The following is a 57,671-nucleotide window of genomic DNA, read 5'->3' as shown; positions in this document are numbered from 1 at the left end:
CAGCAGCCGCAGGTGTTCGCGCTGGTTGCCGTCGCCCATGAGCACGATCCGCACCGACGGGTCACGGCGGGCTGCCTCCACCAGCACGTCCAGGCCCTGCTTGAGCCCCATGTTGCCGGAGTGCAGCACCACCGTCTGCTCCCGGGCCCAGCCCAGCCGGGCCCGGGTCTCCTCGCGCGGGCGCGAAGGACGGGCCACGTGCGACCAGTTGGGCACCAGGCGGATGCGGCCGCGGTCGATGCCCATCGCGGCGACCTTGTCGACGAACGTCTCGTGGATGACGCCGACCAGCGTCGCCCGCTTCAGGGCGTACGCCTCCGCGGCGCCCGCGACGGCCGCCGCCCGGTCCCCGCCGCGGATGCCGCTCTGCGCCGCCGCCGCGCCCATGAGGTCCTGCACCACGGGTATGTACGGCACCTTGTGCCGGGCCGCGACCCGGGCGCCGATCACGCCGCCCGCCAGGCTCGGCATCTGCGCCACCACCGCGTCGGGCCGGATCCGCGGAGCCGCCACCAGGCCGTGCGCCAGGACCGATGCCTCGAACAGGCCGCGCCGCAGAGCGGTCTGACGGGGCGGCACGGTGTGCCGGCGCCGGTGCACCGTGACGCCCGCGCGGCGCTCCTCGGCGCGCCACACCCCCCGGTAGGCCGGGTCGAGCCGCCACGACGGGTAGTGCGGCATCCCGGCGAGCACATGGACCTCGGCCCCGCCGCCGTCGGGCGCCGCCCAGTGCTCGGCGATCTGCGTGGCGTACGGGCCGATACCCGCGTGCTCGGGTGCGTAGTTGGTGGAGACCAGCAGCAGAGTGCGGCCCTGGAACTCGGGCACGGACGGACCCCTTCCCCCCAGAAGTGACCAGAAGCTCACCTTAACCGTTCACCAGAGAAACATGCTGCCTTCACGCTAATGTCTGAGACTCCGCAACTCGCGAGAAGGTTGTGTTCCTGTGGGGGGATTGACAACATGTCGCACCGAGTGGGCTACGCGCCCGGCGTCTACGACCTGTTCCACGTCGGACATCTGAACATCCTGCGGCACGCCCGCAGTCAGTGCGACTACCTCGTCGCCGGGGTGGTCTCCGACGAGATGGCCGCCCTCGCCAAGGGGCGCACACCGGTCGTCCCGCTCATCGAGCGGCTGGAGATCGTCCGCAGCGTGCGCTTCGTCGACGCGGCCTTCGTCGAGACCGTCCCCGACAAGCTGGAGACCTGGCAGCAGGTCCGCTTCGACGTCATCTTCAAGGGCGACGACTGGCGCGGCACCGACAAGGGGCTGCGGCTGGAACGGGACTTCGCGACCGTCGGCGTCGAGGTCGTTTACTTCCCGTACACCGTGCACACCTCCAGCACCCAACTGCGCCGCGCCCTGGACGCGCTGACCACGCCCGCCGCCGGGGTCTCCGCGCAGTAGGCGCGCGGCCGGCGGTCAGCGCAGCAGCCTGCGCGGGTCGGAGCGCAGGGTGGTCACCAGCGCGAAGCAGATCAGCGCCACGCCGATGCGGCCCGAGGCCTGGAGCAGCGGGCCGCGCAGCAGGATGAAGGAGTACCCGGCGACCAGCGGGATGACGATCGCCATGACGTTGCCGGGGCGGCGGTCGACGGCGGTGCGCCGGGCGTAGAGGCGGTCGCCGCGCGCGGACAGGTAGCCGAGGCCGAGGAAGCCCGCGACGACGCCCCCGGCGCCGAAGTCGATCCACAGCTCCGCCCACATGGGCGAGGAGAGGTTGACGTTCTTCATGCCCATCCACTGGCCGATCATGACGCCGGTGTCGCGCGGTTTGCCCGGCCACACCGAGCGCGGCACGAAGAAGAACACCGAGCCCGCGATCTGCCGGCCGTAGAAGTGGCCGGGCCCGCTGTCGGCGAAGGTGACGGTGTTGGCGAACATGCCCACCTGGTCGTAGTCCTTGACCGCGAGCGGCTCGAAGACCGACGTGGTCTCCACCGGCTTGTAGCCCCCGTCGTCGTACCGGAAGCGGTCGGCGAAGGGGAAGACCACCAGCGCTCCGATGACGCCGAGGGCCAGCGCCGCCCGGTACATCGCGGGGCTTCTCGGGAAGGCCGTGAACAGGAAGGAGAACAGGACCGTCAGGAACCAGTAACGCGGGTTGGAGACCGGGTTGTTGACCACCGCGTTGAGCAGCAGCAGGGCGCCCCAGGTCGCGATGACCAGCGGCCGGCGCCGGGCCCGCCGCGAGGTCACCAGCCAGCGTGTGAAGATCAGCAGGGCCACCAGCGCCGGCACGGTGCCGAAGCCGCGCAGGAAGGCGGAGCCCACATTGGACTCGGCGGAGGCCGCGCCGTCCGCGCGGATGGTGTCGGTGATCGCCTGCCGGCTGCTGAAGAAGACCGCGGGGCCGCCGAGTTTGACGACCAGCAGCGCGCTGCCGACGAAGGCGACCGCCGCCAGCAGGAACACCCGCTTGCGGTGGAAGGACGCCGAGCGCTCCCGCCGCCGGGCCCGCCGGATGGGGCGGTGCCGCGACAGCAGCGTCCCGACGTCGAACGCGGCGCAGCCGATCAGCACCAGCGCGACCGCCACCAGCAGGTCCGCCCGGGTGCCGACCACCGGCGTCGGCGTCTGGTCCAGTACGTCCTGGGCGAGCGGGGCGACGCCCATCGCCACGTACACGAACAGCCAGAACGAGCCCTGGATCAGTTTGCGATGGGCGGTCAGCGCCATCACCGCGAGCCGGATGCCCGCATAGCTGGTCAGCACCATCTGCACCCAGAAGACACCGTCCCGCACGCCCGGCCCCGGCTGCACGGCGACCAGCGCGGGCAGGAACAGCCCCAGGCCCAGGATCAGCGGCACGGCCAGCGCACGGGACAGCAGCGCCCGCGGCGAGACGGCCGGGACCTCCACCTCCCCCGGCGGCAGACCCCGTGACTGGATTTCGTGCGTCTGAACTGCCATGCAACAGCCCCCCAACGATTCCCCTCGGGCAGTCTATAGATCCGGCTGCCCCGCAACCGTGTACGCCGATAATCTGTGCGGACGGTGCCGGGGAGGGCACCGGTGCGGGGGATACAGGGGGGTGCGCCGTGACGGCACGTGATCTGTCGGCCTTCACACTGGCCGGGTACGACAAGGGGCGGGGCAAGCTGGTCCAGGCCCTGTGGTTCGCCGTGATGAACACCGTCTTCGCCGCCTGGTTCTGCCCGGCGCGGCTGCGGGTCGCCCTGCTGCGCGCCTTCGGCGCCACGATCGGCGAGGGCGTGCTCGTACGCCACCGGGTGCGGGTGCTGTGGCCCTGGAAACTGACGGTCGGCGACCACACCTGGATCGGCGAGGGCGCCTGGCTGCTCAACCTGGAGCCCATCACCCTGGGCGCCCATGTCTGCGTCTCGCAGGAGGCGTTGCTGTGCACCGGCAGCCACGACCACCGCGCGGTCGACTTCCGCTACCGCAACGCGCCCATCACCGTCGAGGACGGCGCCTGGGTCGCCGCCCGCGCCGTCGTGCTCGCCGGGGTGACCGTCGGCCGGCACGCGGTCGTCGCCGCCGGCACCGTGCTCGCCAAGGACCTGCCCGAGCTCACCCTGCACGCGGCCGACGGCACGCGCCCGCTCAAGGAGCCGCAGCCGTGAAGGTGCTGCACGTCGTCACCCTGCACACGCCCACCAACGCCTTCGGCGGGCCCACCCGGGTCGCCCTCAACCTGGCGGCGGGCCTGCGCGGGCGCGGCGTCGACGCCGAACTCGTCACCCTGGGGGACGGTTTCCCGCCGGGACGGCTGCCGGATGAGGTGGAGGGCGTGCCCGCGCGGGTGTTCCAGGCGCGGCACGTCCTGCCGCGCTTCGAGGTCTCCGGGATCACCTCGCCCTCGCTGCTGGCCGGCGCCCGGCGCCTCGTGCGCTCCGCCGACGTCGTCCACGTCCACCTGATGCGCGACCTGATCACCCTGCCCGTGGCGGTGGCGGCCCTCCAGTGCGGCCGGCCGCTGGTGCTGCAGACCCACGGCATGATCGACCCCAGCGACAAGCCGCTCGCCAAGGTGCTGGACGCGCTCGCCACCAAGCGGCTGCTGCGCCGCGCGGACGCGGTCCTCCACCTCACCGGGTGGGAGCGCCGGGACCTGGAGGCCGTCGTGGGCGCGGGCAACCTGGCCCGGCCGGTACGGCTGCCCAACGGCACCGCGCTGCACCAGCCGCGCACCCGCAGCGGCCCGCCGACCGTCCTGTACCTGGCGCGCTTCCAGACCCGCAAGCGTCCCAAAGTGTTCGCCGCCGCGATCCCCGAGGTGCTGAAGCGGTACCCCGACGCCCGCTTCGTCCTGGCCGGCCCCGACTCGGGGGACCTGGCCGGCACCCTGGAGACCGTCCGCGCGCTCGGCGTCGAAGACGCGGTACGGCACGTCGGCCCGCTCAGCCACGCGGAGGCGCTGGAGGCCTTCCGCGCCGCCGACGTCTACGTCCTGCCCTCCGTGGACGAGCCGTTCGCGATGTCGCTGCTGGAGTCGATGTCGGTGGGCACGCCCGTCGTCGTACGGGAGTCCAACGGCCTCGCCCCGGACATCGAGAGGGCGGGCGCCGGCCGGGTCGTGCACCGGCCCGAGGACGTCGGCAAGGCGGTCCTGGAGCTGCTGCGACCCGAGGCGAACCAGGCGGCCTCGCAGGCCGCCTGGCGCCTCATCAGGGACGAACTGTCGCTGGACGCCGTGCTCGACACCCTCCAGGAGGTGTACGAGCGCGCTATGAAGGCGCCCGCTCGCGCGTCTTCAGCCCGATCTGCCAGCGGTAGAAACTGAGCGCGAGCGCGTAGTCGAAGCCGGCGCGGCCGTCGAGGAAGCCCCGCCGGGCGACATAGGTGTAGCCGAAGAAGAGCAGCGGCTTGAACGGCACCTTCTGGAACAGCCGCCCCTGCCGGGTCTTCAGCCCGCGCACCTGCTCCTTCGCGCCCGGGTGGTGCTCCAGCCACGCCTCCCAGTCCGAGTAGCGGTTGTGCCGGTCGAACCACGTGCGCACCGGGTCCAGGTCGCGGTGCTCGATGCGTCCCCGCAGCTGGCCGACCGGGCCGTCCGCCGTCGGCTGGTAGTGGCCCTCCTGCTCGCCCATGCCGGGCGCCGCCAGGTCGTCGACCGCGGGGTAGGAGACCCGGGTGCGGTTCAGCAGCGACCGCTTGACGACGGTGTGGCCGCGGCGCAGCGGCCGCCCGGCGAACCAGTACAGCAGCGGGATGTCGAAGGCCGCCGCCGCCACCGGCAGGGCGAAGAGCTCGCGCAGCTCGGCGATCAGCTCCGGCGTCGGCACCTCGTCGCCGTCCAGGAAGAGCAGCCAGGGCACGTCCGGGTACACGTTCTCCAGGCACCACTGCTTCTTCTTCGGGTACCCGCCGTCCCAGGTGTAGGGGACGACCTCGGCACCGTGCGCGACGGCGATCGCCCGGGTGTCGTCCGTGCTGTCGGAGTCCACCACCACGACGGCCTCGAAGTGGCCGGCGACCGCGTCGACGGTCGTGGCGATGTTCTCGGCCTCGTTCTTGGTGGGGATCGCCACCACCACGGGCAGTCTGCTCACCAGTGCGGTCATCAGCCCTCCCTCGCCCACGCGAAGCAGCCGCGGGAGCCGAAGGTCCGGGCGGCGGCGGTGACGGTGACCTGGTGGGCGGTGCCGGACTTCGTCCCCACCGTCCACGTGCAGTCCTTGGTGGGGGTCAGCGCGCGGTAGGTGCCGGGCGTGATGACGCTGCCCGCCTTCGCCTTGGCGCCGATGCTGTAGGAGCCGTCGGCGAAGCCGGTCTCGGCGGCCCGCAGGATGTCCTCCTGCTTCGGGCACAGATGGGTGACCGCGCCGTTGGCGCCGCCGATCTGGCCGGTGATGATGCCGCCGATGGCGGCGTCCTTGTCGATCTCGGCGACGGAGGCGATGCGGTCGCAGGTCTCCTGGCCGAGCTGGAGCACGGCCGCGGGGTCGGTGCCCTTGGGGACCCGGCCGGTCAGATAGGCCTTCTCCTTCTTGGTGAAGGAGCCGGTGACCGGGGTCAGTTCGCCCTGCGGGACCTTGGGCCCGCTGGGGACGGCGTCGGAGGCGGGGTCCGCGGGCGGGGAGGGCACGGAGGACGCGGCGGTGGCGCCGGCGGAGGCGGTCGCGGGTGCGGTCGCGGCGGGGGCGGATCCGCCCTGCGCGGCGTCCTTCCTACCCGAGCCGTCGGAGCCGTCCGAACCACTGGAGCAGCCGGTGAGCAGCACCGCCGCCGCCGTCACGAGGACGGCGGCGGCGAGGCGGACCCGGCGGTGGGTGCGGGTCATCCGTTCTTCCCGAGGTCGTAGTGCCGGGCGATCTGCGCGGGCGACAGGACGCCCGGGTAGATCGCGGTCTCGTCGAGGGAGCCCGCGAAGTAGTTGCTGGTCGGGCGGCTGGTCCAGCCCGACAGGTTGTCCCCGCCGACGTGCCAGTAGCCGGTGTAGTCCGTGCCCCCGGTGGTGGACGAACTGGACGCCTGCAGCGCGCCGTCGACGTACAGCCGCATCCCCGTCGAGCCCTGCGTGGCGACGACGTGGTGCCACTGGCCGTCGTTGTAGGCCGCGGAGGTCGTGATGGTGCGGTTGCTGCCGCTGCGCACGCCGAAGATCAGCCGGCCGGCGTTGGTCATGTAGACGTGCTTGTCCGTGGTGGCGCTGATCTCGGAGGTCCGGTCGCCGAAGCCGACGAGCTTCCCGCCGGCGGTGGTGGTCGTCCGGAACCAGGTCTCGATGCTGTACGAGGACGGCCGGTTGTGCTTGGCGTCGCTGTACGACCACTGCGTCGTGCCGTTGTACGTCACCGCCGTGCTGGCAGAACCGGCGAGCGCGCCCGGGCTGACGCCGCGGGTCGGGCCGCCGACGTGGTTGCCGCCGTCGTCGGCCGGCGAGTTGTCGGCGGCGAAGGTGTTGGCGGTCTCGTTGTAGCGCCAGTACAGCGTCGCGCCGTCGGCGAGGACCTGGGTCGGGTAGGCCTCGGGGACGGTCGCCGCGGTCACCGTCTGGGTCGGGGACTTGACGGTGGTGTTGGTGCCGTCGCCCGCGGTCACCCGGTAGGTGTACGTGGCGCCCGCGGTCACGTCGGTGTCGGTCCAGGTGAACTGCGGGCGCACCCACGGGAGCGACGACGCGGTCGTGGTGTACACCGGCGTCGTGGCGCCGTTCTTGTACACGCGGTAGGTCAGCGAGCTGTCGTCGAGGTCCAGGCTGGTCTGCACGCGCACCGCGACCGAACCCGGCGTCACGCTGGAGGCGTTGACATTCGGCGTGGTCGGCACCCCCGTGTCGGGGCCCGAGGCGAAGCGGGTCAGGCCCTGCTGGGCGACCCCGTTGACGGTGGTGAACTCGCCGCCCACCCACAGGTAGTCGGTGCCGCCGGAGGAGGCCAGGCTCATGGCGCGCGGGCCGATGCCCTCGCCCAGACCGTCGTTGGTGTCGGGGAACCAGCCCAGCTTCGCGGGGTCGTTCACGCCCTGCGCGAGCAGGTGCTTGCGCCGCTGGTTGGGGTACTCGCCCATGGTGCTGCAGTCGTGCGCGTGCGAGCCGCTGTACAGCACGGTCTTGTAGACCTCGACCGTCTGGGTGGCGCCCAGGCAGGTGTCCCGCCAGCGCTGGTTGAAGTCGCTGAGGTTGATCGCGATGCGCCCGTCGAAGACACCACCGCCGGTGCCCTCGTTGCCGGTGTAGAAGCCGGTCGCGTCGGTGGCGATGTCCTTGACGACCGAGGTCGAGGGGACGAAGGAGGAGCCGTACCCCTTGACCACCGTTCCGGTGCCGGCGTCGACGACGGCCAGCGCGTGCGAGGCCGTCCCGTTGACGCGGTCGAAGTCGCCGCCCAGGATCGCCCTGGTCCCGTCCGGGGTGAGCGCGAGCGCGCGGCCGGGCGCGTCGCCGTCGGCGGTGAAGGGGGTGACGGCGCCGGAGGTGGTCACGGCCGCGAAGTTGCTGCGGGCCTGGCCGCCGACGGAGGAGAAGTCGCCGCCCAGGTAGACGGTGTCGTCGCCGACCGCCAGGGCCCGCACGGTGGCGTTGACCGAGACCCCGAAGCCGGACTTCACGGCGCAGGTGGCGGTGTCGATCGCGGCCAGGCTGCTCACCGGCGTCCCGTTGACCGCCCCGAAGAATCCGCCCGCGTACAGGGTCGTGCCGTCCGGCGAGACGGCCAGCGCGCGCACGGTCGCCGTGCCGGAGCCGACGGTGAACGACAGCCTGCAGTCCGTCGGTTCGCCGGTCGCCGCGTCGAAGGCGGCGAAGTTGACCGCTTCCCGCTCGTCCGCGCCGCCGGCCGCCGCCCCGGACGGCCGTACCGACGAGAAGGTGCCGCCGGCGAAGACGGTCCCGTTCGCCTCCGCCATCGCGAAGACGATGCCGTTGGTCTGCCAGGTCGGCAGGTTGTCGGCGGTGATCGCCACCGGCGCGGTCAGCGCGCCGGCCGGCTGCGGTGCCACCGCGCCGGCCGCCAGCGAGCCCGCCGCCACGGTCAAGGCGGCGGATATGGATCTCAGCTTTCGCTTCCTCATGTGCCCCCCAAGGCCCCCAGAGCCCGGGCGTCCCCTTCGGTGCCCGTGCACCGCAGGGTAGGGCGTGGCATACGTCCGATGGACGTGGTTTGAAGAAAAAGTGAGCACTAAGGTGCGCCGAATGTCAGAACGAGTTCCGGATGGTTCCCGGTGCCCGCGGCCTCGCTCGACCACAGCCACAGGGCGTCCGTGCCCGTGCTGGTGAGCGCCAGGTCGTACGAGCCGCCCAGCGCCCCGCTCAGCCCCGCGGCGCTCAGCGCCGCCGTGTACGTGGTCTGGGAGGCGGTCGCGCCGCTCAGCGTGCCCAGCACCGTGGAGGACAGGGCCGGGCGGTTGGTGTAGGTCGCGCCGGACTCCGTCCAGGCCCCGGTGACCGGGACGACGTTCTGGCTGTCGGCGGAGCCCGCGGTGGGGTCGGAGTTGGTGCGTACCCGCAGCGTGGCGGACTTCAGCACCGTGCCGGCGGGTGCGGACGGCAGCGCGAAGCGCAGGTAGGTGAGGTAAGCCGAGCTGCCGCGCACGGCGAGCGATCCGGAGGCGCCGAAGTTGCTCGACGGCGCCCCGGCGTTGACGTACGTGTCCTCGCCGGCCGCCACGGTGACCTGGGTGTCCTGCGGCGGCGGTGTGCCGCCCCCGCCGGTGCCCAGGGTGTGGTGGTCGGCGACCTGGGCGGCGGTCAGCACGAGCGGGTACACGGCGGTCTCGTCCAGTTGACCGGCGAAGAAGTTGCTCGCCGGCTGCTCGGGCCAGCCGCTGAGGTTGTCGCCGCCGATCCGCCAGTAGCCCGCGTAGTCCTGGCTGGTGGTGGTCGGGCCGCTGCCCGCCGGGGACCCGTCGACGTACAGCCGCATGCCGTCGCCGCCCTGGGTGGCCACCACGTGGTGCCAGGCGCCGTCGTTGTAGGCGGCGGTGGTGGTGACCGTCCGGGTGCCACCGTTGTAGACGCCGAAGACCAGCCGGCCGTCGTCGGTCATGTAGAGGTGCTTGTCGTAGCTGGCGCTGAGGTTGTCGTCCACGTTGCGGTCGCCGAAGCCGATCAGCTTGCCGCCGGAGGTGGTCGTGGTCCGGAACCAGGTCTCGATGCTGTACGCGGCCGGGCGCGGGTGCCGGGCGTCGCTGTAGGCGTAGTCGTTGGTCCCGTTGAGGCCGAGGGCCGTACCGCCGCCGGGCACGGCGCCCGGGGTCTGCCGGTACAGCGGGCCGTTGAGGTAGACCGCGTTGTCGTCGCCCGGCGAGGAGTCGGCGCCGAACTGGCCGGAGGCCTCCTCGTAGCGCCAGTACAGCGTCGCGCCGTCGGCGACCACCCGTGCGGGGTAGGCCTGCGTGCTGCCCGCCGCCGTCACCGACTGGGCGGCGGACTGGGCGCTGGTGCTGGTGCCGTCGCTCGCGCTGACCCGGTAGGAGTACGTGGTGCCCGGGGTGACCGAGGCGTCGGTGAAGGTGAGCTGCGGGCGCGACCAGGGCAGCGAGGGGCCGGTGGTGGTGTACACCGGCGTGGCGGAGCCGTTGCGGTAGACGCGGTAGGTCAGCGGCCCGTCGTCCAGGTCCAGTGCGGACCGCCAGCGCACCGCGACCTGGCCGGCCCGGACGCTGGAGACGTTCACCTCGGGCACGCTCGGTGCACCCGTGTCGGGTCCTGAGGCGAAGCGGGTCAGACCCTGCTGGGCTGCCCCGGCGACGGTGGTGAACTCGCCACCCACCCACAGGTAGTCGGTGCCGCCGGAGGAGGCCACCGTCATCACCCGCGGGCCCAGGCCCTCGCCGATGCCGTCGTTGGTGTCGGGGAACCACGGCAGCAGCGTCGGGTCGTCCACCGACTCCGCCAGCAGGTGCTTGCGCCGCTGGTTGGGGTACTCGCCCATGCTGCTGCAGTCGTGCGCGTGCGAGCCGCTGTAGAGCACCGTGCGGTAGACGACGACGGACTGCGTGGCGCCCAGGCAGTTGTCCCGCCAGCGCTGCCCGAAGTCGGCGGTGTTCAGGGCGATGCGGCCGTCGAAGACCCCGCCGCCGGTGCCCTCGTTGGCGGTGAAGACCGCCGTCGCGTCGGCGGTGAGGTCCTTGACCACCGACGTCGGCGGTACGAAGCCCACCGGGTAGGCACGGGTCAGGGCCCCGCCCGCGGTGTCGACCACGGCCAGCGCGTGCGAGCCGGTGCCGCCGACGGTGTCGAAGTCGCCGCCGATGACCGCGTGTTCGCCGTCCGGGGCGAGCTGGATCGCCCGGCCGGGCTTGTCGGCGTCCGGATTCCAGGCGCGCAGCGCCCCGGCCGTGGACAGGGCCGCGAAGCGCGGTCTGGACTGGCCGGCGACGGAGGTGAAGTCGCCGCCCGCGAAGACCGTGTCGTCGGTGACCGCCAGTGCCCGCACCGTGGCCGAGAAGGACGGCCGGAAGGAGGCGACCGGGGTGCAGGTGGCGATGTCGATCGCGGCCAGGCTGCTGACGGTGACGCCGTTGACGGCGTTGAACCAGCCGCCGGCGTACAGCGTCCGCCCGTCCGGGGAGACCTCCAGGGCGCGCACGGTCGCGGTGCCCGAGCCGATGGTGAAGGAGAGCCGGCAGCCGGTGGGCGAGCCGCTCGCCGCGTCGAAGGCGGCGAAGTTGACGGCTGGCTGCGTGGTCGTGCCCGCGCCGGAGGAGCGGATGACGGAGAACGTGCCGCCGGCGAAGACGGTGCCGCCCTGCTGGGCCATCGCCCACACCACGCCGTTGGTCTGCCAGGTGGGCAGCGGGTCGGCGGTCATCGCGACCGGCGCTGTGAGCGCCGCGGCGGGCGGCGCGGTCGCGACCGCGGCCCCGGCGAGTGACGCCGCCGTCAGGGCGAGCGCGGCCGACAGCGTTCTCGCCGTTCTCGCCGTTCTCGCCGTGCGCGCCGTTCGCGCCGTTCGCGCCGTGCTCGCGGTCTTCGCGGTACCCCCAGTGCGCATGAGCCCCCCAGCCCTCGCGACCCCCGGCGGCGCAGAGACGAACCGCCTGGCACGGCAGCGTACGCCGTGACAGGCGGCCCGGAGGAGACCCCGACGCGTACTTTCCGCCGGGGTCTCCGGATTGCCCTGCTAGGACCCGAAGGTGAGCACGAGCTTCGGGGTGTTCGCGGAGGACGGTGCCTGCCGCGACCACAGCCACAGCGCGTCGGTCCCGGTGCTGGTCACCGCCATGCCGTACGAGCCGCCGAGCGACCCGCTGAGCTGTGCGACGTCCAGCGGCACCGTGTACGCCGTGGAGACGGCCGTGGCACCGGTCAGACTGCCGAGCACCGTCGAGGACAGCGCCGGACGGCTGGTGTACGTGGTGCCGGTCTCCGTCCATGTCCCGGTCACCGGCACCACGTTGGCGGTGTCGTTGGTGCCGGCCGTGGGGTCGCTGCTGGTGGTCAGCCGCAGGACCGCGCTCTTCAGGGTCTGGCCGGCCGGGGCCGACGGCAGGCTGAAGCGCAGGTAGGTCAGGTACGCCGAGCTGCCGCGCACGGCGAGCGATCCGGAGGTGCCGTAATTGGTCGACGGCGCACCGGCGTTGACGTACGTGTCCTCGGCCGCGGTCAGCGTGGTCACCGTGTCGGCGGGCGCGCTGGCCAGGTCGTAGTGGTGGGCGACCTGGGCGGCGGTGAGCGCCGTCGGGTAGACCGCCGTCTCGTCGATCTGCCCGTTGAAGTAGTTGCTGGACGGTTGCAGGGGCCAGCCGTTGAGGTTGTCCCCGCCCGCGCGCCAGTAACCGGTGTAGTTCTCGTTGCTGGTCTGCGGGTTGGTGCCGACGAGCGCGCCGTCGACGTACAGCTTCATGCCGTCGCCGTCCTGGCCGGCGACGACGTGGTGCCATGTGCCGTCGTTGTAGGAGGCGCTGCTGGTCACGGTGTTGGTGGCGCCGGTGTAGACGCCGAAGACCAGCCGGCCGTCGTTGGTCATGTAGACGTGCTTGTCGTACTGGCCGCTGGTGCCGGTGGTCGAGTTGCCGAAGCCGACGATCTTGCCGCCCGCGGTCGTGGTGGTCCTGAACCAGGTCTCCACGCCGAAGGTGGCCGGCCGGCCATGGCTGCGGTCGCTGTAGACCCACTGGTTGGAGCCGTTGAAGCCGATCGCCGTGCTGGGCCCGGTCACCGCGGCCGGGGTCTGCCGGTAAGACGGGCCGCCGACGTAGTCGCCGTTGTCGTCCGAGCTGGAGGCGTCGGCGGCGTAGGTGCCGCTCGCCTCGTCGTAGCGCCAGTACAGGGTGGCGCCGTCGTCCAGGACCGCCGCCGCGTAGCTGTTGCTGCCGGACGCCACGGTCACCGTGGCGGTCGAGGACAGCGGGCTGCTGTTGGTGCCGTCGCCCGCCGACACCCGGTAGCTGTGCACGGACCCGGGGGTGAGCCCGGTGTCGGTGAAGCTGAGCTGCGGGCGCACCCAGGGCAGGGAGGTGCCGGTGGTCGTGAAGACCGGCGTGGAGCCGCCGTCCCGGTAGACCTTGTACGTCAGCACGCTGTCGTCGTTGTCCAGGCTCGCCTGCCAGGTCACCTTGACCTTGCCGGCCGACAGGCTGGCCGCGCCGGCCTCCGGCGTGGTCGGGTTGCCGGTGTCCGGGCCGGACGCGAAGCGGGTCAGGCCCTGCTGCGGGCTGCCGTCGACGGTGGTGAACTCGCCGCCGACCCACAGGTAGTCGGTGCTGTTCTTCGACGCGACGGCCATCACGCGCGGGCCGATGCCCTCGCCCAGTCCGTCATTGGTGTCGGGGAACCAGCCCAGCAGGTGCGGGTCGTTGACGGGCTCCGCCAGCAGGTGCTTGCGCCGCTGGTCGGGGTACTCGCCCATGCTGCTGCAGTCGTGCGCGTGCGAGCCGCTGTAGAGCACATCCTGGTAGACCTCGACCGACTGGGTGGCGCCCAGGCAGTTGTCCCGCCAGCGCTGGCCGAAGTCGCTCAGCTCGAAGGCGGCCCGTCCGTCGAAGACCCCGCCGCCGGTGCCCTCGTTGCCCGTGTACAGGCCGGTGGCATCGTCGGTGATGTCCTTGACGACCGAGGTCGCGGGGAAGAACCCCATCGGGTACGCCTTCGTCAGCGACCCGGCGGTGGAGTCCACCACGGCCAGGGCGTGCGAGTCGGCGCCGCCGACGGTGTCGAAGTCACCGCCGATCATCACGTTCCCGCCGTCCGGGGTGACCTGCACCGCCCGCCCCGGCTTGTCGCCCGTCGGGTTCCACGCGGTCAGGGACCCCGAGGAGGTCAGCGCCGCGAAGTAGCGGCGGGACTGGCCGGCGACGGAGGTGAAGTCGCCGCCCGCGTAGACCGTGTCCGCGGTCGCGTCCAGGGCCCGCACGGTCGCGGAGACCGCCGGGTGGAAGGACGCGATCGGGGTGCAGGTGGCGAGGTCGATCGCGGCCAGGCTGTTGACCTGCACGCCGTTGACGGCGCTGAAGTACCCGCCCGCGTAGAGCGTCCCGCCGTCCGGCGAGACCGCCAGCGCGCGCACGGTGGCCGTGCTGCCCGCGCCGATGGTGAACGACAGCCGGCAACCGGTCGGTGCCCCGGTCGCGGTGTCGAAGGCGGCGAAGTTCACCGCCGGCTGCTCGTTGCTGCCCGCCCCCGAGCCCGGCGGGCGGACGGTGGAGAAGGTGCCGCCCGCGTAGACGACGCCCTGTGCCTGGGCCATCGCCCAGACGATGCCGTTGGTCTGCCAGGTCGGCAGGTCGTCGGCGGTCATGGCCACCGGCGCGGTGAGCGCGGTGGCGGCGGGTGCCACCGCCGCGCCCGCTCCGGCCAGCGCGCCCGCCACCAGCGCACCGGCGGCCGTTATTGCCCCAAGTCTTCGCATGTGCCCCCCAAGGCCCACTCGTGCACAAGCGGCCCAATCGCCCGCCTGTGGACGGCAGCGTAGGGGTATGTGAACGGGGCCGGTAGAAAGTTTGACGAATTTATGTTCACCGCATACCCGACCGGACGTCACCTGCCGGACGCCCTGGACGGCCGCGTCAGCGGTCGATGCGCACCGTCACGCCCGCGAGCTGCCGCGCGACCTGCTCGCAGTCCGCGTCGACCATGATCCGGGCCAGCTCGTCCACCCGTACCGAGGGTTTCCAGCCGAGCAGTTCCTCGGCCTTGCTCGCGTCGCCGATGAGGGCGTCGACCTCGCTCGGGCGCTCGTACTTGGGGTCGTAGCGGACGTACTCGGCCGGGTCGAGGCCGGCGTGCGCGAAGGAGGTCTCCAGGAACTGCCGCACGGTGGCCGCCTCCCCGGTCGCCACCACGTAGTCGTCCGGGGTGTCGCGCTGCAGCATCAGCCACATCGCCTCGACGTACTCGGGGGCGTAGCCCCAGTCCCGGACCGCGTCGAGGTTGCCCAGGTAGAGCCGGTCCTGCAGGCCCGCCTTGATGCGCGCGACGGCGCGGGTGATCTTGCGGGTCACGAAGGTCTCGCCGCGGCGCGGCGACTCGTGGTTGAAGAGGATCCCGTTGACCGCGAACATGCCGTACGCCTCGCGGTAGTTGACGGTCGCCCAGTAGCCGTACACCTTGGCGCAGCCGTACGGGCTGCGCGGGTGGAAGGGCGTCCGCTCGTTCTGCGGCGGCGGGGTCGCGCCGAACATCTCGGACGACGAGGCCTGGTAGACGCGGGTGTCGACGCCGCTGGCGCGCACGGCCTCCAGCAGCCGGATGGAGCCGAGGCCCGTGACGTCGCCGGTGTAGAGCGGTGCGTCGAAGGAGACGCGGACGTGGGACTGCGCGCCCAGGTTGTAGACCTCGTCGGGGCGCAGGTCGCGCAGCAGGTTGACCAGGGCCACGCCGTCGGAGAGATCGGCGTGATGGAGCGTGAAGGAACGATTCGCCTCCTGCGGCCCCTGGTAGATGTGGTCGATCCGCTCGGTGTTGAAGCTGGACGACCGTCTGACGAGGCCGTGCACCGTGTAGCCCTTGCTCAGCAGCAGCTCCGCGAGATAGGAGCCGTCCTGGCCGGTGACACCCGTGATCAGGGCGCTCTTGCCCATGCGCTGTCCCCCCTGGGGTCGGATATGTTTCCTTTGCGTACTGATGTTTGGATTCAGCCCCTATGGGGTGACCCGGGCTGGCAGAATCCGCTGTCATGACCCAAGCGAACGCAACCCTGCCGGAGCGTGCCCGGATCTTCGTCGCGGGCCACCGCGGACTGGTCGGATCGGCGCTCGTCCGCCGGCTGGAGGCCGACGGGCACGAGGTGATCACCCGCGGCCGCGACGAACTCGACCTGCGGGACGCGGCGCGCACCGAGGCGTTCCTGACCGGGGCCCGCCCGGACGCGGTGGTGCTGGCGGCTGCCAAGGTGGGCGGCATCATGGCCAACAGCACCTACCCGGTGCAGTTCCTGGAGGACAACCTGCGGATCCAGCTGAGCGTGATCGCCGGATCCCACGCCGCCGGGGTGGGCCGGCTGCTCTTCCTCGGCTCGTCCTGCATCTACCCCAAGCACGCGCCCCAGCCCATCCGCGAGGACGCGCTGCTCACCGGCCCGCTGGAGCCGACGAACGAGGCGTACGCGCTGGCCAAGATCGCGGGCATCGTCCAGGTGCAGTCCTACCGGCGGCAGTACGGCGCGTCCTTCGTCTCCGCCATGCCGACCAACCTCTACGGGCCCGGCGACAACTTCGACCTGACGTCCTCGCACGTGCTGCCGGCCCTGATCCGCCGCTTCCACGAGGCCCGCCGGGCCGGGGCCCCCGAGGTGGTGCTGTGGGGCTCCGGCACACCGCGCCGGGAGTTCCTGCACGTGGACGACCTCGCCGCCGCCTGCGCCCTGCTGCTGCGCTCCTACGACGGCGACGAGCCGGTCAACATCGGCTGCGGCAGTGACCTCACCATCCGCGAACTCGCCGAGACCGTACGGGAGGTCGTCGGTTACGAGGGCCACATCGCCTGGGACACCGGCAAGCCCGACGGCACCCCGCGCAAGCTGCTCGACGTGTCGCGGCTGACCGGCCTCGGCTGGAAGCCGGAGATCGACCTGCGGGACGGCATCGCCTCGACGTACGCCTGGTGGCGGGAGCACGGCGCGGACTGACCCCGCGGACCCGGCCCCCGGCCCGCCCGGCATCAGTACGCTCCGCGGCCGTCGACGACGGCCCGGAGCGTGCGGGCCATCAGGTCGACGTCGCTGGTGAACGTCCAGTTGTCCACGTAGCGCAGGTCGAGCTGGAGGGTCTCGTCCCAGGAGAGCTCGGAGCGCCCGCTGATCTGCCACAGGCCGGTCAGGCCCGGCTTCACCGCGAGCCGCCGCAGCTCGACCTCGTCGTAGCGGGCGACCTCCTCGGGCAGCGGCGGGCGCGGACCCACCAGGGACATGTCACCCCGGAGGACGTTGAAGAGCTGGGGCAGTTCGTCCAGCGAGCAGCGGCGCAGGAAACGCCCGACCCGGGTGATCCGGGGGTCGCGGCGCATCTTGAACATCAGGCCGTCGTTCTCGTTGGCGGGCGCCAGTTCCGGCTTGCGGTCGTCGGCGTCGGCCACCATCGTGCGGAACTTCCACATCGTGAAGGGCGCGCAGTCCAGGCCGTGGCGGATCTGCCGGTAGAAGACGGGGCCCTTGGAGCCCAGCCGGATGGCCGCCGCGATGATCCCGAACAGCGGGGAGAGCAGCAGGAGTCCGACCCCCGCGCCGACCCGGTCCAGCGCCGACTTGAGGGTGACCTGCACCCCGCGCCGCACCGGCGGGCTGATGTGCAGGAGCGTGAGCCCGGCGGCGGAGGTGAGCTCCACGCGGCGCTCGGAGACGTCGGTCAGTCCGGGCAGGACGGCCAGCGGCACCCCGGCGTCGTGCACCGCCCAGGACAGCCGGCGCAGCCGCTCCCCGGCCATCCGCGGCCCGGGCGCCACCAGCAGCAGGTCCGCGCCGAGTTCGCGGGCGGAGGCCAGGACGGCGCCGGAGTCGCCGCTCGGACGGGCCGGCGGCAGCGAGTCCAGCCGGGCGGCGACCGGTGCGCCGCACTCCAGGTTCGCGAGGCCGACCGGCACCACGCCGACGACCACGTACTCGTGGTCGGTGCGCGCCGCCAGATGGTCGACCACGTAGTCCGCCGCGCTCGGTTCGCCCACCACGAGCACCCGGCGCACGGCGTGCGCCTCGCGCCGCGAGGCGATCAGGTGATGGTACGTCAGTTTACGGCAGACGGCGGTCAGCAGGAGCCCGGGGGTGAGCGCCAGCAGCGCGACCAGCGGCTCGGAGGCCTCGCCCACCACGGTGCGGACCATGGCCAGCACCCCCAGCAGGATCAGCCAGTCGTAGAGCACCGAGCGCGCGCTGCGGGACTCGCCCAGCACCCGGGCCGCGTAGCGGTGCCGCCCCGCCAGGACGCACGTCCACGCCACCGCCGCGGTCCCCGCGCACAGCAGGGGATGCGGCTGGCCCGTGGAGTCGAAGACGAGCTCGACGGGTACGCCGACCCCGGCGGCATCCGTGACGAGCGCGGCCGGGAGATACCAGCGCGCCTTGTCGCTCGACCCGTGCGGAGCCGCGACCATGCGGCCCTGCGCGGGAGTTGTATCCATCTCTTCCGAACTGGGTATACCGACCCGCCGCATGGACCCCCCTGGCACAACGCGACAAAGTGGGCACGCCAGCCACTTCCCCAAGCAGCTGTGTGCCGTAGTAAGCCGGAACGCTATGCCAAACAGTTGTACGTTCGCTGCGGTTTACGAAATTTCGGAGGTCCGTTGTCCTGAAGTTCACGTTCGGCTGGATCTGAGCACTCCAGTGAAGCGTCTGCCCTTTTGTGGCTGATTGCGCGCATGTTGCGGTATAGGCAGATCAATCCGAGGGTTTCACCGTGACAGGCACACATTGTCCACAATCGGCGTGGTACGGCGGGCCGGACGCGGTGGCCGACAATCGGCCGCACGTTCGGCCGTCCGGGTGACGCGCCGGGCGCGCGGCGGGGGCCGCCGACGGGACCGGTGGTGCGGAAGGGGCCCTTACCCTTGTCCCTTGTGTCCACTCTGCATACCGCCCTCGCCGATCTCCTCGACGGGCTCCCCCCGGGCCGAGCCGCCCAGGCCGTCGACCGCCTGATCGCCACCTACCGGGGGCGTACGCCCAGCAGCACGCCGATCCTCCGCGACCGCTCCGACGTCGCGGCCTACGCGTCCTACCGCATGCCCGCGACCTACGCGGCCGTGTGCGCGGCGCTCGCGGAGTTCCGCGACCGGGCGGGCGCGTGGGCGCCGGACAGCCACCTCGACGTGGGCGGCGGCACGGGCGCCGCGACCTGGGCGGTCGCCGACGCCTGGGACGAGGGCACCCACACCAGCACCGTCCTGGACTGGTCGGAGGCCGCCCTCGCGCTCGGCCGCGACCTGGCCGGATCCGCCGGGCACGAGTCCGTACGGCAGGCGCAGTGGCTCAAGGCGCCGGTCGGCACCGGGGCACGGCTGCCCGAGGCCGACCTGATCACCCTCTCGTACGTCATCGGCGAACTGCCCGACGCCGACCGCGAGGCCGTCGTCACCGAGGCCGCCCGGGCCGCGCGCGGCGCCGTCCTCGTCGTCGAACCGGGCACCCCCGACGGCTACGCCCGGGTGCTCGCGGCCCGCGACGCCTTCGTCGCGGCCGGCCTCCACGTCCTCGCGCCCTGCCCGCACGACGGGGCGTGCCCGGTGCAGGCCCCCGACTGGTGCCACTTCGCCGCCCGCGTCGCCCGGACCTCGCTGCACCGCCAGGTCAAGGGCGGCTCGCTGCCCTACGAGGACGAGAAGTTCAGCTATGTCGCCGCGGCCCGCTTCCCCGCCGGGCCCGCGCCGGACCGGGTGGTGCGCCACCCGCAGATCCGCAAGGGACAGGTACTCATCGACCTCTGCACCGTGGAGGAGGGCCTGCGCCGCACCACGGTCAGCAAACGCCAGGGCCCCCTGTACCGGGCGGCACGCGACGTGGCGTGGGGCGACTCCTGGCCGCCCCCGGACACCGCCGCCGAGTAGCCCCCCGGGCCGCTCAAGGCCGGGTCGTTCCGGTCGTGCCGCGTCGCGGGCTGTGGCGCCGCGGCCGGGGCAGTGCGCCCCGGGACACCGCTGCCGAGTGCGCGGCCCGCGCCGTCAGCCGCCGAGTACCGCCATGGCCGCGTTGTGGCCCGGGATGCCGCTGACGCCGCCGCCGCGCACGGCGCCCGCGCCGCAGAGCAGGACGTTGGCGTGGCCCGTGGCGACGCCCCAGGCGCCGGCGTCCTCCCGGGCGTACGGGAAGGACAGGTCCCGGTGGAAGATGTGCCCGCCGGGGAGCCCGACCTCGCGCTCCAGGTCCAGCGGCGACTTCGCCTCGATGCAGGGCCGCCCGTCCGCGTCGACCGCGAGGCAGTCCGCCAGCGGCTCCGCGAGCACCGCGTCCAGCTGCGCGAGCGTGGCCTTGAGCAGGGCGTCCTTCGCGCCCGCGGGATCGGCCGCGAAGAGCCGCGCGGGGGCGTGCAGCCCGAACAGGGTGAGGGTGTGCATGCCGTCCGCGACGAGCCCGGGGGCCAGGATCGTGGAGTCGGTCAGCGAGTGGCAGTAGATCTCCGAGGGCGGGGCCGTGGGCACCGTGCCGGCGGCGGCCTCCTCGTAGGCCGTCTGCAACTGGGTGTAGGACTCGGCGATGTGGAAGGTGCCGGAGAACGCCTCGCGCGGGTCCGCGCCCGCGTCCCGCAGCCGCGGCAGGCGGCGCAGCAGCATGTTGACCTTGAGCTGGGCGCCCTCGGGCCGGTCCGGGGCCGCCTCGCCGAGCAGTCCGGCCAGGGCGTGCGGCGAGGCGCCCACCAGGACGTGCCCGGCCGACACCCGGCCGCCGTCGAAGTCCACCTCGGCCCGGGTCCCGTCGGTGGCGATCGCGGTGACCTCGGTGCCCGTGACGATCTCCGCCCCGGCCGCCCGCGCCGCGTCCGCCAGGGCGTCGGTGAGCGCGCCCATGCCGCCGACGGGCACGTCCCAGTCGCCCGTGCCGCCGCCGATCACGTGGTAGAGGAAGCAGCGGTTCTGCAGCAGTGAGGGGTCGTGCGCGTGCGTGAACGTGCCGATGAGGGCGTCGGTGAGCACCACGCCCCGCACCACGTCGTCGTCGAACGCCGCCTCGACGCTCTCGCCCAGCGGCCGCTCGAACAGCGCCTCCCAGGCCCGCGGGTCGTCCACGATCCGCTCCAGTTCGGCGCGCGAGGGCAGCGGACCGGTCAGCGTGGGGAAGACCCGTTCGGCGACCCGCTGCGTCATGCCGTAGAAGCGCTGCCACGCCTCGAAGTCGCGGTCGGAGCCGGTGAGCCGCACGAAGCTCTCCCGGGTGCGGGCGGCCGACCCGGCGTCCACGAGCAGGCCGCCGTCCCCGTGCGGGGTGTACGAGGAGATCCGGCGCCGCCGCACCGCGAAGCGCAGCCCCAGGTCGTCGACGATCTTCCGGGGCAGCAGGCTCACCAGGTACGAGTAGCGCGACAGCCGCGCGTCGAAACCGCTGAACGCCCGCGTCGAGACGGCGGCGCCGCCGGTCGAGGGCAGCCGCTCCAGCAGCAGCACGGAGCGGCCCGCGCGGGCGAGGTACGCGGCGGCGACCAGTCCGTTGTGGCCGCCGCCCACGATCACGGCGTCGTAGGTGGTCCGAAGGGGCCGGTGAGGCTGCGGCTGCTGCGACATGGGCCCCTTCGTATCACGGTCAGTCCCGCAGCTCCATGGTGCAGCACTTCACGCTGCCGCCCGCCTTGTGCAGCTCGGACATGTCCACCGTCAGCGGCTCGAAACCGCGCTCCCGCAGCGGCTTGAGCAGCCCCTTGGCCGCGGCCGGGACCAGGACGTTCAGGCCGTCGCTGACGCAGTTCAGGCCGAAGGCGAGCGCGTCGTCGCGGGTGGCGACCAGCGCGTCGGGGAAGAGCCGGCGCAGCACCGACCGGCTGCCGGGGGAGAAGGCGTCCGGGTAGTACATGATCTCGTCGCCGGAGAGCACGCACAGCGCCGTGTCCAGGTGGTAGAAGTGCGGATCGGTGAGCTCCAGGCCGATCACGGGTCTGCCGAAGTACTCCTGGAGCTCGGAGTGCGACAGCGGGCTGCTGCGGAAGCCCTTGCCGGCCAGCAGCCAGCTCTCGGTGACGGCGAAGTCGCCCTCGCCCTCGTTGATGTGCTGCGGGTCGTGGACGTGCGTGTAGCCGCGGCCGAGGAACCAGTCGCGGTGCGCCGGGGCCTCCGCCCTCCGCTCGATGTTGGCGAAGCGGGCGCCGAAGACCCGTCCGTCCACCACGGTCGCGCCGTTCGCCGCGAACACCATGTCCGGCAGGCCGGGCAGCGGCTGCAGGATCTCGACGGCGTGTCCCAGCGAGCGGTACCGGTCGCGGAGGTCCTCCCACTGGAAGAGGGCCAGCGCGGGATCGACCGGCTTGGCGGGGTCCATCCAGGGGTTGATGGAGTAGGTGACCCGGAAGTACGTGGGAGGACACATCAGGTACCGCCGGAACGAAGCGGTTCGCGCAGCGCTCAATGAAGGCTCCTCGCGGTGTGGTTGAGACCGTTGTGCTCATGGTGGACCCCCGGCGGACATCCCGCACCGGATTGCGGACGGAAAAATGCCCGTTCGGCCCTGGTGGGCGGCCTCTAAGGTGAGCGCATGCCGACACCCAGTCCCGCGTCCCCCGACGCCCTCTTCCCCGAGACCCGCCGTGCTCTGCTGCACCGGATCGCGGTCGCCCAGTCCGCCTCCCGCACGCCCTCCCTCGTGGCGGCCGTCGTCCGGGACGGCCGCACCGTGTGGACCGGCGCCCGGTCCTGCGTGGACGGGCACGCGCCGGACGGGGACACGCAGTACCGGATCGGCTCGATCACCAAGACCTTCGTGGCCGCGCTGGTGATGCAGCTGCGCGACGCGGGGCGCCTCGGCCTGGACGACCCGGTCGACAAATACCTCGGCGCCACCTCCGCGGACGGGGTGACGATCCGTCAACTCCTCGCACACACCGGGGGTCTGGCCTCCGAGAGCCCCGGCCCGTGGTGGGAGCGCACCTCCGGCGCGCTGCGCCCGGACCTCGACGGGGTGCTGGGCGAGCGCGCCCGGCTGCACCCGGCGGGGGAGCGGCACCACTACTCCAACCCGGGCTTCGCCCTGCTCGGCGCCGTCGTGGAGCGGCTGCACGACGGGCAGCCGTGGGACGAGGTGCTCTGGTCCCAGGTGCTGGAACCGCTCGGCATGACCCGTACCTCGCGCCGTCCGCAGGCCACGCACGCGGGCGGCTGGGCCGTGCACCCGTACGCCGAGCTGATGCTGCCCGAGGCGGTCCACGAGACCGGGCTGATGGCCCCGGCCGGTGAGCTGTGGTCGACGGCGGACGACCTGTGCCGCTGGGCGGCCTTCCTGGCCGCGGGCGACGAACACGTCCTGTCCGCCGCCACGGTGGAGGAGATGCGCCGGCCCGCGGCGCCCTCCGGCGACTACGGCCTCGGCCTCCAGGTGACGACCGGGCCCGACGGGCGGCAGCTGGTCGGGCACGGCGGTTCCATGCCCGGCTTCGTGGCCGGACTGTGGTTCGACGTCGCCGAGGGACTGGGTGCCGCCGTCCTCGCCAACTCCACCACCGGCGCCCCGACCGGGGCGATCGCCCGCGACCTGCTGGGCATCGTGACCGAGCGCGAGCCGCGCATCCCCGAACCCTGGCGCCCGGTGTCCGACCCCGACCCGGAACTGCTGGCGCTCACCGGCCCCTGGTACTGGGGCACCTCCCCCCACGTGCTGCGGCTGGCCGCCGGCCGCGACCTGGAACTCGCCCCGGCGACCCCCGGCGCCGGCCGCGGCGCCCGCTTCCGCGCCGGTCGGGACGGCACGTGGACCGGCCTGGAGGGCTACTACGACGGGGAGACGCTGCGCGCGGTCCGCGCGGCCGACGGCACCGTCACCCACCTCGACGTCGGCTCGTTCGTCTTCACCCGCACCCCCTACGACCCCGCCGCCCCGGTCCCGGGCGGCGTCGACCCGGCCGGCTGGGGCGCGCACGGGGCGTAGCCGCGGGAACGGAGCACGCGCTCAGGCGGTGAGCGGGAACTCCCGCCCGAGCGCGGCGAAGACCGCCGCGTTGTGGGCGAAGGCCCGGCGGCACTCCTCGACGACGCGCTGCTTCTCCAGCTCATCGGCCGGCAGGGCGTCGAGCAGGGCCCGGTACTCGCGCTTGAAGGCGGCGGGGTTGCCGATCGCCTCGAAGACGTAGAAGCGCACGCCGTCGCCCTTGCGGGGGAAACCCCAGGTCCTCTCCGCGATGCCGCGGATGACCTGGCCGCCGGAGAGGTCGCCGAGATAGCGGGTGTAGTGGTGGGCGACATAGCCGGCCGGCCAGTCGCGAGCGGTCTCGGTGATACGGGCGGCGTAGGCGGCGGTCTCGGGCAGTGCCGCCGCCCGCTCCCGCCAGCCGGCCCCGAGCAGGTGGCCGAGGTCGCGTTCGAGGGCGGCGACCCGCGGCAGCTCCGGGCGCAGGAAGGGGCCCGCGACGGGGTCGCCGGCCAGGGGACCGGCCGCGCCCTCCAGGGCCCGGTAGACGAACCACAGCTGCTCGGTGTAGCGGGCGTATGCGGCGACCGCGAGGCGGCCGCCGAGCAGGTCGCCGATGAAGGTGGAGTTCTCCGCCTCGCTGTGGCGGTCATGGCTGGCGGCGCGGATCAGCGCGGAGAACGGTGCGGCTCCGGAAGGGCTGGCGGGCGTCAAGGGGATCCTCCTGCGTCGGGCCCTGCAGGAATCGTGCCGACTTAGGGTTACCTAAGTCAATGGGCTTGCCGACAACCTGTCGGAAACCAGGCTACGTCCGGGTGGTGCGGTATGGGGTCATTTGCGGATTCTCTTCCCCCATTCGAGGGACCTTCCGGGCACCCCGGGTGCGGACCGGATCCGTACAGGGCGCAGGATGGAAATCCACCATCCGTGGATTCCGCTTACGTCTTTTCCCTCGTTACGTAGGGTGGAGCGAGGGTTCACACGGGCGAGGGAAGGGGCTCGATGGTCACCAAGGGCAGGTTGTCCGGCTGGTTGCGCCGGAAGGCGGGAGAGCGGGACGCCGACGGCGAGGACGGCTTCGCCCAGCGGACCCCGGGTGCCCGCGACCGGGACGACCTGCTGCTGGCGGCCGCCGTGGCGGGCCTGCCCCTGGCCCCTGCCGCGCACCCGTCCGCCGAGTCCGGCTACCGCTGCTCCTGCGACCGGATCGGCTGCCCCACCCCGGGCACCCACCCGGTCTCCTTCGCCTGGCAGACCCAGGCCACCACGGACCCGGAGAAGATCCAGCGCTGGCTGCGCACCCAGCCCCTCGCGAACTTCATCACCGCCACCGGCATCGCCCACGACGTCCTCGACGTCCCCGCCGAGGCCGGCCGGATCGCCCTGGAACGGCTGGCCGCCGAGGGCGCCGCCACCGGGCCGGTGGCCGTCTCCGACGGCCGGACACTTTTCTTCACCGGCACCCGCGCCACCGCCGACGAGGACGAGTGGTGGCCCTGCGAGCTGGACTGCCACCCCGAGACCCTGGACGAGCACCCCGGCCTGCGCTGGCACTGCCGCGCCAGTTACGTACTGATGCCGCCCTCGCGCCTGCCGTCGGGCGCCGTCGTGGCCTGGCTGCCCGGCCACGGCCCCGACCGCCCGCTGCCCGACCCCCTGCCGCTGCTCGCCGTCCTCACCGACGCCTGCGCCCAGGTCGAGCACGAGCCGGAAACGGCCGGCTGGATCAGCTGACCTCCACGCCCGCGCGGCCCCGGCCGCGGTGGGCGGCCTTGCCGCCGGGCGACCGGGCCCGGCGTGAGCGACGTCACAGCGGCGCCCCGCCGTCCTCGGTGCCCGGCGCCACGGGGGCGAACTCCCCGTTCGCGGTGGGCTGGTCGCGCTGAGCCCCGCCCCTGCCCGGCCCGGCGTGACCGACTTCTCAGCGGCGCCGCGCCCAGCGCTCCGCCGTCCGGCGCTCGGCGCCAGCGGCGCGAACTCCCCGCTCGCGGCGGGCTGCGTCGACGAGTCCTGGCCCGCCCGGGGCGAAGAGGCGGTGTCCCAGGCGCACCCGGTTGCACCACAGCCCCCGAGCCACCGCCCGGACGGCCAGTCCGCAGCCGCGTGATACGCCAGAGACCGGCCCCCTCGGCACTGCCGAGGGGGCCGGTCTCACGGTGGTGATCAGTCGTGCGCCGACGGCGTCAGCCTTCGTCGCCGACCGGACGGGCGCCCGCTTCCCGTGCACCGTCACGCACGCCGTCGGCGGGCACCTTCGCGGCCGGCGCCGCGACGCGGCCGGGGTGCAGGAAGAAGAACATCGTCGGTACGAGGTACACCGCCCAGACCGTGACCTGGAGCCAGGTCGGGTCCGGCTGGAAGTTGAACACGCCCTTGAGCAGCGTCCCGTACCAGGAGTCGACCGGGATCGTCGAGCTGATGTCGAAGGCCCGCGCGCCCAGCCCGGGCAGCCAGTCGGCCTCCTGGAGGTCGTGGAAGCCGTACGCGAGGACGCCGGCGGCCACGACGACCAGCATCGCGCCGGTCCAGGTGAAGAACTTGGCCAGGTTGATGCGTACCGCGCCGCGGTAGAACAGCCAGCCCAGCACCACGGCCGTGAGCAGTCCCAGCGCCGCGCCGACCAGCGGCCGCACGCCGTCGTCGGTGGCCTGCACGGCGGTCCAGATGAACAGCGAGGTCTCCAGCCCCTCACGGCCCACCGCGAGGAAGGAGGTGACGATCAGGGCGCCGGTGCCCATGGCGACCGCGGCGTCCAGCTTGCCGTGCAGCTCGGCCCTGAGGTGCCGCGCGGTGCGCCGCATCCAGAACACCATCCAGGTCACCAGGCCGACCGCGATGACCGACAGCGAGCCGCCGAGGGCCTCCTGCGCCTGGAAGGTCAGCTCGGAGGAGCCGAACTGCAGGGCGGCGCCGAAGCCCAGGCTCAGCAGCACCGCGGCGCCGACGCCGAGCCAGACCGGCGGCAGCTTGTCCTTGCGGTCGGTCTTCACCAGGTAGGCGACCAGGATGCAGACGACCAGGCTGGCCTCCAGGCCCTCACGGAGTCCGATCAGGTAGTTGCCGAACACCCGCCGTCACTTCCTTTCAGTTGTTCTCGAAGAGCGCGCGGCCCCACCAGTCGCCGGTGTCCCGGACGCCCGGCGGTACGGCGTAGACGGCCGAACCCACGTGCTGGATGTACTCGTTGAGCGCGTCGGTCTTGGCCAGCCGCATCTGCAGCGGGATGAAGCCGTCGCGCACGTCGCGCTGGTAGGCGAGGAAGAACAGCCCGGCGTCCAGCCGTCCGAGGCCGTCGGTGCCGTCGGTGAAGGAGTAGCCGCGCCGCAGGATGGTGACGCCGCTGTTGTCCGGGTGCGAGAGGCGGACGTGCGCGTCCGGCTTCATCGCCTTGAAGTCCGGGGTGTCCCGCTCGTGCTTCCTGCCGAGCGGCGCGCCCTCGCCCTTGGTCCGGCCGAAGACGTCCTCCTGCTCGCGCAGGGAGGTCCGGTCCCAGGTCTCGATGTGCATCCGGATACGCCGGGCCACCAGGTACGAGCCGCCGGACATCCAGGCCGGCCCGTCGGCGGACGCGACCCACACGTGCTTGTCCTGGACGGACGCGTCGGAGCCGGCGGCGTTGTGCGTGCCGTCCTTGAAGCCCATCAGGTTGCGCGGGGTCTGCTCGTCGGGCGTGGTCGAGGAGGTCTTGCCGAAGCCGAGCTGCGACCAGCGCATCGCGACCTTGCCGAAGCCGATGCGGGCCAGGTTGCGGATGGCGTGCACCGCCACCTGCGGGTCGTCGGCGCAGGCCTGGACGCACAGGTCGCCGCCGCTGCGGCTCGTGTCCAGGTTGTCGCCGGGGAACTTCGGCAGGTCCACCAGGGCTTCGGGACGCTTGCCGGCGAGCCCGAAGCGGTCCTTGCCGTCCGCGCCGCGGAAGAGCGAGGGCCCGAAGCCGATGGTGAGCGTGAGCCGCGAGGGCTGCAGGCCGAGGGCCTCGCCGGTGTCGTCCGGCGGGGCCTCGGCGAGACCGCCGACCGCGCCCTCGCCGACCGGCCGGCCCTGCGTCATCTTGCGTGCGGCCTCGGTCCACTCCTTGAGGAGCGCGACCAGTTCCTCGCGGTCCTCGGTCGTGACGTCGAAGGACGCGAAGTGCAGCCGGTCCTGGACCGGAGTGGTGATGCCGGCCTGATGCGCGCCGTGGAAGGCGATCGCGCTGCCCGCGGAGGCCGCGGGCTGCACATCGTTCCCTGACCGTACGGCGGCCACGGCGCTGCCGGCCGCGGCGGCGCCGAGGACGACCCCGGCGCCGGTCCAGCCGAGCAGCGTGCGCCGCGAGGTGGTGGTTTCCTCGGACATGCTCCCCAGTCCCTTGCGATTACTTGGCGACGGCCGCGGCGAGCTTGGACAGCGGCTCGGCGAGTGCGTTGACGCCGTCCGAGAGGGCCTTGCGGTCGGCCTTGCCGACGGTGTCGTACGAGACGAACGTGTCGCCCTTGCGGTACTTGGCCAACAGGCCGTTCACGGCCGTGAACTGCTTGTCGAGCTCGGCGGTGAGCGCGGCGTCGTTCTCGGCGGCGACCGGCTTCAGCAGCTCGTACGCCTTCTGCGCGCCCTCGACGTTGGCCTGGAAGTCCGACAGGTCGGTGTGGGAGTAGAAGTCCTCCTCGCCGGTGATCTTGCCGGTGGCGACCTCGTCCAGCAGCTCCTTGGCTCCGTTGGCCATGCTGGTGGCGGTGATGTCGGCCTTGCCGACCCGGGTCTGCCAGTCCTTCAGGTCGGTGACGAGCTGGTCGGCGAGGGTGCCCTCCTCGGCGCCGGCCTTCTTGTCCTTCCACAGGGACTTCTCCAGGCGGTGCCAGCCGGTCCACTTCTGGCCGTCCTCCAGACCGTCCTCACGGGTGTCGGTCAGGGGGTCGATGTCGCCGAAGGACTCGGCGACCGGCTCGGTGCGCTCCCAGCCGACGCGCGAGGGCGCGAAGAGCGACTTGGCCTTCTCCACGTCGCCGGCCTTGACGGCGTCGGCGAACTGCTGGACCACCGGGATGGTCTGGTCCGCCTGCTCCTGGGCGTACTTGCGGTACGCGGCGACGGCCGTGTCCAGGCGCGGGTCGGACGTCACGGCACCCTTGCCGGTCACGGTGATCTTCTGGCGGATGCCGTCGCCCTGCATGCCGGGCTTGCAGGCGATCTCGTACGAACCGGCCTTGATCTCGGCGGTGATGGTGGCCTTGGTGCCGGGGCCGATGTTCTCCCGCTCGGTCACGATCTTGTCGCTGGGCGTGTAGACGTAGACCTCGGTGACCTTGGAGCCCGTGTTCTTCACGGCGAGCTGTACATGCCCGGCCGGGAAGGTGGTCTTGGAGATGTCGCAGGCGGTGTCCGAAGCGGTCACCGTGATCGCGTCCGAGGAGGCGCTGTCGGCCTTCTCCGCGCAGCCGGTCACGGCGGTGACGGCGACCACTATGCCGGCGGCGGCTACTGCGGACATGCGGACGGCGGACATACGGGCTCCTGGCGGATCGGTGGGGCGAGGACTTAGGCAAGCCTTCCTGTGGAAAGGCTTGCCTAACCTATCCGAGCCTCATCTCACCTTGCCCACTATCGAGTAAAGAAATGGTAATGAAGGGCGTGGCGGCACTCGGTGCGCGTCACGAAGGCGTCACGGCAGGGTCAGCACCTCGGCGCCCGTGTCCGTGACCACGAGGGTGTGCTCGAACTGCGCGGTGCGCTTGCGGTCCTTGGTGACCACCGTCCAGCCGTCGTCCCAGATCTCGTACTCGTGGGTGCCGAGCGTCAGCATGGGCTCGATGGTGAAGGTCATGCCCGGCTTCATCACCGTGGTGGCGCGGGGGTCGTCGTAGTGCGGAACGATCAGGCCCGAGTGGAAGGCCGTGTTGATGCCGTGGCCGGTGAAGTCGCGCACCACGCCGTACCCGAAGCGCTTGGCGTACGACTCGATCACCCGGCCGATCACATTGATCTGCCGGCCCGGCTTGACGGCCTTGATCGCGCGATTCAGCGACTCGCGGGTGCGGTCCACCAACTGCCGCGACGCCTCGTCGACTTCGCCGACGAAGTAGGTGGCGTTGGTGTCGCCGTGCACGCCGTGGACGAAGGCCGTGACGTCGAGGTTGACGATGTCGCCGTCACGCAGGAGCGTCGAGTCGGGGATGCCGTGGCAGATCACCTCGTTGATCGAGGCGCACAGCGACTTGGGGAAACCGCGGTAGCCCAGGTCCGAGGGATAGGCCTGGTGGTCGCACATGTACTCGTGGGCGATCCGGTCCAGTTCGTCGGTGGTGACCCCGGGCGCGATGGCCTTCGCCGCCTCCTCCATCGCCCGCGCGGCGATCCGGGACGCGACGCGCATCTTCTCGACGGTCTCCGCCGACTGCACCTCCGGCCCGTCGTACGGCCGCGGGGCCGGACGCCCCACGTACTCGGGCCGCGGGATCGAGGCGGGGACGTGACGCGTGGGGGAGAGCTTGCCGGGCACCAGGACAGACATGTCAGCGAGTGTATCGGCGGCCGGTCGGGCAGCATGGCGGCAGGACGTCGTAGGAGGAGGAGCGATGGCGCCGTTCAGGAGGGTCCGCAAGCCGGCCGGAAAGCCCGGTGAGTGGTTCTACTGCATCGAGCACAGAAAGGTGGAGGAGGGGCCGGAGTGCCCGGCCAAGGACCGCATGGGGCCGTACCCCAGCCGGGCCGACGCCGAGCGTGCGATGGAGACCGCCGCCGAGCGCAACCTGCAGTGGGAGAACGATCCGCGGTGGAAGGACCAGCCGCGCGAGGGCGAGGGCGACTGAGCCACCCGGTCGTGACCAGGCGCACGCCGGGCCGAGGCCCGCGCCGGCCGGGACCCCGGCCGGCGCGCGGCGGCCCGTTCCCTCCGCGCGCCCACCCGCTTCACCCGATTGGTTGGTCCCGGGGAGCGGGCCCGGAACTCCCGCCGGCTACCCACGCGTAGCACATCACCCCCTTTCTTGTCCGAAGTTTCGAACGCATTGAGGTTCAGACCAAGGACGCTCCGTTTCTCAGGACATGCGGACCGGATCCGACCACGGCAGGTCGGACGGAGCCGGAGGAAAACGGAGAAAAGGGGCCCCATGTCCAGGAAACGCAGGCTCGGGACCAAGCAGAAGATCGCGCTGATGACGGGCGCGGCGACGCTCGCCGGCGGCTTCGCCGTGGCGACGATGGCCAGCGGCCACGCCTCCGTGGTGTGCGACGGCCTCGACCAGGCGATACGCAACAACCAGGCCTTCATCGCGGGCCAGCGGGCGAATCCCGACGCGCAGTCGGCGGCCCGCATCGCCAACCGCGAGGCGGTCATCCAGCAGATCAACGTGCAGCGTCAGGCCTCGGGATGCGGTGCGGCCCCGGGGGCTCCCGCCGCCGCGGCCCCGGCGGCGCCTGCCGCGCCCGCCGCGGGTCAGGGTCAGGGCCAGAACCAGGCGCAGCCGCCCGCCGCGCCGCCCGCGGGGGCCGCGAACGGCCAGGTGGTCTGCCCGGGTTCGACGGTGACGCTGTCCGGCGAGGCGGGCGCCCCGGGTGCGTCCAGCAACCAGTTCCCGATGGGCACCAGGCTCAAGGTGACGAACCTGGACAACGGCAAGTCCACGACGGTCGCCGTGACGTCGACGTCCGGAAGCTGTGTGCTGCTCAACAACGCGGCCTTCGAGCAGGTCCGCGAGCCGGGCAAGTTCCTGATCCGGAAGGCGCGCATCGAGCGCGTCGGCTGATCGGCGCCGATCCGCGCCGGTCTCCGGCGACCACCCGAGCCGTCCGGGCCACCGCCGAACCAGGAAGCGGCGGTGGCCCGGACCTCTTGACGGGGGCACGACACTCCGCTTCAATCCGGCGTGACAGGTCCAGACCAACGGTCCAGACCACTTGCCCGGCACCGTCTGAACCCCCCGCCCCCCACTGGGAGGTCACGTGCTCTTCCGTCGTCATGTCCCGCGCACCGGATCGCGCAGATCCCGCATCCTCTCCGTCGTCACCGCAGCCTTCCTGGTCGCCGCCGGCAGCCTGATCGTCCTGCCCGGCACCGCACAGGCGGCCAACCTCGTCAGCAACCCCGGCTTCGAGAGCGGCAGCCTGTCCGGCTGGTCCTGCTCGGGCGGATCCGTCGTCAGCAGCCCGGTGCACAGCGGCACCAAGGCGCTGGCCGGCGCCGTCAGCAGCAGCGACACCGCCCAGTGCACCCAGACCGTCTCGGTGCAGCCCAACACCGCCTACTCGCTGACCGGTTGGGTGCGCGGAGCGTACGTCTACCTCGGTGTCACCGGCGGCGCCTCCACCTGGACGCCGTCCGCCGCCTCGTACACCCAGCTGACGGTGCCCTTCACCACCGGTGCCTCGCAGACCAGCGTGCAGCTGTACGTCCACGGCTGGTACGCCCAGGGCACCTACAACGCCGACGACATCAGCCTCGACGGGCCGGGCGGCGGGGGCGGCGGCGACACGCAGGCGCCCACCGCGCCCAGCGGTCTGACCTCCACGGGCAAGACCTCCTCCAGCGTCTCGCTGTCCTGGAACGCCTCCTCCGACAACGTCGGCGTCACCAGCTACGACGTCTACCGCGGCAGCACCCTGGCCACCACCGTGACCGGCACCTCCGCCACCGTCACCGGCCTGGCCGCGAGCACCGCCTACACCTTCACCGTCAAGGCGCGCGACGCCGCGGGCAACACCTCGGCGGCCTCCAACGCGGTGAGCGTCACCACCAGCGCGGGCGGTGGCGGCGGCACCGGCTTCAAGCAGGCCGCGCCCTACCTCTACCTCGGCTGGGGCGACCCGCCGAGCCCGTCCACGGTGATGAGCGCCACCGGCGTCAAGTGGTTCACGATGGCCTTCATCCTCTCCTCCGGCGGCTGCAACCCCGCCTGGGACGGCTCCCGTCCGCTGACCGGCGGCAACGACCAGTCCACCATCAACGCCATCCGTGCGGCGGGCGGCGACATCGTCCCGTCCATCGGCGGCTGGAGCGGCAACAAGCTCGGGCCCAACTGCTCGACCCCCGAGGCGCTGGCCGGCGCCTACCAGCAGGTGATCAACGCGTACGGCCTCAAGGCGATCGACGTCGACATCGAGAACACCGACGAGTTCGAGAGCGAGGTCGTCCAGGACCGCGTCCTGAACGCGCTGAAGATCGTCAAGCAGAACAACCCCGGCATCCGGACGATCCTCACCTTCGGCACCTCGACGACCGGCCCGACCTACTGGGGCGGCCGGCTCATCGACCGGGCCAACGCGCTCGGCGCCAACATCGACGTCTTCACGATCATGCCGTTCGACTTCGGCGGCGGCGCCGACATGTACGGCAACACCGTGAACGCCGCCGAGGGGCTGAAGACCAAGCTGAAGTCCACCTTCGGCTGGGACGACGCCACCGCCTACGCCCACCTCGGCATCTCCGGCATGAACGGTCTGAGCGACCAGCAGGAGAACACCACCCCGGCCATCTGGACCCAGATCCGGGACTGGGCCAACTCCCACCACATCGCCCGGCTCGCCTACTGGGCCGTCAACCGTGACCGCCCCTGCGCGGGCGGCGGCGTGACCAGCAACTGCTCCGGCATCAACCAGAGCACCTGGCAGTTCACCTCGATCACCGCCGGCTTCACCGGCTGATCCGCGGCCCGGCCGGGGCACCGGCCGGGCCCACCGACCGCCCCACGGGTCAGGCGGCGGGGGACACCACGTCCTCCGCCGCCGTCCGCATGCTCACCGCGTGCTCGTTGGTCCGCGCGTCGTACGCCATCAGCGTCGGCAGGCACACCGCCAGCGTCCCGACCGCCGCCACGCATGCCAGCCCGCCGGTCCACACCGAGGTCCGCAGCCCCAGCGCCGCCGCCGCGCCACCGGCCCGCACCTGGCCCAGCTGCGGTCCGGTCATGAAGGACAGCAGCTCGATGCCGGCCAGCCGGCCGCGCAGGGTGTCCGGGATGGTCTGGTTCCAGATCGTCGAGCGGAACACCCCGCTGATCATGTCCAGCGCGCCCGCCAGCACCAGGAACAGCAGCACCAGCCACACATTGCGGGTCAGCCCGGCCGCCGCCATGCACAGGCCGAAGCCCGCCGCGGCCAGCACGATCGCCACGCCGTGCCGGTGCACCCGGCTGGACCAGCCGCTCGTCAGGCTCATCAGCATCGCCCCGGCCGGCAGCGCCGCGTACATCAGGCCCAGCGACCACGGGGCGCCCAGGTCGTCCGCCATGAACGGGAACACGGCGATCGGGAACGCCAGGCCCATCGCCGCGATGTCCACCACGTAGGTGCCCAGCAGTTCCTTGCGGCTCCACGCGTAGCGCGCGCCCTCGCCGATCGAGCGCAGCGACGGGCGCTCCGCGTCGTGCGAGGGCGGCGACGGTCGCAGCCGCAGGCCCAGCAGCAGCGACACGGCGAAGGTCAGGGCGTCGATGGCGTACGCCCAGCGCAGGCCCGCGTAGGCGATCAGCACGCCGGCCAGCGCGGGTGCCGCGATGGCGCCGAGCTGCCAGCGCAGCGCGTTCAGCGAGGCCGCCGCGGTGAGCTGGTCGTGCGGCACGATACGGGGCACGATCGCGTCCAGCGCGGGGCGTTGCAGACCCCCGAGCGCGCTCGTCAGCGCCGCCACCACGTACAGCGGCCAGAGCAGCGGACGCGGGAGCAGGGTGTTGGCCAGCAGCAGGGCCGACATCAGGCCGAGCGCCGCCTCCGTCCACAGGATCAGCTTCCGCCGGTCGAGGGCGTCGGCCAGGGCGCCCCCGTAGAGCCCGAACACCACCAGCGGGACCAGTTCCACCGCGCCCAGTGCGCCGACCGCGAGGGTCGAGCCGGTCAGGTCCTTGATCTGGACCGGGAGCGCCACGAACGTCAGGAAGCTGCCGAAGCCGGTGATCAGCCCGGCGCACCACATCAGGCGGAAGTCGCGGGAACTGCGCCATGGGGCGAGGTCGGGGAGGAGATTGCGCACCTTGGCATGTTTGGCGGGCGGGCGCCGGGACGCAACGCATTTTCCGCCGCCTTCCCGGCCGTTCCGGCGCGTGCACCGGAACGGCCGGGACAGGTGTCACGCCATGAGGCCGGCCGCCTCGAGGCGCTCGCCGATGGCCTTCACCGCGGTGTCGTCCAGCGGGGTCTGCGGCGCGGCCGTGGCCGGGCAGGGGATGACGCCCCGCAGGTGCAGTGCCGCCTTGAAGGCGCCGAGCGCCGAGGCACTGGCGCTCATCGGGGCGGCCGCGGCGCCGATGTCGACGATCGAGAAGAGCGCGGCGAGCCGGTCCTGCTCGGCGGCGGCCTCCCGCCAGCGCCCGGCGAGCGCGTGCTCGTACAGCCGCACATAGCCGTGCGGGTCGACGTTGCCGAGTCCGGGCACGACGCCGTGGGCCCCCGCCAGCAGGGCGGCGTCGACGGTGAGTTCGGAGCCGGTGAGCAGCGAGAAGGAGCCGGCCAGACCGCGCCGGCGGAGCTCGACGAGCAGTCGGCGCATGCCGCCGTCGGCGCCGCTGCTGTCCTTGAGCCCGGCCAGCGTGCCGTTCTCGGCCAGCGCCAGCACCGTCGCGGCGGGCAGCTTGGTGTGCACGGCGGAGGGGATGTCGTACGCGAACAGCGGCAGGCCGTCCGCGCCGTCCCGCACCCGGCGGAAGTGGTCGGCGATCTCGACCGGGTGCGTGGTGGTGTAGAAGGGCGCGGTCGCCACCAGGCCGTCCGCGCCCGCCGCGACGGCCGCGCGGACATGGTCCAGCACCCGCGCCGTGGTCATGTCGACGACCCCGGCGAGCACGGGGACGCGCCCGCCGACCGCCTCGACGACGGTGGTGAGCGCGATCCGGCGTTGTGCGTCGGACAGATAGGCCGTCTCGCCGCTCGACCCGAGCGCGAAGACGCCGTGGACGCCCGCCGACAGCACATGGCCGACCAGGGCGCGCAGCCCGTCGGTGTCCACGTCGCCCGCGGGAGTGAGAGGAGTGCACAGAGGAGGTACGACGCCACGCAAGGGGGCGTGCATAACGGTCATAACGCCCACTTCTACCAGCTTGCCGGGGGCGGTGACATGAACTGCTCGGCGAGCCGCGCGAGCCGCGGCAGCCGGTCCCGCAGCCGCGGCCGCCGCCCCGCGGCGGCACTGACCAGGTGCTGCAGCAGATCCAGCCCGACCTCGCCGGGCTCCGGCGGCACGGACAGCGCCTCATGGGCGAGCCCGGCGAGCTCCCGGTCGCCCGCGTCCATCGCCAGTACCGTCGCCCCGGCCCGCCGGGCGCCGTCCACCCGTTCCAGCAGTGCCGCCTCCGCCCGTTCGGGTGTGACCACCAGCACCGTCTCGCCGCGCCGCGCGGCCTCCAGCCGGGCGGTGCCGACCGCGAGATGCGCGGGGGCGCCCGGCGGCACGCGCTGCCGCACCAGCGTGGGGGAGAGTTCCGGCAGCCCGCTCCAGGCCGCCTCGTCGTCCAGATGGGCGGCCATGTGCCACGGCTCGTACCCACCGGCGCCCACCAGCAGCAGGCCGCCCGGGGACCCGCGGCCGACGGCGCCGCGCAGCGCCCCCGCGAACGTCCGGGTCCGCTCCGGCCACTCGCTGCCGGCCAGCAGTTCACGGACGACCTCGACCCGTACGGCATCCATGCCACGGCATCCTGGCGCAGGCCCCCGCCGTCAGCAGGGGCTTCCCGTCCGGCTCACCCGAAGGGGGTCAGTGTGCGGGAGCGGCGCGCGAGACCCTGGCCCGCACGTCGGTGAAGTGCCGGCGCATCGCCGCCCGCGCCGCGCCCGCGTCCCCGGTGCGCAGGGCGCCGACCACCGCGCGGTGGTTGGCGATGATGCGCTCGACGGGGTCGTCGGCGGGCGCGAGGGCGGAGCCGACGTCCTGGTAGACGCTCCAGAACAGATCGATGAGCTGGAGCACCAGTTCGTTGTCGCAGGTCGCGTACAACAGCGCGTGGAACGCGCGGTCGGCGTCCGGATCGGTGACCATCCGCGAGGCGAGCGCGTCGAGTTCGTCCAGCCGCTCCGCCGGTATGGTCCCCGCCACCTCGCCGATCAGGCCGACCTCCAGCAGTTCGCGCACCGCCACCAGGTCGGCCAGCGCCCGTACCCGGGAGCGGATGTGGAAGGTGAGCGAGGGCAGCAGCACCCGCAGCGGCGCGTCGGTCACGAAGGTGCCGGTGCCGTGGCGTATCTCGACGATGCCGAGCGCCTGCAGCGCGCGCACCGCCTCGCGCACGCTGTTGCGGCCGGCGCCCAGCAGATCCATCAGCTGGGGCTCGGTGGGCAAAGTCGCGCCGGGGGCGAGTCGCTGCTCGTGGATGAGCTCGATGATGCGATCCTGAAGCGTCGGGCCGCGGCCCCCGCCGGCGGTTCTGGTCACAAGTGGCCGCCTTTCCCTCGTGCTGTCGTGCTTTCTTGACGTGCCGTCAGTCTCTTGTCTACCGTCCCTTGACGACAAGGGACGTCCTACGTCTGCCATGCAAGGGCGCATCGGAGGCAACACCGATGTCATACCTCACATCCGTCCCCTACCGAGCCGGTACCGGGGGAACCTCCGGGGAAGACCCGGGGGGCGTCTACGCCAGCTTCCGCATCCCCGCGGTCGTCGTGACGGGCACGGGCACCGTGCTCGCCTTCGCCGAGGGCCGGCACGCGTCGGCGGCGGACACCGGGCGCATCGACCTCGTCCTGCGACGGTCGACGGACGGCGGCCGCACCTGGGACGACCTGCGGGTGGTGACGTCCAACGGCTCCGGCACGGCGGGCAACCCGGCCCCGGTCGTCACCGCGGAGGGCCGCGTCGTCCTGGTCCACGTGCGCAACGCCGGGACCGCCGAGGAACGCGACATCATCCGCGGCAAGGTGTCCGACGAGGACGGCCGCCGGGCCTGGGTCCAGCACAGCGACGACGACGGCGTCACCTGGTCCGCGCCGCGCGAGATCACCGCCGCCGTCAAGCGCCCCGGCTGGCGCTGGTACGCCACCACCCCCGGCCACGCACTCCAGTTGCGCGCCGGACGGCACGCCGGGCGGATCGTCGTCGCCGGCAACCACACCCGCCCGCCCGAGGGCCCCGACACCGGTGCCGAGCCCCGCTACAACGGCGGCCACTGCCTGTACAGCGACGACCTCGGCGAGACCTGGCAACTCGGCTACACCGACGACACGTCCGACGACTACGTCAACCCCAACGAGACCACCGCCGCGGAACTGCCCGACGGCACAGTCTACTTCAACACCCGCACCGACTCCCGCAGCCCCGGCAACCGCGCCGACGCCGTCTCCGCCGACGGCGGCGCCACCCTGGAGCGCCGCTTCCGGCCGCAGGCCGGCCTGGTCGCGCCCGTCGTGCAGTGCAGCGTCCTGCACCTCGGCACACCCGACGTGCTGCTCTTCTCCGGCCCCGGGCATCCCACCGCGCGGGCCCTGATGACCATCAGGGCCAGCCACGACCGCGGCGTCACCTGGCGGACCGCGCACACCGTCGACGGCCTGCCCGCCGCCTACTCCGACCTGGTGCGGCTGGACGAGGACAGCGTCGGACTGCTGTACGAGACCGGCGACTTCGGCCCGTACGAGACGATCACCTTCCGCCGCGTCCCCCTCGCGGAGCTGGTCTCTTGATCGGCCGGCGCGGCGTGCTGGCGGCGGCCGGGGGCACGGCGGCGGCGCTCGCCCTGCCCGGCTGCGCCCCCTCCACCGGCGCGACGGGCCAGGGCACCACGACCCTCACCTTCTGGTCCTGGGTGCCCGGCATCGAACGCAACGTCGCACTGTGGAACCGGCTGCACCCCGGGGTCCGCGTCGAACTGGAGAAGGTGGCCGCGAGCGGCGGCGCCCAGTACGCCAAGATGCACGCCGCGCTCAAGGCCGGCAGCCCGCCCGACCTCGCCCAGGTCGAGTACCAGATGGTGCCCGGATTCCTCCTCGACCAGGGCCTGGTGGACCTGGCCCGGCACGGCGCCGACCGCTACCGCGCCCGGTTCGCCGACTGGCTGTGGCAGCAGACCGTCTACGCCGGCGGGGTCTACGCCATCCCGCAGGACTCCGGGCCGACGGTGCTCTTCCAGCGCCAGGACCTGCTCGACCGGTGGGACATCGAGACCCCCGCCACCTGGGACGACTTCGCCACCGCCGCCCGCGCCGTACGCCGCCGCGGAGCGCACCTCACCTCCTTCTCGCCGTCCAACCCCGGCTGGTTCACCGCCCTGGCCTGGCAGGCCGGTGCCCGCTGGTTCCGGGCCGGCGGCGACACCTGGCTGGTCTCCGTCGACGACGAGCCCACCCGCCGCGTCACCCGCTACTGGGACCGGCTCATCAAGGACCGGCTGGTCACCACCCAGCCCATGATGCAGAGCGCCTGGTACGCCGGCCTCCAGTCCGGCGACCTCGTCAGCTGGACCGGCGGCAGCTGGGGCGACGCGCTGCTCACCGGCAACGCCCCCGGCGGCGCGGGCAAGTGGCGGGTCCGGCCGATGCCGCAATGGCACACCGCCGGCGCAGCCGCCGCCCCGTCCTCGGGGAACTGGGGCGGCTCCACCACCGCCGTCTTCACCGGCACCCGGAACCCCCGGGCCGCGCTGGACTTCGCGGTGTGGCTCAACAGCGACCCCGCCAGCGTCCGGCTGCTCATCCGGGGCGGCTACGGCTACCCCGCTCCCGTCTCTGGCTTCACCCCGTCCGAACTCGACACCCGCGCGGCCTACTTCGGCGGCCAGGACTACGGCGCGGTGGTCGCCGCCTCCGGCGCCGCGGTGGACCGCTCCTGGACCTGGGGCCCGACCATGGACACCTTCTTCCAACGGCTCACCGACGCCCTCAGCGGCGCCGTCAGCGACGGCACCCCCCTCACGGCCGTCCTGCCGGGACTCCAGGCCCGCACCCTCGCCGACCTGCGCGACAAGGGCCTGAAGGCGGAGGCCGCGTGACCGCGCGGGCGGACGTCGTGCCGCCGGCCGCGCCCGGGCCCGCCGCCGTGGACGACACCCCGGGCGCGGGCCGGCGCCGTCACGGCCGGCCGACGCGTTCCCGCACCCGCTCCCGCGAGGCACGCACCGCGGCCGCGTTCCTCCTGCCGTTCTGCGCGCTGTTCCTGCTCTGCTTCGTCGTGCCCATCGGCTACGCCGTGCAGCAGAGCCTGCTGCGGACCGTGCGCACCGGGCCGCTCGGCTTCGGCGGCTCGCACGACGTGTTCGCCGGCCTCGCCAACTACGCGCACGCGCTGCGCGACAGCTCCTTCCTCGCGGGCTTCGCGCGGGTGCTGCTCTTCGGGGTCGTGCAGGTGCCGCTCATGCTCGCGCTGGCCGCCGGGCTCGCGCTGCTCCTGGACAGCGCCTCCGCCCGCGGCATCGGCTTCTTCCGCACCGCGTACTTCCTGCCCTACGGCGTGCCCGGCGTGATCGCGTCGATCCTGTGGGGCTTCCTCTACGTCCCCGGCATCAGCCCCATCGTGCAGATCCTGCACTCGGCCGGCTGGCAGGTCGACTTCCTGTCCCGCTCCACCGTGCTGTGGTCCATCGCCAACATCGTGACCTGGCAGTTCACCGGCTACAACATGCTGGTGCTGATCGCCCAGCTCAAGGCCGTGCCCGCGGAGCTGTACGAGGCGGCCCGCCTCGACGGCGCGAACGCGGCGCGGATCGCCTGGCACATCAAACTGCCGCTGATCCGGCCGGCGCTCGTGCTGACCGCCGTCTTCAGCATCATCGGCACGCTGCAACTGTTCTCGGAGCCGCTCGTGCTGCGTCCGCTCTCCCCGGCCATCGACTCCGGCTACACGCCCAACCTGCATGCCTACAACGAGGCGTTCTCGGCCAACGACTACCACGTGGCCGCCGCCGAGGCGGTGCTGCTCGCGCTCGTCGCGTGCGCGCTGTCCTTCGGCTTCCTCAGCCTGGTCGGCCGCCGCGGCGGGGACGGGGCGCTGCGATGACCGTCCCCCTCCGCCACCGCGTCCTCACCGCGACCGCGCTGACGCTGGCCGCCGTCTACTTCCTCGTCCCCGTCTACTGGCTCGCGGTCTCCGCGACCAAGTCCAGCGCCGACCTCTTCGGCAGCTTCGGCCTCTGGTTCGCGCACCCGCACCCGGTCGACTACCTGGGCCGGGTGCTGACCTACGACGGCGGCGTCTACGTCCGCTGGTTCGGCAACAGCCTGCTGTACGCCGGAGTAGGCGCCCTCGGGGCGACCTGGCTGTCGGCCGCCGCGGGCTACGCCCTCGCGCAGTACCGCTTCGCGGGGCGCGAGGCCGTGCTGACCGCCGTCGTCGCGGGCGTCCTCGTGCCGTCCACGGCGCTGGCCCTGCCGCTGTACCTGCTCTTCACCGACCTCGGTTTCGCCAACACCTACTGGTCGGTCCTCGTCCCCGGCATGGTCAGCCCGTTCGGGGTGTACCTGTGCCGGATCTACGCCACGGCGGCCATCCCGCGCTCCCTGTTGGAGGCCGCCCGGCTCGACGGGGCGGGGGAGTGGCGGATCTTCCATGTACTCGGGCTGCGCCTGATGTCGCCGGCGCTCGTCACCGTCTTCCTGTTCCAGTTCGTCCACATCTGGAACAACTTCTTCCTGCCGCTGGTCATGCTCTCCGACAGCGACCTGTACCCGGTGACGCTCGGGCTGACGTCGTGGCAGGGCTACGCCGACCGGCAGCCGGAGCTCTACCAGTACACGGTCGGCGGCGCGCTGCTGTCCGTCCTGCCGCTGATGCTGCTCATGGTGGTGCTCCAGCGCCACTGGCGGGGCGGCCTCAGCGAGGGCAGCGTCACAGCCTGACCGGCACGCCGCGGGCCGCGGCTTGCTGGCAGGATCACGTACATGACTGTTGACAGTGGCAACGACACCCCCGCCGCGAAGGCTCCCGCCAAGGACCCCTGGGACCTGCCCGATGTGTCCGGCCTCGTCGTCGGCGTCCTCGGCGGCACCGGGCCGCAGGGCCGCGGCCTGGCCTACCGGCTCGCCAGGGCGGGCCAGCAGGTGATCATCGGCTCCCGCGCCGCCGAGCGTGCGCAGGCCACGGCGGACGAACTGGGCCACGGCGTCCAGGGCGCGGACAACGCCGAGACCGCCCGGCGCAGCGACATCGTCATCGTCGCCGTGCCCTGGGAGGGCCACGCCAAGACGCTGGAGTCGCTGCGCGAGGAACTCGCCGGGAAGCTGGTCGTCGACTGCGTCAACCCGCTCGGCTTCGACAAGAAGGGCGCCTTCGCCCTGAAGCCCGAGGAGGGCAGCGCCGCCGAGCAGGCCGCCGTGCTGCTCCCCGACTCCCGGGTCGCCGCCGCCTTCCACCACCTGTCCGCGGTGACGCTGGAGGACCCGGAGGTCGAGACGATCGACACCGACGTGCTGGTCCTCGGCGAGTCCCGCGCCGACACCGACGTGGTGCAGGCGCTGGCCGGCCGCATCCCCGGCGTCCGCGGCGTCTTCGCGGGCCGGCTGCGCGGCGCCCACCAGGTCGAGGCGCTGGTCGCCAACCTGATCTCGGTCAACCGCCGCTACAAGGCCCACGCCGGGGTACGCCTGACCGACGTGTGACCGCCGTCGGGGCATGGGGGACAATGAGCGGGTTCGTGACCGACCCGACAGGAGCCGCCCCCATGCCCCGCCTCGCCGTCTACGCGCTCATCGTGTGCGTCCTGTCCGCGGTCGCCGCCGTCGTCTCCTTCGTCGAGGGCAGCTGGCTCGGCGTCCTCTGGATCGCGATCACCGGCCTGACCAGCAACATGTGCTGGTACTACGCGCGCAAGGCCCGGATGGAGAAGGCCGCCGGCTAGAAGGCGTTCTTCCAGAACCGGAAGAGCTGGTAGCCCAGGCCCGACAGGCCGTCCGGCAGACCGAAGGCGTGCGTCACGGAGTCCACGAAGCCGAAGAACGCCGCGTTGACCTCCGGGATCCACAGCACGCCGAAGACGGCCAGCAGGCCGAAGGACGCGAACGGCTCCATCTGGCGCCGCACGCTGTACGACAGCCAGGGCTCGATGACCCCGTAGCCGTCCAGCCCCGGCACCGGCAGCAGGTTCAGGATCGCCGCCGTCACCTGGAGCATGGCCAGGAACCCCAGCGCCGCGGCGAAGGGCTGCTGCTCCGGGTCGAAGGGGTCCACCAGGTCCAGCGTGAACGGCAGCATCAGCGCGATCGCGAACAGCACGTTCGTCAGCGGGCCCGCCGCCGAGATCAGGCTGTGCTTCCAGCGGCCGTTGATCCGGCCGCGCTCGATGAACACCGCGCCGCCGGGGAGGCCGATGCCGCCCAGGATCACGAAGACCACCGGCAGCACGATGCTGAGCAGGGCGTGCGTGTACTTCAGCGGGTTGAGGGTCAGATAGCCCTTCGCGCCGATCGAGATGTCACCGCCGTGCAGGGCGGTCCGCGCGTGCGCGTACTCGTGCAGGCACAGGGAGACCACCCAGCCGGACACGACGAACAGGAAGACGGCGAAGCCGGTGTTCGAGGAGAACCCGGTCCACACCGCCCACCCGGAGACGGCCATGATCGCGACCAGCCCCAGGAAAATCGGGCTGATCTGCCGCTCACTGCGGGTTGCTGCGGTGGTCATCGTGCGGGCTCCTGCGGAGGGCGGTACGGGGGCGGTCGTGGTGGCCGCCCGATCATGCCACTCGGCTGGCGCCGGGCACACCCATTGGGGCGATAACGTCCCGCGAACGCCAGACGTTCCGGGTGGGTTTTTTCCCCGCCCGCCCTCCCGGGTGCCCTGTGAAGTCAGTGACCCGGGCGCGCGTTTCGTGGGGGCCGGGTGCGGGGCCTCCGGGGCTGGCCATTCTGGACCGTGATATTTACGCGCGTTTCCAGCACCTGCTCATCCCGTCCCTGACCGGATAGTGCGCACAAATATCCCGCAGCGTCCAGAACACCCACCCTCCCCCAGCCTCCGGCCGGGGGTGCCCCCAACTCCCCCGCCCCCTCGGTTTCGTCATGCGCCTGATCCCCAGTGGGGGGTAAGGGGCGGCACCGTGCTCAGGCACCCCGTCGGCACAGCGACAACAATCCCGAATCCCGGATCCACCCCCGCCGCGCTGAACCAACACCGGCCCGCACCACGGTCGCCCCCACACCCCCCACCAGGGATTCCCGCCCCGGCCCCTCCGTGAGTGCTCGCGCCTGAACCCTGGCAGGTGGGATGGAGCAGCTCCGCGCTACCCCCGCCGCGCTGAACCAACACCGACCCGCACCACGGCTGCCTCCACACCCTCCCTCCGGGGATCAGGCGCATGACGAAACCGAGGGGGCGGGGGTGGAGGGGTGGATGTCCTGGACGCTGCGGCATATTTGTGTGCAGGACCCGGGCAGGGATGGGATCAGCAGGTGCCCGCCACGCACGTAAATATGACAGTCCAGGACGTGCAGCCCCGGAGGCCCCGAACCCGGCCCACCCCGCACGCGCGCCGGGGTCACTGACTTCACAGGGCTGGGGGCACCCCCGGCCGAAGGTTGGGGGAGGGCGGGCGGGGAGCAAAACTTGCCCGGACCGCAAGGGCCGCGCGCGGCTCGGACACAATGGGTGCGTGCGCTACGGCATCCTCGGGACGACACAGGCCCATCGCGACGACGGCACCGCCGTCCCCCTGGCCGGGAACCGGCTCAGGGCGCTGCTCGCGGCGCTGGCGCTGCGCCCCGGGCGGGTGCGCACGACGGAGGCGCTGATCGACGAGGTGTGGGAGGGCGAGCCGCCCGCCGACGCGACTGGGGCGCTGCAGGCGCTGGTGGCGCGGCTGCGCCGGGCGATCGGGCACGAGGCGGTCGGCTCCGTGGACGGGGGTTACCGGCTGGACGCCGTGCCGGACGCCGTGGACCTGTTCCGCTTCGAGCGCCTGGTGGAGGACGGCGGACGCGCGCTGTCCGACGGCGACGCCGCCAAGGCGGCCGACGCGCTGGACGGCGCGCTCGGGCTGTGGCGCGGCCCCGTGCTGGCCGACCTCCCGGACCGGGCCTCCGTCGCGTCCCGCTACGACGCGCTGCGGCTGGACGCCCGCCGTCTGCGGATCACCGCCGAGGTCGCCCTGGGCCGCGCCGAGCAGGTGCTGCCTGAGATCGCGGAGCTGGCGGCGGCCCATCCGCTCAACGAGCCGGTGCAGGCCCTGCGACTGCGGGCGCTGCGCGGGGCGGGGCGGGCGGCGGACGCACTGGTCGGGTACGAGGACGTGCGCCGCGAGCTCGCGGACAGGCTCGGCACCGACCCGGGCCCGGAACTGCGCGCGCTCCACGCCGAACTGCTCATGCCGGCGACGCCCACCCCCGTTCCGGCCGCCGCGTCGGTCCCGCGGCCCCGCCAGGGCAACGCACGCGCCCGGCTGACCAGCTTCGTCGGCCGGGAGGCGGATCTGTCGGCGCTGGCGTCCGATCTGTCCGCCGCCCGGCTGGTGACGATCACCGGGCCCGGTGGCACGGGCAAGACCCGGCTGTCGCAGGAAGCCGGGGACGCGGTCGCCGGTCACTGGCCGGACGGCGTGTGGTTCGCCGAACTCGCCCCGGTCGAGGATCCGCGCACGGTGGCCGTCGCCGTGGTCAACGCGCTGGGTCTGCGCGAGACCCTGCTGCACCCGGGCTCGGCCGCCGAGGCCGCGCTCGCCGCGGAGGCGAAGGGCGCGTCGGCCAAGGACCCGTTGCTCCAGCTGACCGAGTACTGCGCCGATCGCCGGCTGCTGCTGGTGCTGGACAACTGCGAGCACGTGATCGGCGCCGCCGCCGAGCTCGCCGAGCGGCTGCTCGCGCACTGCCCGGACCTGGCGGTGCTGGCGACCAGCCGCGAACCGCTGGGTGTGCCGGGGGAGTTGATCCGGCCGCTGGACCCGCTGCCCCAGTCGCCCGCGCTGCGGCTGCTGGCCGACCGCGGCGCCGCGGCCCGCCCCGGTTTCACGCCGGACGAGGACCCGGAGGCGTGCGCGGAACTGTGCCGCCGGCTGGACGGGCTGCCGCTGGCCATCGAGCTCGCGGCCGCCCGGCTGCGGATGATGACGCCGCGTCAGCTCGCCGACCGGCTCGACGACCGCTTCCGCATCCTGACCGCGGGCAGCCGCACCGTGCTGCCCCGCCAGCAGACGCTGCGGGCCGTCGTGGACTGGAGCTGGGGTCTGCTCAGCGAGGCCGAACGGACCGTGCTGCGCCGCCTCGCGGTCTTCGCCGGCGGCTGGGACCTGGCCGCCGCCGAGGCGGTGTGCGGCGGGGACGGCGACGGCTTCGTGGACGCGCGCGACGTCGCGCATCTGCTGGCCTCGCTGGTCGACAAGTCGCTGGTGGTCGCAGACCTCACCGAGGACGGCGCCCGCTACCGCATGCTGGAGACCATCGGCGAGTACGCCACCGAACGGCTCGACGAGGCCGGCGAGCGCGGCACGGTGGGGCGCCGCCACACCTCGTACTTCCGCGAGTACGTCCGCACCGCCGACCCCGAACTGCGCGGCTCGGGCCAACTGCTGTGGCTGGACCGCCTGGAGCGCGAGCACGAGAACCTGCGGGCGGCCATCCGCCGGGCGGTGGAGACGGACGACGAGCAGGAGGCGCTCTGCCTCGTGCTGGCCTCCAGCTGGTTCTGGGAGATGCGCAACTACCGCAGCGAGATGGGCTATTGGCCCGGCGTCGTGGCGAAGATGAGTCCGGTGGACGCCTTCACCCCACCCGTCGCGCTGCCGCCGCTGGACCGCGGTCCGCTGGACGACCCGCTGCCGATGACGCCCCGGCTGCTCACCGAGGCCCGGCGCTGGGTGCGCACCGCCGAGGTGTTCGCCCACATGGAGGAGACCGACGCCTGGAGCGATCCGCGGTTCGTCGCGCTCGGCGAGGCGCTCATCGAGGCCTATCCGCCGGAGCTGCCGCAGTCCAGCCTGCGGCCCGGGCTGTTCCGCATGCTGGGCGCCATGCTGACCGGACGCTTCGACCTGATGCCGGAGCTGATCGACTCCACGGTGAGCAGCTGCCGGCAGCACGGCCGGACGTGGGAGCTGGCGTTCGCGCTGCAGTTGCGGGCCAAGGTCATGAACGACGTCGAGGACCGGTTCGCCCAGTCCATGGAGGACATCCGTGAGGCTCGGGCCCTGTTCGGCCGGGCCGGCGACGACTGGGGCATGGCGGAGGTGCTCGCGGCGGAGGCCGAGGCGACCGCCAACTCCGGCGACTGGGCCCGCGCCGCGGAGAGCTGCCGCGAGGCCATCGGCCTCGCGCTCAAGCTCGGTGCCCACCAGCAGGTCCCGATGATGACGGTCCGGCTCGGCGACGCGCTGGCCAACAGCGGCCAGGAGGAGGAGGGCGAGCGGCTGGTCCGGGAGGGGATCGCCGACGCCCAGCGCTTCCGTCCGGTCGGCGACGACGCGAGCTACTACGGCAAGGTGCTGCTCGTCGCGATGCTCTCCCGGCGCGGCGAACTGGACGAGGGCTTCGAACTGCTCGACGCCATGCAGGCCGACCCCCCGCGGGGCATGCCCTCGTTCATCTTCGGGCTGCTGGCCGCGATCCGCGGATGGCTGACCGGCATGGCCGGCGACCCGTACGGCGGACTGCCCCATCTCCGCGAGGCCGTCGACTACATGGAGGCCCATCCGCTGAGCCCGGTCATCGGGCCGCGCATGGGCGTCCTTCTCTTCCCGCCCGCCGTCACGCTCTTCACCGGCATCGCCGGACTGCGCGACGACGGTGACGTGCGGGAGCCGGCGCGCCGTGCCGCGCTGGTGCTCGGCGCCCACGACAGCCTGCGGCAGACCGCCTGCACCCCGTGGGAGCGCCGCAGCCTCGACGAGGACGCGGTCCGGCTGCGCGCGCACCTGGGCGAGGAGGAGTACGACGCGGCCTACCGCGAGGGCGGGGCCCTCACCTTCTCCGAGACGATCGTGCTGCTGCAAGAACCCCTTTGACGCGGGCCGGTGCTCAGCCGGCCTTCTTGCGGGCCGCCGTCTTCTTGGCCGCGGTCTTCTTCGCGGTGGTCTTCTTGGCCGCCGCCTTCTTCGCCGGGGCCTTCTTGGCGGCCGTCTTCTTCGCGGCGGTGGTCTTGCCGGCCGGCTGCGCCTTCCCGGACCTCTCGGCCTTCTCGCCGCCGCGGGCGTCGATGCTGGCCTGGAGCGCCGCCATCAGGTCCACCACGTTGTCGGGGGCGGAGGTCACCTCGGCCGTCTCGGGCACGGGCTCGCCCTCCAGACGGGCGGCGACCAGGGCGTCCAGGGCCTTCTGGTACTCGTCGTGCTGGGACTCCAGGTCGAAGTCCTCGGAAAGGGTCTCCATCAGGCTCTGCGCCATCTTCAGTTCCTGCGGCCGCACGACGACGTTCTCCGGGGGCGCCAGCCCCCCGGCGTCGCGTACCTCGTCGGGCCAGTACATGGTGTGCAGGACCAGGAGTTCCTCGTGGACGCGCAGCAGGGCCAGCGACTCGCGCGTGCGGAGGGCGATCTTCGTGACGGCGGCCTTGCCGCTGGTGGCCAGGGCCTCGCGCAGCAGGACGTACGGCTTGGACGCGGCGGCCTCGGCCCCCACGTAGTAGGCGCGGGACAGCGACAGCGGGTCGATCTCGTCGGTGTCGACGAAGGCGAGGACGTCGATGAGCTTGCGGCTCGGCAGCGGCAGCTCCGCCAGGTCCGCGTCGCTGAGGACCGCCGTGCGGCCGCTCTCGTCCTCGTACCCCTTGGCGATCTCCGAGTAGGGGACCTCCTTGCCCTCCTTCTCGCAGAACCGCTTCATGCGGATGCGGCCGCCGTCCTCGGCGTGCACCTGGTGCAGGGAGACGCCGTGCTCCTCGGTGGCCGCGTAGAGCTTGACGGGAATGGAGACCAGCCCGAAGCCGATCGCACCTTTCCACATGGATCGCATACTTTCGTCCCTTTCCGGGGACTTTCCACACTATGCCCGCCCCGTCAGCCTCGCCCGACCGGCAGCCGGCCGAGGTGGACGGCCGTCAGGTGGTCCTCACCCACCTGGACAAGGTCGTCTTCCCGGCGACCGGTCACACCAAGGCGCAGCTGCTGCGGTACTACGCCCAGGTCGCCGCGGCGATGGTGCCGCACGCCACCGGCCGGCTCGCCTCGTTCGTCCGGGCGCCGGAGGGGCCGCACGGGCAGGCGTGGTTCGCCAAACGGCCCCCCGCCGGCACGCCCTCCTGGGTGACCACGGCCGGTGACCCGAAGGAGCCGCACGTCGTCGTCGACTCCACCGCCACCCTGGTCACCATGGCCAACCTCGGCGGCTGGGAGGTGCACGTCCCCCAGTGGACGGCGGCCGCGGGGCGCGACGCCCACGACCGGCTCGTGCTCGACCTCGATCCCGGCGAGGGCGCCGACCTCGTCCTGTGCTGCCGGGTCGCCGAACGGCTCCGCCAGATGATGGACGACGACGGGCTCACCGCCTTCCCCGTCACCTCCGGCAGCAAGGGCCTGCACCTGTACGCGCCGATCGAACCCGCGACCGGGCGGGCGGTCAGCGGCTACGCCAAGGCGCTGGCCGGGCGGATGCGCGACGAGCACCCCGGCCTCGTCCTGGTCTCCATGACCCGCAGCCTGCGCCCCGGCAAGATCTTCATCGACTGGTCGCAGAACGCCTCGGCCAAGACCACCGCGTGTCCCTACACCCTGCGGCTGCGCGACCGGCCCGGCGCGGCCACCCCCGTCACCTGGGACGAGGTGGCCGGCTGCCGCGCGCCGGGGGACCTGGTCTTCGGGCCCGAGGACGTACTCGGCCGCGTCGACCGGCTCGGCGACCTGCTGGCCGGCCTCGACGACGGCGCCGCCCGGGGCCGGCTGCCGTGACCGACCCCGTCCCGCCGCCCGTCGTGGTGATGCTCGCCCGGCGGGTGGAGACCGTCCCGGAGGCGGACGCGCTGCCCGGCGGCTGCGCGTACGAGCCGAAGTTCGACGGCCACCGGATGGTCGTCCTCACCGGCCCGGTACGGCTGCAGACCCGCTCCGGACGGATCGTCACCGACACCTTCCCCGAACTCGCCGAGGCCGCGCGGGCGCTGCCGCCCGGCACCGTCGTGGACGGCGAGGTCGTCATCTGGCGCGACGGGCGCCTCGACTTCGGCGCGCTCCAGCGACGCGCCCTGGGCAGCACCCGCCGGCGGCTGTCCGCACCGCCCGCCAACTACGCGGCCTTCGACCTCCTCGCCGTCGGCGGCACCGACCTGCGCGGCCGCCCCTACGACGAGCGCCGCGCCGCCCTGACCGCCCTGCTCACCCCGCTCGGCCCGCCGCTGCAGCCCGTCCCCGCGACCACCGACCGGGCCGAGGCGCTGAACTGGTACGCGTCCCTGGCCGCCTCCGGCATCGAGGGCCTGGTCGTCAAGGGCCGTGCCCAGCGCTACCGGCCCGGCCGCCGCGACTGGCTCAAACTCCGGCACTCCGTCCCGCAGGACGCCGTCGCCATCGGCTTCACCGGCACCCCCCGCACCCCGCGCGCCCTCGTCCTCGACCTCGGCGACGGCCCGCTGGCCTCCGCCCCCCTCGACGCCCCCCTGCGCGTCCAACTCGCCGCCCTGATCACCCCCGCACCCCCCACCGGCGCGACCCTCGACGACGGCACCCCCTACCGCCCGCTGCCCGCCCCCCTCCCCGTCGAGATCCTCCAGGGCGTCGGCCGCCACGCCCTCACCACGGTGCTGCGCCTGCGGCCGTCGTGACGATGCGACGGCGCGGCCTCACCCGTGTTCTTCGTCGAACGGCTCGTCATGCCACCGCCAGCCGGCGGTCCCGTCGCCGTGGACGTTCAGCAGGAACTCGGCGACGGGCTCCTCGTCGGGGAAGGTCATGGTGAGGTCGGCGCGGATCCGGTCGTAGAGAAGATCGGCGCGCTCGTAGTCCTCGTCGTCGAGCGCCCGCTGATGCGCGGCGAAGACGGCTCGGTAGTCCTCGTAGCCGGGGAGCGTCTCGATGTCCCCGCGGACCCACGGGAAGTCCGTGCCGGTCACGGTCAGGCGCGCGATCTCGCGGTCCCTGTGGCGCAGTCGCCAGATGCTGCCGGTGCTCGTCCTGTGGGTCATGTGCCCCATCATGTCCGCTGCCACCGACACGACGCTCAACGCCCTTGCCCTGCCGGTACCTTCCGGGTCCTGGCCCAGCGCAGCAGGGTGTCCGCGTCCCAGGTGGTGACCACGCGTTCCGGCGGGACGCCGCACTCCTCGGCGCGGGCGCAGCCGAAGATCTGCCAGTCGAGCTGGCCGGGGGCGTGGGCGTCGCTGTCGACGGCGAAGAGGACGCCGGCGTCCACCGCCTTCCGCAGCAGCCGGCGGGGCGGGTCGAGGCGGTCGGGACGGCTGTTGATCTCCACCGCGACACCGAAGCGCTCGCATGCGGCGAAGACGAGGTCCGCGTCGAACTCCGACTCGGGGCGGGACTTGCCGCGCACCAGGCGGCCCGTGCAGTGGCCGAGTACGTCCACCAGAGGATTGCTGACGGCGGAGACGAGGCGCCGGGTCATCTCGTCCCGTTCCATGCGGAGTTTGGAGTGGGCGGAGGCGACCACCACATCCAACCGGTCCAGCAGATCCGCGCTCTGGTCGAGCGATCCGTCGGCGAGGATGTCGCACTCGATGCCGGTCAGCAGCCGGAAGGACGGGGGCAGCCGCTCGTTCAGTTCGGCGACGACCGCCAGCTGGGCGCGGAGCCGGTCGGCGGTCAGGCCGCGGGCGACGGTCAGCCGCGGGGAGTGGTCGGTGAGCACCGCCCACTCGTGGCCGAGCGCCGCCGCCGTGCGGGCCATGGTCTCGATCGGGCTGCCGCCGTCGGACCAGTCGGAGTGCAGATGGCAGTCGCCGCGCAGCGCCGCCCGCAGCCGCTGCCCCGCGTCCCCCTCGGGCCGGGGCACGGCATCCGTCCCGCCGCCCTCCTCCAGCCGGGTGAGATACGCGGGCCGGGCGCCCGCCAGGGCCTCCCGCACGGCGGCGGCGGTCTTCGGGCCGAGCCCCTTGATCTGCTCCAGGCCGCCGGAAACGCCGGCGCGCCGCCGGAGCTCGTCCGGCGGCAACGCGGCGATCGCGGCGGCGGCGCCCCTGAAGGCCCGTACCCGGTACGTCGGGGCGCCGTCCCGCTCCAGCAGGAAGGCGATCCGGTCCAGCGCCTCGACGGGGTCCATGTCTCCAGGATCAGGTCTTGTTGCGGAACCTCGCCACCGCCAGCGGCGCGCTGATCACGGTGATGCCCACCGCCCACATCAGCGTCATCATCACCGAGTGCGCGACCGCGCCCCCATTGATGAGGTTGCGGGAGGCGTCCGCGAGGTTGGACAGCGGGTTGTAGCGGGTGAAGGCCTCCAGCCAGCCCGGCATCGTCGTGGGCTTGGCGAAGATCGAGCTTCCGAACTGCAGCGGCAGGACGACGATCATGGACAGCCCCTGGACGGACTGAGGGGTCCGGGCGACCAGACCCAGGAGGATGAAGATCCACATCAGCGAGGCCCCGAAGACCAGGGACAGCGCCACGGCGCAGAGCAGCATGAAGACGCCGTTGTGCACGTGGAGCCCGAGGATGAAGCCCATCGCGAGCAGGATGACCGTGGCGACCAGGGCCCGGCCGATCTCGACGACGATCTTCGCTATCAGCACGGAGGAGCGGGCGATCGGCATGGTCCGGAAACGGTCCATGACCCCGGTCTTGAAGTCCGAGTTGACGCCCGTGCCGACGGCCATCGCGATGTTCATGCCCATCATGGCCATCAGGCCCGGCACCATGTAGTTGACGTACTTCTCCTGGCTGCCCTCCAGCGCGCCGCCGAAGACGTACACGAACAGCAGCGTGAAGACGATCGGCATCAGCAGCGCGTCGAACATCGACTCCGGGTCCTGCCGGATCTGCAGGACGTTGCGCCGCACGAGGGCGCCGATGTGCCGGAAGTTGGCCCGCAGCCCGATCCGCGGATCGGCGTCCACGGCCGCGGCGGTGGGCGCGGCGGGGGCGGTGATGGCGGTCATGCGGCGAGTTCCTCTCGGTCCTTGGCGGTGCCGCTGCCGTGCGTGACGGCCAGGAACACCTCGTCCAGGCTGGGCAGATGGGTGTCGATGCCGGCGATCGCGAAGCCGTGCGTGCCGAGCGCGGCCACGATCCCGGTCAGCTGCTCGTCGCTGATGATCGGCACGTTGAGCACGCCGTGCGCGTGGTCCGGGACGGCCTGCGCCCCCGTGCCGAGGGCGTTCGCCATGGCGTCCAGCGTGCCCGGGTCGACCGGGCGCACCTGGAGGGTGCGGCCGCCGACCTTGGCCTTGAGCTCCTCGACCCGGCCGCCGGCGATGACCCGGCCGCGGTCGATGACCGTCAGCTCGTGGGCGAGCTTCTCGGCCTCCTCCATGTACTGCGTGGTCAGTAGCACGGTCGACCCCTCCGCGACCATGTTCTGCACCTCGTCCCACACCTCGTTGCGGGTGCGGGGGTCCAGGCCGGTCGTCGGCTCGTCCAGGTAGAGCACGGACGGTCGGCCGATCATCGACGCCGCCAGGTCCAGGCGGCGGCGCATACCGCCGGAGTACTCCTTGGCGGGCCTGCGGGCCGCCTCGGTGAGCGAGAACCGCTCCAGCAGCTCGTCCGCCCGCGACCGGGCGTCGCGGCGCGGCAGGTCGAGCAGCCGGCCGATCATGTACAGGTTCTCGCGGCCCGACAGCGACTCGTCCACCGAGGCGTACTGCCCGGTGAGCCCGATCACCCGCCGCAGCTGCCGCGGCTGCGCCATCACGTCGTACCCCGCCACGATCGCCGTGCCGGCGTCGGGCCGGACCAGCGTGGACAGGATGCGCACCAGCGTCGTCTTCCCGGCCCCGTTCGGTCCCAGCACCCCGAGCACGGTCCCCTGCCGCACCTCGAGGTCCACTCCGTCGAGGGCTTTCGTCTCCCCGTAGCGCTTCACGAGCCCCCGCACCCTCACGGCGGCGTCCGCGCTCTTCACGTCTCGCTGTGTCATGCCCTTACTGTCGCCCCGTCCACCGACAGGGCGCCGACATATCGCTGACAGAGCCGCCGATACGTCGCCGACACGGCGCCGACAGGCCGTCGGTGCGGGGCGTGTGGAGCAGCCCGTGCGGTGGAGGGCTCGAGTTCTCGACGGCGCGCGGTGCGGGGGCGGGGTGTCCCGTCATCAGTGGTGACACCGGAAGTTCATGCCGCGGCCATCGCTCGTTCCCCCACGGCCGTTCCGTAACCGGTCATGTCCACATCCGGTCAGCGCGGAGCTGGGAAAGCCCCGTTGACCAGGCCAGTTGCTGATCGGTTGGATCGCGCCGTACCTGTGTGGATCTTGTGAGCCCCCGGTGGGGAATCGGGGCTGGGGAGGCGTGACCGTGACGGGGAAGTCGTGGGATTGGGAGCGGACGCGCCGGAGGATGGCGGTGGCCGTCTCCGCTGTGTTGGTCGGGACGTTGCTGCAGGGTGTGGCAACGTCGACGGCGGTGGCCGACGACATGCCGGGCATCCCGGCGTCCGAGAAGCCGCTGAGCGGGCACGGCGTGAAGTCGTCGCCGCGTGGCACGGACGGGCAGCGCAAGATGCCGGCCACCGCGCCGCGGCATGCGACGCCGAAGGTGGGCTCGGCGACGGTGACGCTGAGCCCGGGCACGAAGGCGGTGACCCGGCGGGCGGGCTCGTTGCCGGTGTCGCTGACGACGCCAGTGCTGAAGCCGGTGGGCAAGGTCCAGGCTTCCGCGGCCTTCGTCGGCCGGGCGACCGTCCGCGTGCTGGACGCGGCGACAGCGCGGAAGGCGGGCGTGGACGGCCTGCTGTTCTCGGTGCGGCGCGAGCCGGGTGCCCAGGGCGGCCGGGTCGGTGTGGGCGTGGACACGTCCGCGTTCGCGCAGAGCTACGGCGGCGCGTATGCGGCGCGCCTGAAGCTGGTGCGGTTGCCGGCGTGTGCGGCGACGACGCCGGAGCGTGCGGCGTGCCGTGCGGGTCAGCCGGTCGCCTCACGCAACGACGGCGGCACGCTGTCCGCCACCACGACTCTTTCCGCCACCGGTCCGGTGCTGTTCGCGGCGACGACGGCCGCCGCGGGCGGGACGTCGAGTGACCACGGGGACTACACGGCCAGTTCACTGTCCGCCTCTGCGACGTGGTCGACGAGTCTGAACTCGGGCAGTTTCTCCTGGTCCTACGACATGCCGGTGCCGGGTGTGCCGGGCAAGTTCGCCCCGAAGGTGGGTCTGTCGTACTCATCGGGCGGCATCGACGGTCGTACGTCTTCCTCGAACAACCAGTCGTCGTGGGTCGGTGACGGCTTCGACCTGTGGCCGGGTTCGATCGAGCGCAGCTACAAGTCCTGTGCTGATGACGATGTGAAGAACGCGGACGGCAACAAGCCCGGCGACATGTGCTGGGCCTACGACAACGCCACGATCTCCTTCGACGGTCACGCGGGCGAGCTGATCCCGGACGGCACCGACACCTTCCGCGTCAAGGGCGACGACGGCACGAAGGTGCAGCGCGTCTACGGTTCGAGCAGCGATGTCCGTGGCAATGGTGCGCGCAACGACGAGTACTGGAAGGTGACCACAACCGACGGCACCCAGTACTTCTTCGGCTACAACCGCCTGCCGGGCTGGGCGTCGGGCAAGGCCACCACCGATTCGACGTGGACGACTCCGGTCTTCGGTGACGATGCGGGCGAGCCGTGTCATGCGGCGGCGTTCGCGGATTCCTGGTGCCAGCAGGCGTACCGCTGGAACCTGGACTACGCGGTCGATGTGCACGGCAACGCGATCGCGTACTACTACAAGAAGGAATCGAACTACTACGCCCGGAATCTGAAGGCCGCCGACGAGACGGTCTACGACCGCGGCGGTTACCTGGACCACATCGATTACGGGCTGCGCAGCACCACGGTCTACTCGGCGAAGGCGCTGGCGCAGGTGACGTTCGCGAACGCCGAGCGGTGCCTGCCGCAGACCGGCGTGACCTGCGACGCGTCCACGATCGACGACAAGAAGTTCTACTGGTACGACACGCCGTGGGACCTGAACTGCAAGTCCGGTGAGGACTGCACGAAGTCGGCGTCGCCGAGTTTCTGGACGCGCAAGCGCCTGACCGGGGTCACGACGCAGGTGCTGAAGTCCGACGGCACCTATGCGCCGATCGACACCTGGACGCTGGGGCACCGCTGGGGCATGGCGGACATCGACTACCAGTTGCTGCTGGACTCGGTGCAGCACACGGGCAAGTCCGCGACGCCGGCCATCACTCTGCCGAAGGTCACCTTCGGCTACAGCCAGGCCGCCAACCGGCTGGACATCCCCGGGGATGACACGGCTCCGTTCATCAAGGAACGCCTGTCGACGGTGGCCGACGAGGCAGGCGGTCAGATCGATGTGAACTACTCGGCGGCCGAGTGCGACGCCGGTCACCTGTCGACGCCCCAGACGAACACCACCCGCTGCTACCCGGTGTTCTTCACCAAGTCCGGTGACGCGGACCCGTCGTTGCAGTGGTTCAACAAGTACGTCGTGGACTCGGTGACTGAGACCGACCGGACGAACTCCTCGCCGGACATGGTCACCCGCTACGAGTACCTCGACGGCGGCGCGTGGCACTTCGCCGACGACGACGGGTTGACGAAGGAGAAGTACAAGACCTGGTCGCAGTGGCGCGGTTACGGTCATGTGCGGGAGCTGACCGGCGGTCAGGACGTCATGAAGTCGCAGACGGACCACTGGTTCCTGCGTGGCATGGACGGTGACCGCAAGGGCACGTCCACCGACGACGGCACCAAGTCCGTGACCGTGTCGGACGACAACGGCGGCACGATCACCGACCACGACTCGGCGGCCGGGTTCGAGTACAAGACCGAGGACTACAGCGGTCCGAGCGGGCGGGTGCTGAACAAGACGGTCACCACCCCGTGGCACTACACCACCGCCACGCGCGTGCGCTCCTGGGGCACCACGACCGCCAATCTGACCGGTACGGCGTCGGAGAGGACCTGGACCTCACTGGACGATGGCGTTGGTGCCAAGTGGCGACAGACCTACCAGTCCAGCATCCACGAGAACACCGCGGGCCGCGTTACGCAGAGCGATGACTTCGGCGACACCAGCACAGCGGCGGACGACCGGTGCACCCGGACCACGTATGCGGACAACACGACGGCCTGGATCCTGACCAGGCCCTCGCGGGTCGAGACCGTCGCGGTGAAATGCGATGCGACCCCGGACCGCAGGAAGGACGTCATCTCCGACGTCCGCACCGCCTACGACGGGCTGGCCTACAACGCCGCACCCACCAAGGGCGATGCGACCCACATTGCCAACCTGACGTCCCACAACGGGACCACGGCCACCTACCTCGAAGCCGGAGCGACGTACGACACCACCTACGGCCGTCAGCTCACGAGCACGGACATCACCGGAACGGTCACCGCGACCGAAACAGGCACCCCGTCGCGCACCAACCGGAGCGACGGCCGGACGACGACGACGGGCTACTCGCCGACGACCGGTTTCCCGACCTCCGTGACGGTCACCGGCCCGCCCGCGGACCCGACGAAGACCGCGACCGCGCAGTCCACGACCACGACCTACGACACGGCGCGCGGCCTGGCGACCACAGTGCTGGACACGAACAACAGGCGCACCGACACCACGTACGACGCGCTGGGCCGCAATCTCAAGGTGTGGCTGCCGAACCGGTCGCAGGCCAACAACGAGACGCCGAACTTCGAGTTCGCGTACACGATCACCGACGGCAAGCCGGTGGCCGTGGCGTCCAAGACGGTGAAGAACGACGGCGGTCAGCGCACGTCGTACACGCTGTACGACGGTTTCCTGCGCCCGCGCCAGGCCCAGGCCCCCGGTCCGAACGGCGGGAGGCTGGTCAGCGACACCTTCTACGACGAGCGCGGCCTGGTCGCCAAGGCGTTCGCGCCGTACTACAACACCGCCGCGCCCTCCGCCGATCTGCTCAAGCTCGATGACGCGCTGGCGGTGGAGTCCCAGACCTGGAACACCTACGACGGCATGGGCCGGGTCATCCAGTCCCGGCAGATCGCCGGCAACAGTGACGGCGGCGCGGTGCTGGCCACCACCAGCACGCTCTACGGCGGTGACCGCACCACGGTGACCCCGCCGGACGGGGGCACCCCGTCCACGACGGTCACCGACGCCCGCGGCCGCACCACCGACCTGATGCAGTACGAGGCCGCGACCCCGACCGGCACTCCGGCCACCACGCACTACGGCTACGACCCGGCCGGTCACCTGACCGGCGTCACCGACCCGGTCGGCAACCAGTGGACGTACACCTACGACCAGCGCGGCAACAAGACCGCCGACGACGACCCCGACAAGGGCCACACCGACTACGTCTACGACGACCGCAACCTGCTGACCTCCAGCACCGATTCCCGTAGCCCGAAGCAGACCATCAGCTATGTCTACGACGGTCTCGG

45 protein-coding genes and 1 pseudogene (1 of these 46 running past the window's edge) are annotated in these 57,671 nt (G+C 72.3%); 20 read left to right on the top strand and 26 right to left on the bottom strand.

Annotation, left to right across the window (positions count from 1 at the left end; all coding sequences use genetic code 11):
- On the bottom strand, positions 1–798 hold the 5' portion of the coding sequence (locus ACFYXS_RS00230) for a glycosyltransferase family 4 protein (RefSeq protein ID WP_389243452.1). 459 nt of this gene lie to the left of the window's left edge; only the first 798 of its 1,257 coding nucleotides appear in the window; the start codon lies at positions 796–798; the stop codon falls past the left edge of the window.
- A 165-nt stretch (positions 799–963) separates the two neighbouring features.
- Between ACFYXS_RS00230 and ACFYXS_RS00225 the strand changes: the two genes are divergently transcribed.
- Positions 964–1,410 (top strand): adenylyltransferase/cytidyltransferase family protein, encoded by a 447-nt coding sequence (locus ACFYXS_RS00225; RefSeq protein ID WP_389242140.1) that lies wholly within the window; start codon positions 964–966, stop codon positions 1,408–1,410.
- 15 nt (positions 1,411–1,425) lie between these two features.
- Here the strand turns inward: ACFYXS_RS00225 and ACFYXS_RS00220 are convergent, their stop codons facing one another.
- Complete coding sequence (locus ACFYXS_RS00220; protein WP_389242138.1) at positions 1,426–2,916, bottom strand: hypothetical protein; 1,491 nt, start codon at positions 2,914–2,916, stop codon at positions 1,426–1,428.
- A 128-nt stretch (positions 2,917–3,044) separates the two neighbouring features.
- On the opposite strand from ACFYXS_RS00220, the gene ACFYXS_RS00215 reads away from it, so the two are divergent.
- Positions 3,045–3,590 carry a WcaF family extracellular polysaccharide biosynthesis acetyltransferase gene (locus ACFYXS_RS00215; RefSeq protein ID WP_389242136.1) on the top strand — a complete coding sequence of 182 codons (546 nt, stop codon included), beginning with the start codon at positions 3,045–3,047 and terminating at the stop codon, positions 3,588–3,590.
- A complete protein-coding gene (locus ACFYXS_RS00210; RefSeq protein WP_389242134.1) occupies positions 3,587–4,750 on the top strand; it encodes a glycosyltransferase in 1,164 nt (387 codons plus the stop codon). Before ACFYXS_RS00215 ends, ACFYXS_RS00210 begins: the two co-directional genes overlap by 4 nt.
- On the opposite strand, the gene ACFYXS_RS00205 is transcribed toward ACFYXS_RS00210, so the two are convergent.
- The 6 genes from ACFYXS_RS00205 to gmd form a co-directional block, all read right to left on the bottom strand.
- A complete protein-coding gene (locus tag ACFYXS_RS00205) occupies positions 4,695–5,531 on the bottom strand; it encodes a glycosyltransferase family 2 protein (RefSeq protein WP_389242132.1) in 837 nt (278 codons plus the stop codon). The genes ACFYXS_RS00210 and ACFYXS_RS00205 overlap by 56 nt on opposite strands.
- Positions 5,531–6,250: a hypothetical protein gene (locus ACFYXS_RS00200; RefSeq protein WP_389242130.1), complete on the bottom strand. Its 720-nt coding sequence runs from the start codon at positions 6,248–6,250 to the stop codon at positions 5,531–5,533. The genes ACFYXS_RS00205 and ACFYXS_RS00200 overlap by 1 nt, the downstream gene beginning before the upstream one ends.
- Positions 6,247–8,481, bottom strand: coding sequence for a LamG domain-containing protein (locus ACFYXS_RS00195; RefSeq protein WP_389242128.1), 2,235 nt, complete (start codon positions 8,479–8,481; stop codon positions 6,247–6,249). The genes ACFYXS_RS00200 and ACFYXS_RS00195 overlap by 4 nt, the downstream gene beginning before the upstream one ends.
- Positions 8,482–8,588: 107 nt before the next feature.
- A complete protein-coding gene (locus ACFYXS_RS00190) occupies positions 8,589–11,405 on the bottom strand; it encodes a LamG-like jellyroll fold domain-containing protein (protein ID WP_389242126.1) in 2,817 nt (938 codons plus the stop codon).
- 129 nt (positions 11,406–11,534) lie between these two features.
- Positions 11,535–14,261, bottom strand: coding sequence for a LamG-like jellyroll fold domain-containing protein (locus ACFYXS_RS00185; protein ID WP_389242124.1), 2,727 nt, complete (start codon positions 14,259–14,261; stop codon positions 11,535–11,537).
- A gap of 157 nt (positions 14,262–14,418) precedes the next feature.
- On the bottom strand, positions 14,419–15,432 hold the full coding sequence (gmd, locus tag ACFYXS_RS00180) for a GDP-mannose 4,6-dehydratase (protein ID WP_389242122.1): 1,014 nt from the start codon (positions 15,430–15,432) through the stop codon (positions 14,419–14,421).
- A gap of 95 nt (positions 15,433–15,527) precedes the next feature.
- Between gmd and ACFYXS_RS00175 the strand changes: the two genes are divergently transcribed.
- Positions 15,528–16,478: a GDP-L-fucose synthase family protein gene (locus tag ACFYXS_RS00175; RefSeq protein WP_389242120.1), complete on the top strand. Its 951-nt coding sequence runs from the start codon at positions 15,528–15,530 to the stop codon at positions 16,476–16,478.
- Between the two features lie 32 nt (positions 16,479–16,510).
- On the opposite strand, the gene ACFYXS_RS00170 is transcribed toward ACFYXS_RS00175, so the two are convergent.
- Positions 16,511–17,962 (bottom strand): sugar transferase, encoded by a 1,452-nt coding sequence (locus tag ACFYXS_RS00170; protein ID WP_389242118.1) that lies wholly within the window; start codon positions 17,960–17,962, stop codon positions 16,511–16,513.
- A gap of 438 nt (positions 17,963–18,400) precedes the next feature.
- Here ACFYXS_RS00170 and ACFYXS_RS00165 point away from each other — a divergent pair, with 438 nt between their 5' ends.
- Positions 18,401–19,387 (top strand): small ribosomal subunit Rsm22 family protein, encoded by a 987-nt coding sequence (locus ACFYXS_RS00165; RefSeq protein ID WP_389242116.1) that lies wholly within the window; start codon positions 18,401–18,403, stop codon positions 19,385–19,387.
- Positions 19,388–19,501: 114 nt separating this feature from the next.
- Here ACFYXS_RS00165 and ACFYXS_RS00160 read toward each other — a convergent pair whose 3' ends face one another.
- Both ACFYXS_RS00160 and ddaH read right to left on the bottom strand, forming a co-directional pair.
- Positions 19,502–21,055 (bottom strand): phytoene desaturase family protein, encoded by a 1,554-nt coding sequence (locus ACFYXS_RS00160; protein ID WP_389242114.1) that lies wholly within the window; start codon positions 21,053–21,055, stop codon positions 19,502–19,504.
- A 19-nt stretch (positions 21,056–21,074) separates the two neighbouring features.
- On the bottom strand, positions 21,075–21,851 hold the full coding sequence (ddaH, locus tag ACFYXS_RS00155; RefSeq protein ID WP_389243449.1) for a dimethylargininase: 777 nt from the start codon (positions 21,849–21,851) through the stop codon (positions 21,075–21,077).
- Between the two features lie 165 nt (positions 21,852–22,016).
- Here ddaH and ACFYXS_RS00150 point away from each other — a divergent pair, with 165 nt between their 5' ends.
- Entirely contained in the window at positions 22,017–23,402 is a 1,386-nt protein-coding gene (locus tag ACFYXS_RS00150) for a serine hydrolase domain-containing protein (RefSeq protein ID WP_389242112.1), read from the top strand.
- Between the two features lie 21 nt (positions 23,403–23,423).
- On the opposite strand, the gene ACFYXS_RS00145 is transcribed toward ACFYXS_RS00150, so the two are convergent.
- Positions 23,424–24,095, bottom strand: coding sequence for a heme oxygenase (biliverdin-producing) (locus ACFYXS_RS00145; protein ID WP_389242110.1), 672 nt, complete (start codon positions 24,093–24,095; stop codon positions 23,424–23,426).
- A gap of 288 nt (positions 24,096–24,383) precedes the next feature.
- Here ACFYXS_RS00145 and ACFYXS_RS00140 point away from each other — a divergent pair, with 288 nt between their 5' ends.
- A complete protein-coding gene (locus ACFYXS_RS00140) occupies positions 24,384–25,115 on the top strand; it encodes a bifunctional DNA primase/polymerase (protein WP_389242108.1) in 732 nt (243 codons plus the stop codon).
- A gap of 449 nt (positions 25,116–25,564) precedes the next feature.
- Here ACFYXS_RS00140 and efeU read toward each other — a convergent pair whose 3' ends face one another.
- From efeU to map, 4 genes are all read right to left on the bottom strand, one after another.
- On the bottom strand, positions 25,565–26,449 hold the full coding sequence (gene efeU, locus ACFYXS_RS00135) for an iron uptake transporter permease EfeU (RefSeq protein WP_389242106.1): 885 nt from the start codon (positions 26,447–26,449) through the stop codon (positions 25,565–25,567).
- A gap of 16 nt (positions 26,450–26,465) precedes the next feature.
- Positions 26,466–27,719, bottom strand: a complete 1,254-nt coding sequence (gene efeB / locus ACFYXS_RS00130; RefSeq protein WP_389242104.1) for an iron uptake transporter deferrochelatase/peroxidase subunit — start codon at positions 27,717–27,719, stop codon at positions 26,466–26,468.
- A 19-nt stretch (positions 27,720–27,738) separates the two neighbouring features.
- Entirely contained in the window at positions 27,739–28,866 is a 1,128-nt protein-coding gene (gene efeO / locus ACFYXS_RS00125) for an iron uptake system protein EfeO (protein WP_389242102.1), read from the bottom strand.
- Between the two features lie 156 nt (positions 28,867–29,022).
- Positions 29,023–29,871: a type I methionyl aminopeptidase gene (map, locus tag ACFYXS_RS00120; RefSeq protein WP_389242100.1), complete on the bottom strand. Its 849-nt coding sequence runs from the start codon at positions 29,869–29,871 to the stop codon at positions 29,023–29,025.
- A 64-nt stretch (positions 29,872–29,935) separates the two neighbouring features.
- Here map and ACFYXS_RS00115 point away from each other — a divergent pair, with 64 nt between their 5' ends.
- From ACFYXS_RS00115 to ACFYXS_RS00105, 3 genes are all read left to right on the top strand, one after another.
- On the top strand, positions 29,936–30,169 hold the full coding sequence (locus tag ACFYXS_RS00115) for a hypothetical protein (RefSeq protein ID WP_384294660.1): 234 nt from the start codon (positions 29,936–29,938) through the stop codon (positions 30,167–30,169).
- Between the two features lie 300 nt (positions 30,170–30,469).
- Complete coding sequence (locus ACFYXS_RS00110; protein WP_389242098.1) at positions 30,470–31,105, top strand: hypothetical protein; 636 nt, start codon at positions 30,470–30,472, stop codon at positions 31,103–31,105.
- Between the two features lie 244 nt (positions 31,106–31,349).
- Positions 31,350–32,999, top strand: a complete 1,650-nt coding sequence (locus tag ACFYXS_RS00105) for a carbohydrate binding domain-containing protein (RefSeq protein WP_389243447.1) — start codon at positions 31,350–31,352, stop codon at positions 32,997–32,999.
- A 49-nt stretch (positions 33,000–33,048) separates the two neighbouring features.
- On the opposite strand, the gene ACFYXS_RS00100 is transcribed toward ACFYXS_RS00105, so the two are convergent.
- The 4 genes from ACFYXS_RS00100 to ACFYXS_RS00085 form a co-directional block, all read right to left on the bottom strand.
- The gene (locus ACFYXS_RS00100; protein ID WP_389242096.1) at positions 33,049–34,323 is read right to left on the bottom strand and encodes an MFS transporter; all 1,275 of its coding nucleotides are present in this window, start codon (positions 34,321–34,323) and stop codon (positions 33,049–33,051) included.
- A gap of 96 nt (positions 34,324–34,419) precedes the next feature.
- Positions 34,420–35,358, bottom strand: coding sequence for a dihydrodipicolinate synthase family protein (locus ACFYXS_RS00095; RefSeq protein WP_389243445.1), 939 nt, complete (start codon positions 35,356–35,358; stop codon positions 34,420–34,422).
- Between the two features lie 20 nt (positions 35,359–35,378).
- Complete coding sequence (locus ACFYXS_RS00090) at positions 35,379–35,972, bottom strand: hypothetical protein (protein WP_389242094.1); 594 nt, start codon at positions 35,970–35,972, stop codon at positions 35,379–35,381.
- 67 nt (positions 35,973–36,039) lie between these two features.
- Positions 36,040–36,714, bottom strand: coding sequence for a FadR/GntR family transcriptional regulator (locus ACFYXS_RS00085; protein ID WP_389242092.1), 675 nt, complete (start codon positions 36,712–36,714; stop codon positions 36,040–36,042).
- Between the two features lie 125 nt (positions 36,715–36,839).
- Here ACFYXS_RS00085 and ACFYXS_RS00080 point away from each other — a divergent pair, with 125 nt between their 5' ends.
- From ACFYXS_RS00080 to ACFYXS_RS00055, 6 genes are read left to right on the top strand one after another with little or no spacing between them, the layout of a single operon-like run.
- Complete coding sequence (locus ACFYXS_RS00080) at positions 36,840–37,958, top strand: exo-alpha-sialidase (protein WP_389242090.1); 1,119 nt, start codon at positions 36,840–36,842, stop codon at positions 37,956–37,958.
- Positions 37,955–39,262, top strand: coding sequence for an ABC transporter substrate-binding protein (locus ACFYXS_RS00075; protein ID WP_389242088.1), 1,308 nt, complete (start codon positions 37,955–37,957; stop codon positions 39,260–39,262). The genes ACFYXS_RS00080 and ACFYXS_RS00075 overlap by 4 nt, the downstream gene beginning before the upstream one ends.
- A gap of 47 nt (positions 39,263–39,309) precedes the next feature.
- A complete protein-coding gene (locus ACFYXS_RS00070; RefSeq protein ID WP_389243443.1) occupies positions 39,310–40,266 on the top strand; it encodes a carbohydrate ABC transporter permease in 957 nt (318 codons plus the stop codon).
- Positions 40,263–41,105: a carbohydrate ABC transporter permease gene (locus tag ACFYXS_RS00065; RefSeq protein ID WP_389242086.1), complete on the top strand. Its 843-nt coding sequence runs from the start codon at positions 40,263–40,265 to the stop codon at positions 41,103–41,105. The genes ACFYXS_RS00070 and ACFYXS_RS00065 overlap by 4 nt, the downstream gene beginning before the upstream one ends.
- 42 nt (positions 41,106–41,147) lie before the next feature.
- A complete protein-coding gene (npdG, locus tag ACFYXS_RS00060; RefSeq protein WP_389242084.1) occupies positions 41,148–41,864 on the top strand; it encodes an NADPH-dependent F420 reductase in 717 nt (238 codons plus the stop codon).
- Between the two features lie 35 nt (positions 41,865–41,899).
- Positions 41,900–42,103 (top strand): hypothetical protein, encoded by a 204-nt coding sequence (locus ACFYXS_RS00055; protein WP_389242082.1) that lies wholly within the window; start codon positions 41,900–41,902, stop codon positions 42,101–42,103.
- Here ACFYXS_RS00055 and ACFYXS_RS00050 read toward each other — a convergent pair.
- Entirely contained in the window at positions 42,100–42,885 is a 786-nt protein-coding gene (locus tag ACFYXS_RS00050; RefSeq protein WP_389242080.1) for a site-2 protease family protein, read from the bottom strand. The genes ACFYXS_RS00055 and ACFYXS_RS00050 overlap by 4 nt on opposite strands.
- Before the next feature lie 967 nt (positions 42,886–43,852).
- Here ACFYXS_RS00050 and ACFYXS_RS00045 point away from each other — a divergent pair.
- Complete coding sequence (locus ACFYXS_RS00045; RefSeq protein ID WP_389242078.1) at positions 43,853–47,191, top strand: BTAD domain-containing putative transcriptional regulator; 3,339 nt, start codon at positions 43,853–43,855, stop codon at positions 47,189–47,191.
- A 13-nt stretch (positions 47,192–47,204) separates the two neighbouring features.
- Here the strand turns inward: ACFYXS_RS00045 and ACFYXS_RS00040 are convergent, their stop codons facing one another.
- Positions 47,205–48,137 carry a Ku protein gene (locus ACFYXS_RS00040; protein WP_389242076.1) on the bottom strand — a complete coding sequence of 311 codons (933 nt, stop codon included), beginning with the start codon at positions 48,135–48,137 and terminating at the stop codon, positions 47,205–47,207.
- Between the two features lie 32 nt (positions 48,138–48,169).
- Here ACFYXS_RS00040 and ligD point away from each other — a divergent pair, with 32 nt between their 5' ends.
- Both ligD and ACFYXS_RS00030 read left to right on the top strand, forming a co-directional pair.
- On the top strand, positions 48,170–49,069 hold the full coding sequence (gene ligD / locus ACFYXS_RS00035) for a non-homologous end-joining DNA ligase (RefSeq protein WP_389242074.1): 900 nt from the start codon (positions 48,170–48,172) through the stop codon (positions 49,067–49,069).
- Positions 49,066–49,938, top strand: coding sequence for an ATP-dependent DNA ligase (locus ACFYXS_RS00030; RefSeq protein WP_389242072.1), 873 nt, complete (start codon positions 49,066–49,068; stop codon positions 49,936–49,938). Before ligD ends, ACFYXS_RS00030 begins: the two co-directional genes overlap by 4 nt.
- Positions 49,939–49,956: 18 nt before the next feature.
- Here the strand turns inward: ACFYXS_RS00030 and ACFYXS_RS00025 are convergent, their stop codons facing one another.
- From ACFYXS_RS00025 to ACFYXS_RS00010, 4 genes are read right to left on the bottom strand one after another with little or no spacing between them, the layout of a single operon-like run.
- Positions 49,957–50,298: a hypothetical protein gene (locus ACFYXS_RS00025; protein ID WP_389242070.1), complete on the bottom strand. Its 342-nt coding sequence runs from the start codon at positions 50,296–50,298 to the stop codon at positions 49,957–49,959.
- Between the two features lie 35 nt (positions 50,299–50,333).
- Positions 50,334–51,389 (bottom strand): PHP domain-containing protein, encoded by a 1,056-nt coding sequence (locus tag ACFYXS_RS00020; protein WP_389242068.1) that lies wholly within the window; start codon positions 51,387–51,389, stop codon positions 50,334–50,336.
- 10 nt (positions 51,390–51,399) lie between these two features.
- Positions 51,400–52,224, bottom strand: coding sequence for an ABC transporter permease (locus tag ACFYXS_RS00015; RefSeq protein ID WP_389242066.1), 825 nt, complete (start codon positions 52,222–52,224; stop codon positions 51,400–51,402).
- Entirely contained in the window at positions 52,221–53,204 is a 984-nt protein-coding gene (locus ACFYXS_RS00010; RefSeq protein WP_389242064.1) for an ATP-binding cassette domain-containing protein, read from the bottom strand. The genes ACFYXS_RS00015 and ACFYXS_RS00010 overlap by 4 nt, the downstream gene beginning before the upstream one ends.
- A gap of 466 nt (positions 53,205–53,670) precedes the next feature.
- On the opposite strand from ACFYXS_RS00010, the pseudogene ACFYXS_RS00005 reads away from it, so the two are divergent.
- Positions 53,671–57,671, top strand: a pseudogene (locus ACFYXS_RS00005) (sugar-binding protein); the annotation flags it as partial.

Source organism: Streptomyces sp. NPDC002574, assembly GCF_042889545.1.
Taxonomy (GTDB): domain Bacteria; phylum Actinomycetota; class Actinomycetes; order Streptomycetales; family Streptomycetaceae; genus Actinacidiphila.
This window is presented reverse-complemented; position numbering and strand designations above follow the sequence as displayed.

Excerpts from the sequence above, each read along its gene's own strand:
- ACFYXS_RS00080 (WP_389242090.1), top strand. The coding sequence starts at position 36,840 with ATGTCATACCTCACATCCGTCCCCTACCGAGCCGGTACCGGGGGAACC.
- ACFYXS_RS00200 (WP_389242130.1), bottom strand. The coding sequence starts at position 6,250 with ATGACCCGCACCCACCGCCGGGTCCGCCTCGCCGCCGCCGTCCTCGTG.
- ACFYXS_RS00175 (WP_389242120.1), top strand. The coding sequence starts at position 15,528 with ATGACCCAAGCGAACGCAACCCTGCCGGAGCGTGCCCGGATCTTCGTC.
- efeB (WP_389242104.1), bottom strand. The coding sequence starts at position 27,719 with ATGTCCGAGGAAACCACCACCTCGCGGCGCACGCTGCTCGGCTGGACC.
- ACFYXS_RS00020 (WP_389242068.1), bottom strand. The coding sequence starts at position 51,389 with ATGGACCCCGTCGAGGCGCTGGACCGGATCGCCTTCCTGCTGGAGCGG.
- ACFYXS_RS00015 (WP_389242066.1), bottom strand. The coding sequence starts at position 52,224 with ATGACCGCCATCACCGCCCCCGCCGCGCCCACCGCCGCGGCCGTGGAC.
- ACFYXS_RS00090 (WP_389242094.1), bottom strand. The coding sequence starts at position 35,972 with ATGGATGCCGTACGGGTCGAGGTCGTCCGTGAACTGCTGGCCGGCAGC.
- ACFYXS_RS00185 (WP_389242124.1), bottom strand. The coding sequence starts at position 14,261 with ATGCGAAGACTTGGGGCAATAACGGCCGCCGGTGCGCTGGTGGCGGGC.
- ACFYXS_RS00195 (WP_389242128.1), bottom strand. The coding sequence starts at position 8,481 with ATGAGGAAGCGAAAGCTGAGATCCATATCCGCCGCCTTGACCGTGGCG.
- map (WP_389242100.1), bottom strand. The coding sequence starts at position 29,871 with ATGTCTGTCCTGGTGCCCGGCAAGCTCTCCCCCACGCGTCACGTCCCC.
- ACFYXS_RS00040 (WP_389242076.1), bottom strand. The coding sequence starts at position 48,137 with ATGCGATCCATGTGGAAAGGTGCGATCGGCTTCGGGCTGGTCTCCATT.
- npdG (WP_389242084.1), top strand. The coding sequence starts at position 41,148 with ATGACTGTTGACAGTGGCAACGACACCCCCGCCGCGAAGGCTCCCGCC.
- ACFYXS_RS00110 (WP_389242098.1), top strand. The coding sequence starts at position 30,470 with ATGTCCAGGAAACGCAGGCTCGGGACCAAGCAGAAGATCGCGCTGATG.
- ACFYXS_RS00205 (WP_389242132.1), bottom strand. The coding sequence starts at position 5,531 with ATGACCGCACTGGTGAGCAGACTGCCCGTGGTGGTGGCGATCCCCACC.
- ACFYXS_RS00095 (WP_389243445.1), bottom strand. The coding sequence starts at position 35,358 with ATGCACGCCCCCTTGCGTGGCGTCGTACCTCCTCTGTGCACTCCTCTC.
- efeO (WP_389242102.1), bottom strand. The coding sequence starts at position 28,866 with ATGTCCGCCGTCCGCATGTCCGCAGTAGCCGCCGCCGGCATAGTGGTC.
- ddaH (WP_389243449.1), bottom strand. The coding sequence starts at position 21,851 with ATGTGTCCTCCCACGTACTTCCGGGTCACCTACTCCATCAACCCCTGG.
- ACFYXS_RS00190 (WP_389242126.1), bottom strand. The coding sequence starts at position 11,405 with ATGCGCACTGGGGGTACCGCGAAGACCGCGAGCACGGCGCGAACGGCG.
- gmd (WP_389242122.1), bottom strand. The coding sequence starts at position 15,432 with ATGGGCAAGAGCGCCCTGATCACGGGTGTCACCGGCCAGGACGGCTCC.
- ACFYXS_RS00220 (WP_389242138.1), bottom strand. The coding sequence starts at position 2,916 with ATGGCAGTTCAGACGCACGAAATCCAGTCACGGGGTCTGCCGCCGGGG.
- ACFYXS_RS00170 (WP_389242118.1), bottom strand. The coding sequence starts at position 17,962 with ATGGATACAACTCCCGCGCAGGGCCGCATGGTCGCGGCTCCGCACGGG.
- ACFYXS_RS00160 (WP_389242114.1), bottom strand. The coding sequence starts at position 21,055 with ATGTCGCAGCAGCCGCAGCCTCACCGGCCCCTTCGGACCACCTACGAC.
- ACFYXS_RS00065 (WP_389242086.1), top strand. The coding sequence starts at position 40,263 with ATGACCGTCCCCCTCCGCCACCGCGTCCTCACCGCGACCGCGCTGACG.
- ligD (WP_389242074.1), top strand. The coding sequence starts at position 48,170 with ATGCCCGCCCCGTCAGCCTCGCCCGACCGGCAGCCGGCCGAGGTGGAC.
- ACFYXS_RS00025 (WP_389242070.1), bottom strand. The coding sequence starts at position 50,298 with ATGACCCACAGGACGAGCACCGGCAGCATCTGGCGACTGCGCCACAGG.
- ACFYXS_RS00115 (WP_384294660.1), top strand. The coding sequence starts at position 29,936 with ATGGCGCCGTTCAGGAGGGTCCGCAAGCCGGCCGGAAAGCCCGGTGAG.
- ACFYXS_RS00150 (WP_389242112.1), top strand. The coding sequence starts at position 22,017 with ATGCCGACACCCAGTCCCGCGTCCCCCGACGCCCTCTTCCCCGAGACC.
- ACFYXS_RS00050 (WP_389242080.1), bottom strand. The coding sequence starts at position 42,885 with ATGACCACCGCAGCAACCCGCAGTGAGCGGCAGATCAGCCCGATTTTC.
- ACFYXS_RS00010 (WP_389242064.1), bottom strand. The coding sequence starts at position 53,204 with ATGACACAGCGAGACGTGAAGAGCGCGGACGCCGCCGTGAGGGTGCGG.
- ACFYXS_RS00225 (WP_389242140.1), top strand. The coding sequence starts at position 964 with ATGTCGCACCGAGTGGGCTACGCGCCCGGCGTCTACGACCTGTTCCAC.
- ACFYXS_RS00140 (WP_389242108.1), top strand. The coding sequence starts at position 24,384 with ATGGTCACCAAGGGCAGGTTGTCCGGCTGGTTGCGCCGGAAGGCGGGA.